Annotated in this window: 50 protein-coding genes (1 of these 50 cut by a window edge); 22 read left to right on the forward strand and 28 right to left on the reverse strand. The window is 40.9% G+C overall.

Annotated features, from left to right (window positions below):
• Window positions 1-249 carry the 5' end (the start) of a sterol desaturase family protein gene (locus MWU84_RS15280; RefSeq protein ID WP_246902983.1) on the reverse strand. 1020 nt of this gene lie to the left of the window's left edge, so only the first 249 of its 1269 coding nucleotides appear in the window; it begins with the start codon at window positions 247-249; its stop codon lies beyond the left edge, outside the window.
• 240 nt (window positions 250-489) lie between these two features.
• Between MWU84_RS15280 and MWU84_RS15285 the strand changes: the two genes are divergently transcribed.
• A complete protein-coding gene (locus MWU84_RS15285) occupies window positions 490-3132 on the forward strand; it encodes an ATP-binding protein (RefSeq protein WP_246902985.1) in 2643 nt (880 codons plus the stop codon).
• Here MWU84_RS15285 and MWU84_RS15290 read toward each other — a convergent pair.
• Window positions 3107-3838, reverse strand: coding sequence for a LytTR family DNA-binding domain-containing protein (locus MWU84_RS15290; RefSeq protein WP_246902993.1), 732 nt, complete (start codon window positions 3836-3838; stop codon window positions 3107-3109). The two genes, MWU84_RS15285 and MWU84_RS15290, sit on opposite strands and share 26 nt — an antisense overlap.
• A gap of 66 nt (window positions 3839-3904) precedes the next feature.
• On the opposite strand from MWU84_RS15290, the gene MWU84_RS15295 reads away from it, so the two are divergent.
• The 3 genes from MWU84_RS15295 (at window position 3905) to MWU84_RS15305 (ending at window position 7247) form a co-directional block, all read left to right on the forward strand.
• Window positions 3905-5416, forward strand: a complete 1512-nt coding sequence (locus MWU84_RS15295) for a vanadium-dependent haloperoxidase (RefSeq protein WP_246902995.1) — start codon at window positions 3905-3907, stop codon at window positions 5414-5416.
• A 97-nt stretch (window positions 5417-5513) separates the two neighbouring features.
• Window positions 5514-5930 (forward strand): doxx family protein, encoded by a 417-nt coding sequence (locus tag MWU84_RS15300; protein WP_246902998.1) that lies wholly within the window; start codon window positions 5514-5516, stop codon window positions 5928-5930.
• A gap of 168 nt (window positions 5931-6098) precedes the next feature.
• Entirely contained in the window at window positions 6099-7247 is a 1149-nt protein-coding gene (locus MWU84_RS15305) for a hypothetical protein (protein WP_246903000.1), read from the forward strand.
• 9 nt (window positions 7248-7256) lie between these two features.
• Here MWU84_RS15305 and MWU84_RS15310 read toward each other — a convergent pair whose 3' ends face one another.
• Together MWU84_RS15310 and MWU84_RS15315 are read right to left on the reverse strand one after the other, a co-directional pair.
• Entirely contained in the window at window positions 7257-8828 is a 1572-nt protein-coding gene (locus MWU84_RS15310; protein ID WP_246903002.1) for an SDR family oxidoreductase, read from the reverse strand.
• 207 nt (window positions 8829-9035) lie between these two features.
• Window positions 9036-9629 (reverse strand): hypothetical protein, encoded by a 594-nt coding sequence (locus tag MWU84_RS15315; RefSeq protein WP_246903004.1) that lies wholly within the window; start codon window positions 9627-9629, stop codon window positions 9036-9038.
• Between the two features lie 207 nt (window positions 9630-9836).
• Between MWU84_RS15315 and MWU84_RS15320 the strand changes: the two genes are divergently transcribed.
• Window positions 9837-10181, forward strand: coding sequence for a HopJ type III effector protein (locus MWU84_RS15320; protein ID WP_246903007.1), 345 nt, complete (start codon window positions 9837-9839; stop codon window positions 10179-10181).
• 62 nt (window positions 10182-10243) lie between these two features.
• Here the strand turns inward: MWU84_RS15320 and MWU84_RS15325 are convergent, their stop codons facing one another.
• From MWU84_RS15325 to MWU84_RS15375, 11 genes are all read right to left on the reverse strand, one after another.
• Window positions 10244-11005, reverse strand: a complete 762-nt coding sequence (locus MWU84_RS15325; RefSeq protein ID WP_246903009.1) for a glucosamine-6-phosphate deaminase — start codon at window positions 11003-11005, stop codon at window positions 10244-10246.
• 9 nt (window positions 11006-11014) lie between these two features.
• On the reverse strand, window positions 11015-12256 hold the full coding sequence (locus MWU84_RS15330) for an Nramp family divalent metal transporter (protein ID WP_246903019.1): 1242 nt from the start codon (window positions 12254-12256) through the stop codon (window positions 11015-11017).
• Window positions 12257-12326: 70 nt separating this feature from the next.
• On the reverse strand, window positions 12327-13496 hold the full coding sequence (gene nagA / locus MWU84_RS15335) for an N-acetylglucosamine-6-phosphate deacetylase (protein WP_246903027.1): 1170 nt from the start codon (window positions 13494-13496) through the stop codon (window positions 12327-12329).
• A 99-nt stretch (window positions 13497-13595) separates the two neighbouring features.
• Window positions 13596-14417, reverse strand: coding sequence for a DUF1080 domain-containing protein (locus MWU84_RS15340; protein ID WP_246903035.1), 822 nt, complete (start codon window positions 14415-14417; stop codon window positions 13596-13598).
• Window positions 14418-14419: 2 nt separating this feature from the next.
• Window positions 14420-15412, reverse strand: coding sequence for a Gfo/Idh/MocA family oxidoreductase (locus MWU84_RS15345; protein ID WP_246903037.1), 993 nt, complete (start codon window positions 15410-15412; stop codon window positions 14420-14422).
• 10 nt (window positions 15413-15422) lie between these two features.
• Complete coding sequence (locus MWU84_RS15350; RefSeq protein ID WP_246903039.1) at window positions 15423-16781, reverse strand: Gfo/Idh/MocA family oxidoreductase; 1359 nt, start codon at window positions 16779-16781, stop codon at window positions 15423-15425.
• Window positions 16782-16838: 57 nt separating this feature from the next.
• A complete protein-coding gene (locus tag MWU84_RS15355) occupies window positions 16839-17912 on the reverse strand; it encodes a PmoA family protein (protein WP_246903041.1) in 1074 nt (357 codons plus the stop codon).
• Between the two features lie 65 nt (window positions 17913-17977).
• Window positions 17978-19045, reverse strand: coding sequence for a LacI family DNA-binding transcriptional regulator (locus MWU84_RS15360; RefSeq protein WP_246903043.1), 1068 nt, complete (start codon window positions 19043-19045; stop codon window positions 17978-17980).
• Window positions 19046-19291: 246 nt separating this feature from the next.
• Window positions 19292-20053 carry a CDP-alcohol phosphatidyltransferase family protein gene (locus MWU84_RS15365; protein ID WP_246903045.1) on the reverse strand — a complete coding sequence of 254 codons (762 nt, stop codon included), beginning with the start codon at window positions 20051-20053 and terminating at the stop codon, window positions 19292-19294.
• A 209-nt stretch (window positions 20054-20262) separates the two neighbouring features.
• The gene (locus MWU84_RS15370) at window positions 20263-21279 is read right to left on the reverse strand and encodes a Gfo/Idh/MocA family oxidoreductase (protein WP_246903047.1); all 1017 of its coding nucleotides are present in this window, start codon (window positions 21277-21279) and stop codon (window positions 20263-20265) included.
• A gap of 74 nt (window positions 21280-21353) precedes the next feature.
• Window positions 21354-23984: a valine--tRNA ligase gene (locus MWU84_RS15375; RefSeq protein ID WP_246903054.1), complete on the reverse strand. Its 2631-nt coding sequence runs from the start codon at window positions 23982-23984 to the stop codon at window positions 21354-21356.
• Between the two features lie 198 nt (window positions 23985-24182).
• Between MWU84_RS15375 and MWU84_RS15380 the strand changes: the two genes are divergently transcribed.
• Complete coding sequence (locus tag MWU84_RS15380; RefSeq protein ID WP_246903062.1) at window positions 24183-24569, forward strand: DUF1573 domain-containing protein; 387 nt, start codon at window positions 24183-24185, stop codon at window positions 24567-24569.
• Window positions 24570-24631: 62 nt separating this feature from the next.
• Here MWU84_RS15380 and MWU84_RS15385 read toward each other — a convergent pair whose 3' ends face one another.
• Window positions 24632-25966 (reverse strand): PDZ domain-containing protein, encoded by a 1335-nt coding sequence (locus tag MWU84_RS15385; protein ID WP_246903065.1) that lies wholly within the window; start codon window positions 25964-25966, stop codon window positions 24632-24634.
• A 152-nt stretch (window positions 25967-26118) separates the two neighbouring features.
• On the opposite strand from MWU84_RS15385, the gene MWU84_RS15390 reads away from it, so the two are divergent.
• The 9 genes from MWU84_RS15390 (at window position 26119) to MWU84_RS15430 (ending at window position 35250) form a co-directional block, all read left to right on the forward strand.
• Window positions 26119-27309, forward strand: coding sequence for a pyridoxal phosphate-dependent aminotransferase (locus tag MWU84_RS15390; protein ID WP_246903067.1), 1191 nt, complete (start codon window positions 26119-26121; stop codon window positions 27307-27309).
• A complete protein-coding gene (gene murB / locus MWU84_RS15395; protein WP_246903068.1) occupies window positions 27309-28325 on the forward strand; it encodes a UDP-N-acetylmuramate dehydrogenase in 1017 nt (338 codons plus the stop codon). Before MWU84_RS15390 ends, murB begins: the two co-directional genes overlap by 1 nt.
• A gap of 198 nt (window positions 28326-28523) precedes the next feature.
• Window positions 28524-29093: an RNA polymerase sigma factor gene (locus MWU84_RS15400; RefSeq protein WP_246903069.1), complete on the forward strand. Its 570-nt coding sequence runs from the start codon at window positions 28524-28526 to the stop codon at window positions 29091-29093.
• An 85-nt stretch (window positions 29094-29178) separates the two neighbouring features.
• A complete protein-coding gene (locus MWU84_RS15405) occupies window positions 29179-29937 on the forward strand; it encodes an anti-sigma factor (protein ID WP_246903070.1) in 759 nt (252 codons plus the stop codon).
• A 78-nt stretch (window positions 29938-30015) separates the two neighbouring features.
• Window positions 30016-30219 carry a membrane or secreted protein gene (locus tag MWU84_RS15410; protein WP_246903071.1) on the forward strand — a complete coding sequence of 68 codons (204 nt, stop codon included), beginning with the start codon at window positions 30016-30018 and terminating at the stop codon, window positions 30217-30219.
• Between the two features lie 36 nt (window positions 30220-30255).
• Window positions 30256-30822: a sigma-70 family RNA polymerase sigma factor gene (locus MWU84_RS15415; RefSeq protein ID WP_246903073.1), complete on the forward strand. Its 567-nt coding sequence runs from the start codon at window positions 30256-30258 to the stop codon at window positions 30820-30822.
• 250 nt (window positions 30823-31072) lie between these two features.
• Complete coding sequence (gene lipA, locus MWU84_RS15420; protein ID WP_246903075.1) at window positions 31073-31948, forward strand: lipoyl synthase; 876 nt, start codon at window positions 31073-31075, stop codon at window positions 31946-31948.
• 69 nt (window positions 31949-32017) lie between these two features.
• A complete protein-coding gene (gene gap / locus MWU84_RS15425; RefSeq protein WP_246903077.1) occupies window positions 32018-33028 on the forward strand; it encodes a type I glyceraldehyde-3-phosphate dehydrogenase in 1011 nt (336 codons plus the stop codon).
• Window positions 33029-33051: 23 nt separating this feature from the next.
• The gene (locus MWU84_RS15430; protein ID WP_246903079.1) at window positions 33052-35250 is read left to right on the forward strand and encodes a response regulator; all 2199 of its coding nucleotides are present in this window, start codon (window positions 33052-33054) and stop codon (window positions 35248-35250) included.
• Here MWU84_RS15430 and lpxK read toward each other — a convergent pair.
• Window positions 35247-36251, reverse strand: a complete 1005-nt coding sequence (lpxK, locus tag MWU84_RS15435; RefSeq protein ID WP_246903082.1) for a tetraacyldisaccharide 4'-kinase — start codon at window positions 36249-36251, stop codon at window positions 35247-35249. The genes MWU84_RS15430 and lpxK overlap by 4 nt on opposite strands.
• 49 nt (window positions 36252-36300) lie before the next feature.
• On the opposite strand from lpxK, the gene MWU84_RS15440 reads away from it, so the two are divergent.
• Together MWU84_RS15440 and MWU84_RS15445 are read left to right on the forward strand one after the other, a co-directional pair.
• Entirely contained in the window at window positions 36301-37395 is a 1095-nt protein-coding gene (locus MWU84_RS15440; RefSeq protein ID WP_246903092.1) for a Nif3-like dinuclear metal center hexameric protein, read from the forward strand.
• Between the two features lie 2 nt (window positions 37396-37397).
• The gene (locus MWU84_RS15445) at window positions 37398-38177 is read left to right on the forward strand and encodes a C4-type zinc ribbon domain-containing protein (protein ID WP_246903094.1); all 780 of its coding nucleotides are present in this window, start codon (window positions 37398-37400) and stop codon (window positions 38175-38177) included.
• 64 nt (window positions 38178-38241) lie between these two features.
• Here MWU84_RS15445 and MWU84_RS15450 read toward each other — a convergent pair whose 3' ends face one another.
• Together MWU84_RS15450 and MWU84_RS15455 are read right to left on the reverse strand one after the other, a co-directional pair.
• Entirely contained in the window at window positions 38242-39582 is a 1341-nt protein-coding gene (locus MWU84_RS15450; RefSeq protein WP_246903127.1) for an NAD(P)/FAD-dependent oxidoreductase, read from the reverse strand.
• A 320-nt stretch (window positions 39583-39902) separates the two neighbouring features.
• On the reverse strand, window positions 39903-40451 hold the full coding sequence (locus MWU84_RS15455) for an ATP-dependent Clp protease proteolytic subunit (RefSeq protein WP_110356606.1): 549 nt from the start codon (window positions 40449-40451) through the stop codon (window positions 39903-39905).
• 30 nt (window positions 40452-40481) lie between these two features.
• Here MWU84_RS15455 and MWU84_RS15460 point away from each other — a divergent pair, with 30 nt between their 5' ends.
• Both MWU84_RS15460 and MWU84_RS15465 read left to right on the forward strand, forming a co-directional pair.
• The gene (locus tag MWU84_RS15460; RefSeq protein ID WP_246903095.1) at window positions 40482-40673 is read left to right on the forward strand and encodes a hypothetical protein; all 192 of its coding nucleotides are present in this window, start codon (window positions 40482-40484) and stop codon (window positions 40671-40673) included.
• A gap of 44 nt (window positions 40674-40717) precedes the next feature.
• The gene (locus tag MWU84_RS15465) at window positions 40718-41404 is read left to right on the forward strand and encodes a hypothetical protein (RefSeq protein ID WP_246903097.1); all 687 of its coding nucleotides are present in this window, start codon (window positions 40718-40720) and stop codon (window positions 41402-41404) included.
• 12 nt (window positions 41405-41416) lie between these two features.
• On the opposite strand, the gene MWU84_RS15470 is transcribed toward MWU84_RS15465, so the two are convergent.
• The 3 genes from MWU84_RS15470 to MWU84_RS15480 form a co-directional block, all read right to left on the reverse strand.
• Window positions 41417-42565 carry an MFS transporter gene (locus tag MWU84_RS15470; protein ID WP_246903099.1) on the reverse strand — a complete coding sequence of 383 codons (1149 nt, stop codon included), beginning with the start codon at window positions 42563-42565 and terminating at the stop codon, window positions 41417-41419.
• A gap of 89 nt (window positions 42566-42654) precedes the next feature.
• A complete protein-coding gene (gene kynU / locus MWU84_RS15475) occupies window positions 42655-43926 on the reverse strand; it encodes a kynureninase (protein ID WP_246903101.1) in 1272 nt (423 codons plus the stop codon).
• A gap of 65 nt (window positions 43927-43991) precedes the next feature.
• On the reverse strand, window positions 43992-44456 hold the full coding sequence (locus MWU84_RS15480; protein WP_246903103.1) for a GNAT family N-acetyltransferase: 465 nt from the start codon (window positions 44454-44456) through the stop codon (window positions 43992-43994).
• A 41-nt stretch (window positions 44457-44497) separates the two neighbouring features.
• On the opposite strand from MWU84_RS15480, the gene MWU84_RS15485 reads away from it, so the two are divergent.
• On the forward strand, window positions 44498-45139 hold the full coding sequence (locus MWU84_RS15485; protein WP_246903105.1) for an O-methyltransferase: 642 nt from the start codon (window positions 44498-44500) through the stop codon (window positions 45137-45139).
• Window positions 45140-45433: 294 nt separating this feature from the next.
• Here MWU84_RS15485 and MWU84_RS15490 read toward each other — a convergent pair whose 3' ends face one another.
• The 6 genes from MWU84_RS15490 to MWU84_RS15515 all read right to left on the reverse strand — a co-directional run bounded on the left by MWU84_RS15490 (window position 45434) and on the right by MWU84_RS15515 (window position 52154).
• A complete protein-coding gene (locus MWU84_RS15490; protein WP_246903107.1) occupies window positions 45434-45988 on the reverse strand; it encodes a phosphatase PAP2 family protein in 555 nt (184 codons plus the stop codon).
• 1 nt (window position 45989) lies between these two features.
• Window positions 45990-46271 carry a twin-arginine translocase TatA/TatE family subunit gene (locus MWU84_RS15495; RefSeq protein ID WP_246903109.1) on the reverse strand — a complete coding sequence of 94 codons (282 nt, stop codon included), beginning with the start codon at window positions 46269-46271 and terminating at the stop codon, window positions 45990-45992.
• A 318-nt stretch (window positions 46272-46589) separates the two neighbouring features.
• On the reverse strand, window positions 46590-48899 hold the full coding sequence (locus MWU84_RS15500; protein WP_246903111.1) for a M1 family metallopeptidase: 2310 nt from the start codon (window positions 48897-48899) through the stop codon (window positions 46590-46592).
• A 57-nt stretch (window positions 48900-48956) separates the two neighbouring features.
• Window positions 48957-49466, reverse strand: coding sequence for a DUF6702 family protein (locus MWU84_RS15505; protein ID WP_246903113.1), 510 nt, complete (start codon window positions 49464-49466; stop codon window positions 48957-48959).
• Between the two features lie 640 nt (window positions 49467-50106).
• Window positions 50107-50850 (reverse strand): carboxypeptidase-like regulatory domain-containing protein, encoded by a 744-nt coding sequence (locus MWU84_RS15510; RefSeq protein WP_246903115.1) that lies wholly within the window; start codon window positions 50848-50850, stop codon window positions 50107-50109.
• 554 nt (window positions 50851-51404) lie between these two features.
• The gene (locus MWU84_RS15515) at window positions 51405-52154 is read right to left on the reverse strand and encodes a hypothetical protein (protein ID WP_246903117.1); all 750 of its coding nucleotides are present in this window, start codon (window positions 52152-52154) and stop codon (window positions 51405-51407) included.
• A gap of 186 nt (window positions 52155-52340) precedes the next feature.
• On the opposite strand from MWU84_RS15515, the gene pepE reads away from it, so the two are divergent.
• Window positions 52341-53036: a dipeptidase PepE gene (gene pepE, locus MWU84_RS15520; protein ID WP_246903119.1), complete on the forward strand. Its 696-nt coding sequence runs from the start codon at window positions 52341-52343 to the stop codon at window positions 53034-53036.
• Between the two features lie 218 nt (window positions 53037-53254).
• A partial coding sequence (locus MWU84_RS15525) for a hypothetical protein (RefSeq protein WP_246903121.1) occupies window positions 53255-56364 on the forward strand: 3110 nt, incomplete at its 3' end.

The following is a 56364-nucleotide window of genomic DNA, read 5'->3' on the forward strand; positions in this document are numbered from 1 at the left end:
CCAAACCAACCAAGTGGCCTTTATTTCGGTAATGGCCAAATGCTCCAACAAAAAAGGATAGGAAACTATAATTACTGCCAGCCCCAAAGTATCCTTGATGATATTGGTCAGCCCAGAACTAATACTGGAAACCGTATCCATAACCTTGTGCATTTGTTTTTTCACAAAATAGCCATAGGTTATTTCTATTGTCAAGAGGATCACAAAAAACGGGATGGCATATAAAAGTGCCGTTGCGTAGGTTTCCATAAAGCAGGATAAAATTGCTGTCTCTAACAAATATAGTCAAAATCGTTATTTTTTACCTTGCATTTTATATTGACTACATGAACAAATCCCTCATATGGAAGGTCATAGGCAAAAAAATCACCCTTGAACAAAACTACTGGACCTACTTAAAAAAAGTGTCAGTACTAGAACACCAAAAGCTTTTGTTTACAATTTAAATAAAGTATAAATTAGTTGCATATACCTTATATTCGCCTTTACATGAATTTAAGACATTCCATAGTTACCCGATTTGCCCTATTCTTCACTGGCCTTATCATTTTCTCCATTCTATTATCCGGGTATTTGGTCTTTAGAAAAGCCTCGCAAGTAATTATGGCACATTCGAAGGAACGTATTATGCACGGTTCAGAATTGGCCGAACAATCTTTTTATGCCTTATTGAACGAAGTAACCAATGACATTGCCGTCATTGCATTGAGTCCCACCATACAACAGCATATATTCTATCCTTCTGAAAAAACCAACAAAGAAATAGACCAACTGTTCCGTATAATTCTCGAAAACAAGGAAACCTATTTTCAAATCCGACTGCTCGATGCTGATAAGGACGGTAAAGAGATTATACGTTTCGACAAATTGGATGGCCAAGTACTTAAGTCGACCAACTTACAGCAAAAAGGAGACCGTGAATATTTTAAAGAGGCCATTCAAGTAAATAAGGGTGAACATTATTTTTCCAATATCAATTTAAATGAGGAATACGGAGTAATCAGTACTCCTCACACCCCTACTCTACGTGTCGCCAGCCCCATTTTTGACAATGAGAACAAAAAAGTTGGTATCTTAATCATTAATATAAACCTAAATCCGCTATATCTCAATCTTGATCAAATTGCTGGCAACGACAGTAAGTTTTATTTAATAGATTCACAGGGCCAGTATCTATATTCCCATGACAGGGCCCAACAGTTTGGCCAACAGACCCAAAAATTTCAGAACTTTTATTCCGAATTCAATATTGACAGGAGTTCCCAAGAACCTCTTAAAGATGGTTTCCATCAGCTTACGGGGCTCAATGAGGCTAGTTATTTAAGTTATTTTAAAGAGTTGCCCTATTTTGACGGAAAACGAAAAATCTATCTGATTTCGAATATGGAGCAAAATATTTTGCTTAAAAACGCCCTCACCGTACGCGCAGAGAGTATTCAAACATTGCTATGGGTGTGCCTATGTTCCATACTATTGTCATGGTTCTTTACCAATTTGTTTTCAAAAAAAATCACCAAAATCACCAAGGCCATTAGCAACTATGACCAAGGAATCCCCGATGAACATACACTACCCACCAATAGAAAGGACGAAATCGGGATCCTGGCCAACACCTTTTCCAAAATGAAGGTCAAAATAGATCAAAATGTGCTTCAATTGAACACCGCCCTGGAAAAGGAACAAATGGCCAGAAAACAAAGGGATGAATTTTTACAAAATATGAGCCATGAAATGCGGACCCCCCTCAACGCTATTTTAGGCCTCACAAAACTTTTGTACAAAAATGCTCCAGAGCCACAATTACCAATTATCAACGCACTCGAAAGAAGCTCCAATAGTTTGGCCGGCTTGGTATACGACGTTCTGGACCACCAAAAATTAGTCGAGGGCAAGCTGCAAATCCAATTGGAACCGACCAATATTGCAGAACTTCTGAAGGATATCCACTCTACCTATTTATACGAAGCAGTTCAAAAGGGTCTTACCTTCAACTTAAGTATAGATGAGAAGCTCGAATCTGGCCTGTTTCAGACAGATGCCTTACGACTGACACAGATAGTAACAAATCTCGTGGTAAACGCCATAAAGTACACCAAAAAGGGCATCATAAGCCTCTCCGCCACTATCGACGGCCCTGGGAATCAATTGTTACATATAAAGGTCAGTGATACCGGTGTAGGCGTACTCCCCAAAAACCTGAATAGGATAAACGACCGTTTTTTTATGGAAAAAAATGATCTGTCCGGAAGGTATGGCAGTTATGGGCTAGGCCTATCCATTGTTAAACAGTTGACAACACTATTTGGAGGTACTTTGAAGGCTTCTTCACAAAAAGGCAAAGGTTCGGAATTTTTGATCAGCATCCCCACCATTTCCATATCTTCCCAAAAATTGGCAAAACCTGTTCCAACTTCAAAGTTGCCTCTTCCACACCTGACCGGAAATTACAATATCCTGCACATTGAAGACGATGCATCGACCACCGAATTGGTAAAGCACATTTTAAATTCCGACAATATTACCTTGCGTCAGACCAAGTCTATGGACGAGGCTTTGAAAAGTATCATTGAAGATTCACCAGACTTGATCATAAGTGATTTAATGCTGGAAAATGAAAAAATCAACATGACATTGGACCAATGGATCAAAACCAAAAAAATTAACAGTCCACTTATTATTGTTTCCGCCCTTGATTCCACGGAAGCCAAAACCTCGTTCAACGAGTATTTTCAAAAACCCTTCCAATTAGAGCATTTTAAAGATACGGTATATAAAATTTTAGGCAGTAAAGAATTTAAAGCCCCTGATTTTTCAAATATCTATAACAATTATGACCACGACACCCTCAAAATAAATAAAGTCCTCAAATTATTGGAAAAAGAGTTTGAAAACTACCTAAAGGGAATAAACAAAATTAGCGGAAGTAACGATCAAACCCAATGGGAATCCATACTTCACAAGCTAATAGCCCACATCAACAATCTTAAATTAACCGATCTTAAAGAGGTACTACCGGACAAAATATCAACCATGAATATTGATTATCTAAACAAGATAAATAATGTATTTGCTTATTATCTATGCTGCATTAGAGCGGAAAGAAACTTTAATTTAAGAGTTGGATCTTCCTAAGCAATTCTGGGGAATAGCGCTGACTAACTGGCACATGGTCTTTGTTTATTTCCACAGCGCCCGTATGTATCACGTCTATCATATTAAGATTAATGATGTATGAGCGATGTACACGTTGAAAAAAATCGGGAAGTTTAGGTTCAAGATCTTTGAGGGCCATTAGCGTCAATATTTTCTTGTTCCTAAAAACGATGGCTATGTAATTCGCCTCCGACTTAAAATAGGCTACCTCCTTTAATTTTATTTTTACCAGTTTCCCTCCTTCCTTAATAAACAGCCTGGCATCTTTTTCAGTCACTTTTTTACTGGCGGAAATAAATTCCTTCGCCTTTAAAAAACCCTTATAGAATCGTGGAAAGTCGATAGGTTTTGCCAAAAAATCAACAATTTTGGGATAGTTGTAGGAATCCAAGGCAAAGTCCTTGTTGGAGGTTACCATAATAACAGCGGAATTGGGATTTAGATCCAAAATATCCCTACCTGTAATATCCGGTAAATTGTAGTCCAAAAAAATTAGGTCAAAGGATGAATTATTAATAAGGTTAACAGATTCAAAACCGGATACCGTCGTCGTTACACTGTCAATTTCACTGATCTTACTACAAAAATGCTCAAGTAAGTCACAAATCAACGGATCATCATCAACAATTAAACACTTCATGAGCTTATCCAATAAATTACCATTTTCGTCAAGCAATATAATCATTTCGTATAAAAAATAATTTTCCCGCAATCTAAAATTCTACTATTGTTGGTAACAAAACCAACAAACATGAACTCTAAAAGACTTTTATTACCCATACTTTCCATTTTATTTTTTGGATTGATGGGCTGTAAGGAGAAATCCAAACCTTCCGAAAATATGGCCGAAAATCTTATGGCCATGGCCGATGAACCGCGGGGGAAAGACAATGTGGCCTACCAATGGGCCTATATGGCCTTGGAAGGAACTGCTTTGGACACAGATCGTTTCAAACCGAGACCTACGATAACATCCAGATATCTTGGTCTAATATTTACTGCCATGTTTGATGCTTGGACACGCTTTGATGAAAAGGCACAACCCTTATTCCTGAAAAATGTAGAGCGTTTTCCCGAAAACAAACAAACCTTAAAGAACAAGGAAATAGCGGTGAGCTATGCGGCCTATAGGGCGTTAAAGGAGTATTATTATTCGGATAGCACCATGTACAAAGAAAAAATGATTGCCTTGGGCCTTGATCCGGATAACCAATCAACGGATGCCAATACTCCTGAAGGAGTTGGAAACCTTGCAGCTGCCATGGTGATAAATGCCCGCAAAAATGATGGTTCCAACCAGTACGGGGAAGTTGAAGGTTCCAATGGCCAACCCTATTTTGATTATACCAATTATGCACCTGTAAATGACATTGATAAAAATATTGACCTCAACAGATGGCAACCAAAGTATTTCATCGATGAAGACGGAAATAAATATAATCCAGGTTGCCTAACCCCATATTGGCAGAAGGTAAAACCTTTATTATTGGAGACTGCAGATCAATTTAGACCGGGACCCCCTCCTATGGTCGGTTCCGAACAATTGGCATTGGAAGTTAAGGAAGTAATTGACCTTCAGGCTAATTTAACTCCAGAAAATAAAGCCTTGGTAGAGTTTATGCGAGATGGACCCAAATCTGTACAACAGGCAGGACATTGGTTAAAATTTGCGCAAGACGTTTCTGCACGGGACAACAACAACTTGGACGAAGATGTTAAGATGTATTTCTTGGTAGAATCCGTGGCCATGGATGCCTTTATCTCCTGTTGGGATTCCAAAATGTATTATGATTATACCCGCCCATATGCCTTAGTGCACGATTACTATCAAGACCAGGTAATTAAGGCTTGGGGAGGTCCCGATAAAGGTATGGTTGAAATGAAAGGAAAAGATTGGAGGCCTTACTCCCCGGACGCTTTTCTTTGTCCACCTTTCCCAAGCTACGTTTCGGGCCATAGCACCATCAGCGGTGGATGTGCAGAGGCATTGCGATTATTTACTGGGGACGACAATTTTGGTGTAGAAGTTGAACTGGTTCCAGGAGCGCTTACAGAGCCCAATAATCTTGACGATCCGGTTATCATAAAATTTCCAACCTTTACCGAAACAGCCGAAATGGCAGGAATGTCCAGAGTAATGGGCGGATATCATATTCAGGCAGATAATGTTGCCGGATTGGAATTGGGTAGGCAGGTAGCACGCTACCATTACAAGAAATACCTAGAACTTATAGGTGAAAATGACAAAGAGGCTACTAAGTAAAATAGTAATATCTCCCTTTAAAATTTCCACTTCCACTTGGTAAGGAAATACAATATCTATCTTAAAAAATAAACCCAATACAAAAAAACTGCAATAAATGGTTCGTTTATCCCAAAATGGCAGGATACTAAGTATAAGTATCGGTATAGTTTACCTTTGGTTTGGATTGCTTAAATTTTTCCCCGGGCTTAGTCCGGCGGATATACTGGCCAAACAAACCATTTCTTTATTGACCTTTCATCTCATTCCGGAGAATGTAGGAATCTTAATGTTGGCCGTAATTGAAGTTGCCATTGGATTGTGCTTAATTTTTAATTTTCAGCTCAAAAAAGTTATTGTTGCAGCAGTGATCCATCTGGCCCTAACTTTTATTCCGGTTGTATTTTTTCCTGAAATTTCCTTTTCCGAAGCACCATTTTCCCTGACCCTGGTAGGGCAGTACATAATCAAAAATATTGTAATCATCAGTGCCTTACTTATGATTTATCAACGGCCATACAGCAAAGTCTCTTAAACCCGTATTCCAAAAATATTTGAGCTATTTGAAACTCCTGCAATTCCCGGACTTGTGTTATCATATTCCGGGATTAGGGAAATAAATAGATACCCCCTTATTTACTAGAGTCAATCCTAAACTAGACTTTAGGTTTATTTAAACATACCTGAAACTGAATTTCAAACTATGAAAACAAAACGTATTCACTTTATATTGGGCATATCCATGCTGGTACTTACTTGTAATCCTACAACCTTAAACGCCCAGGGATGTGTGGCCATTAGGCACTTTTCCTCTTGTGTGGGAAACAGCCTGGAAAACAATCTTCTGGGCAAGGGAGATCTACAAGTTGGAATGAATTATAGATATTTTAAATCATTTCGGCATTTTCGGGGAACGGAGGAAGAGCCCGATCGAGTAGCCAATAATTCAGAAGTAATTAACCATTCCCATGCGTGGGACTTTTTCCTTACCTATGGCATTTCGGACCGCTTCTACACCAGTATAACCATCCCTACGGTAATCAATGCCAGGTCCTCCCTATATGAACATGGTAGAGAAGAAAGAAACAGTACTTATTCCAGAGGCCTGGCAGATATAAGGGCCGGGATAGGCTATTGGTTGCTGGACCCAATTGAAAATCCAGAAGGAAACATTGCCCTTGGTTTGGGCATAAAACTACCTACTGGCAATTACAACGCCACCGATATATTTTATAACGTAGGTCCGGAGGGGAGTCCAGAAGTACGACCTGTGGACCAGTCCATTCAACCTGGGGACGGAGGGTTTGGACTTACCCTTGATTTTCAATTCTACCAAAAAGTGGCGACCGGTCTATTTGCCTATGGCGGTGGTTTTTACCTTTTGAACCCTAGGGAAACCAATGGTATTAGAACATTTAGGGAAACATTGAGCCCTATCCTGGAAAATGAAGCCATCATGGCCGTACCAGATCAATATTCGGTACGCACAGGACTAAGTTATAGTTTATCCAATGTAATATCCGCTTCCTTGGGTGCCCGTTTTGATGCAGTGCCCGTAAAAGACCTTATTGGAGGAAATGAAGGTTTTAGAAGACCCGGAAATGTTCTTTCTATTGAGCCAGGCCTGGCCTACTTTCATAACAATCTAACCTTAAATCTAAATGTGCCCATTGCAGTTCGTAGAGACAGGCCACAAAGTATAACGGATAGACAAACAGAAATAAGCACGGGAACTCCTAGAAATGGGGATGCAGCTTTTGCCGATTATCTAATAAATTTCGGCATCTCCTACCGCTTCCCTAAAAACAAAGCTTTGGAAATAGACCCTGCTATTAAGGACACCTTTAAATAGAACTATGGCCTACCAGTCGATAGGTCTGTAATCTTTCAGGAACTTACCGCACCAATGTTTACCGGAGTTAATGCCGTCGATCAACGGATCCAACACTCTTGCGGCACCATCAACGATATCCAATGGAGGTTGGAAATCGTGAACTTCTTCCTTTCTTTTGGAAAGTTCAATAGGGTCCTCATCTGTTACCCAACCAGTATCCACAGCATTCATAAACACCCCATCCTTGGCAAAATCCAGTGCAGAAGTATGCGTCATCATGTTCAGTGCAGCCTTGGCCATATTGGTATGTGGGTGACGGTCTTCCTTGTAAAACCTATGGAATTTTCCTTCCATGGCCGATACGTTGATTATATGTTTTTTACCCGTATTTTCCTGGCGCATAAGTTTTGACAAACGATTACAGAGCACAAAGGGAGCAATGGCATTCACCAATTGAACCTCTATCATTTCAGGGGTCTCTATTTCGCCCAATTTCAAACGCCAACTATTGGTTTTACGGAGATCTACCTGCTGTAGGTCGGCATCCAATTCGCCCTCCGGAAAAACCTCTTTTGCGGACAGCGAACTATCAAAACTGTAGGGAATCTGGGACAATTTGGCAGACGCCCTTATTCCAATACCAGGTTCAGGCGCATGCCAATTAACGGGCAACGCATTATTTTGGGTACTTGCCGTACCCTTGGTAAGACTATTTAATTCCTGCAAACAAAAATCATGATCGGACAATACTTCCTGGGCCCTTGGTGGCAAATCGCGAAAGGCTACCTCTTCATTTTTCATAAGATGCTGGTAAAAGCCCGCTGGCCTTCTTACCGTTTGAGCAGCATTATTGATAAGAATATCCAATCGCTCGTATTGTTGTTCTATAAAATTGCAGAAGATTTCAACGCTCGGGATATGTCTTAAATCCAGGCCATGTATTTTTAGTCTATGTCCCCATTCATGAAAATCCTCTTCTTTGGAGAAACGCAGTGCAGCATCTACCGGAAACCTAGTGGTGGCCACCACGGTGGCTCCTGCTCTTAACAATATTAGGGTAATATAATATCCTATTTTTAGCCTAGACCCTGTAACTATGGCTACCTGCCCACTAAGATCGGCCGTCTGAAATCGCTTTGCATAGTTAAAGTCGCCACAATCAGGGCACATGGTATCATAAAAATGATGCAACTTCGTATATACCGTTTTACAGACATAGCAATTCCGTGGAGACTCCAATTCCAGCTCTTCCAAAGTTTCCCTCAAGGGAGCGGCCAATAATTTGGGAGCTACAAATACGGCAGCTTCCCTGGCGCTTCTGATCCCGGTTTCCTTACGCGCGTGCTTATCGCGTTCTATCATCTTGCGTTTGGCAACCTTGGCCGCGTCTTTCTTGCGCTGTTTAAATTCATCCTTGGCCGGTCTTGACAATTGGCCTGCGGCCTTTAGCAATGCCACTCTTTTCTCCTCTGGAAGTTCAAAAACCTTATACCCGTTCCCTACCAATTTATTTAGAAGAAAAATACACTGATCGATCTCTTCCGGACTTATTGCCTCAACTACATTCTCCTGCTTGTCCACCAGATTATTATTGCCCATTTTCCAAATATTTTCTGAAAATTAAAACCGTGCAAATGTAAGCTTAAAATTAGATTGCACAAACAGAACTATTTAGCACAAAAATAAGGGCAGAACTCCTCTAAAGAAATGTGTAAAATTTAACGAACAACAAGTTTATCACAATTATACTCTTCAATTTCTACTATAATGAATATCATTATGGCATACAGAAAAATTTTGCCTGTATTAATTAAATGGCCCCACCATGATATGGGCCCTATGCGTACCCGGATCCATTAACCAAGGCATTCCCGGTGCATGGGGTTTGTCCGGCAATCCTGTAGATTCTGTAGTAGCAAAAGGAGTATAGATGACATATCTAAACTTTCCATTTTGCAATTCTCCGGTAGCACTATCATAGTCTTCCGATTTTCCATAATACACGTACATCATACTTGGTTCCTTGGGCATTTTTATTTTACCGGAAGCCACTTCCTCTGCACGGATTTTCTCCCGCTCTTCCCCGGAAAGGTCTTTGGCCGAGAGCTCCCTTCCACGGGACATAAAAGGTTCCAGCTTTTTGGAATAACATGCCACATTGATCCCCTCTTTGCTTGGATTGTCCCCTATGCAGACCAAGTTATTGGTTCCTTTGCGCAATACCACCAATTCTCCAGAGCTGTTATATCCATAAACCATGGCGCCGTCCTTTTTTTCATCGGGAGCAGGTAAAACAGCAGTTTTTATTTGAATTTCATTGGGAAGGACTTCCTTTTTAACTTCCTGCGCCATTATTGGTAAAACGGTAAACAGCAGCGTACTTAGTATTAATTGTTTCATCTGTGAAAAGTATTTTATTATTAATTCGATGCCTTACTTATATAGCTAATTGGAACAACGGATTTGAAATTTCAAATAATAAACCTAAAGGTAAAAAATATAGCCTTAACCCATTTGAGAAATATGGAATAATTAACTTGAAAAAACCAACTTAAATCTTGCCGGGATAATCTAAATTTACATGTTCAACTTAAATCCCACCGAACTATGACAGTTTACGAATTTCTCGACAAACTTAGAAGGACCCCGAAAGAAATAGCCTTTGGAGACACTATAGGTATTATCGACACCTATTATAACTTTTCTCCGGTAAAATTTACGAATGGGGAATTGATTAACGAGGCTGGCCAAAATTCAGGTTCCTGTAAAGTATTCTCTTTTGCACAACATCACAAGTTGGGCAAGGAGGAAACCTTGGCCTGTTTTGGTTCCTACTACCGAAAAGATGTCCTTGAAAATCCAAAGGGTAGCGACCACCAAAACATTCGCAATTTTATGATCAATGGTTGGGAGGGTATTTCCTTCGAGAATGAGGCCCTTGGCATAAAGTGAGGCCAAGCAATACCTTGCTCGGCTCCTTCATGCCCAGTTTCAGTGCAACGAAGAATGACCAATTACTTGATCATGGATGCCGATGCTTTATCCAAAAATAGCACGGTTTCCGGGTGTGTCCTGAGAATGGAAGCCGGACAGCTGGTACTTATATCCCCGTACAGGCTATTATAAACGGCCTGGGCCTTTCGTTCGTCGGGCACCACACAACTAATGGCCTCACAGTTCATTATGGCGGTAATGGTCAGGGTAACGGCTTCCTTGGGTACGTCGTCAAAGCTTGGAAACCAGCCCTCACCAAGTTGTTGATTTCTACAGGCCTCATCCAACTCCACCACTTTTACCAATTTCGGATCATCAAAATCGGCCACTGCGGGATCATTAAAGGCTATATGTCCATTTTCCCCAATACCAATACAGGCAATGTCTATGGGATGTGCTTTCAAAGCCTCTTCATAACTTTTGATTTCCAATTGCATATCTGCTGCATCGCCATTTAAAAAATATACCTTTTTAGGTGCTACCCTATTCAAAATACGTTCTTTGAGATACTTTCTAAAACTCGCGGGATGGGATTCGGATATGCCTTTATATTCATCCAAATGAAAAACAGTTACTTTTTTCCAATCGATTTCCTTGGTTTGCAAGGCCTCCAAAAATGAAAACTGTGATGCGCCCGTAGCCAAGATTAGATTTGCCCCGCCCTTTTTAACAATCGCATCATTCAATTTCCTTGTAACATAATCAGCTGCCGCTGCTCCCATTTCCTTGGACTGTCCATAAATCTCTATTGACAAATTTTCAATTTGAAACGACTTTTCCATTGTTTAATTTTATATAAATTCTGTTATAGCGAACCATGTGGTCAGCAGTGAAAATAGGATTACCGCGACTAGACCAAGATTAAGCTTGGCGCTGGCCTTGTTAGTCCCCATCAATTGTTGTTTGTTGATCAATATAAACATTGGTATCGCCACTGCCGGAAGGATACAGGCCTGAAAAGCCTGGGAGAAAACCATAAGTGCAGGAGGTCTTTCCTCCAAAAAGACTGTTCCAAAGGCAAATACCATAGCGCCCAGTATTAGCACTCTTGAAGACTTGGAGTGAATATTTCTTGGAGTTCCCCTATAATCGGCCAGTAACCAAGGAGCTATAAGCACGATAGGAAAAATAGTGGAGAGCCCGGCCCCTGTAATCCCAATTATCAAAACAAAGGCGGCCAATTTACCCCCCAAGGGCTCAAATAAGGAAATCATTTCTACGGTATCGTCCAGCTTCATACCCGAGATATGAAGGGTTCCCGCGGCCACGGCCATAATAATACCGCTCAGGAAGAGCATCATAAAAGCCGATACAAAAGCATCTGTCTTCTCCTTTTTTAAATCATTGATGCCCCATCCTTTTTCCGCCACCACAGTACTTCTCATCACAAAAACAGCTGCAGAACAGGTGGTTCCAGTAATGGCCGCAATTAAGCCCAACGCACCGGGGGTATCGGGAATACTGGGAACCATACCAGAAAGGATATCCGTCATATCCGGTCGGACCATAATAAAAACGACCATAAAGGAAAGTCCCATCAGGATAACCAGAACGGTCAAGGCTTTTTCAAAAGCCTTATAACGTCCGAACCATAAAAAAAATGCCAGTATTGTTACAAAAAATAGGATGATCCAGGCTCTATGGACAAACACACCATTATAGGCCAAACGCAAGCCTTCCTGCGCCAAATCGGCCACAATACCCATTACACCCATCAGTGCCAATAATTCCCCTATAATAAGTACCAAAATGATATATAGCGAAAGTATCCAACCCCATTTAAACTCCTGTTTAAAATTAAAGAGTGCAGTCTTACCGGTCACCAAAGTTACTTTGCCATAGGCCACCATTAAAACATAAGTAAAAATACAGGAAAGTACTACGGCCCAAAAAAGACTCATGCCAAATTCCGCACCCGTCTTGGCCATTGTGGTTACACTGCCCGTTCCAATATTGTAACCAATAAGAAATAGCCCTGGACCTACGGCGCTAAGTCCCAATAGTATTTTTTTGATTAATGATTTATTGCCCATATCCTGCTTTTATAGATTTAATTTTCAACCAAGTACCTTAACATTCAACACCATAGGAGTTAACAGGGAACTAATCTTTGGTATATACCAACTGCCCTGATACAAATGTCTTCTGAATTACCACCTGATTGTTCTCCAACTTAAAAAGAATCAAATCGGCACGTTTCCCTTGTCCAATTTCCCCGAGTTCATTTAGAGAAAACATCTTGGCTGGGTTGGTACTTGCCATTTGTATGGCATCATTAAGAGTGCATTGGGCATAGTCCATTATTACCCCTACACAGGCGCTTATAGGTGAAGCTGCCCCGGCCAGAACATTTTCCTTTGGTAATTTTACCACATTGGGGGTCAGCAATAAAGTACGCTCTCCACGGGTATACTCTCCCGGTGGTAGACCAGCTAGGTCCAAGGCATCGGAGACCAAAATAGTTTTACTTGGACCTTTTACCTTATAGAAACTCCGTACCTCTTCCTTGGTCAAATGAAATCCATCTGCTATAATGCTGGGCGTAATCCTATCATCGGCCAATTGTGGCCAGATAGGATTATGGTGCCTGTTGATCTCGTTGGCACAGCCATTGCCCAGGTGGGTGGCCATTTTTGCTCCGGCATCTATGGCCCGTTTAATATCCTCTGCACTACCATTGTGATGTCCTAGCGCCACTACAATACCATTGGCAACGCATTTACGGATAAAGGATATTGCCCCTTCCAGTTCCGGAGCTACGGTAATTAGTTTTATGTCATTATTGGCTGCCTTCTGCAATTCCCGAAATTCCTCCCAGTCCGGATTTTTGATGTATTTCTCCAAATGCGCGCCTCGAAATCCGGCTAGCGGTGAAATATAAGGACCTTCCAAATGAAATCCGGGAATGGATTTTCCTATTTCCGGATCCTTTTTTGCCTGGGCCAGAATAGCAAAATTCTTTTTCATCCTATTGAAATCGCTGGTAATAATGGTCGGGAAATAAGTGGTTACCCCGGCCTTCCACAAAGCTTTTGTAGCTTTCCTTATGCCTTCCACCGTAAGATCGGGACCTGAAAAATCTACCCCCATATAGCCATTGATCTGGACATCTATTAAACCAGGGGCTACATATATTTGTGAATCCTTGTCGCCTTTAGACAATCTATTTATTCCCGAAATTTTACCCTTTGTGGTGGATATGGAAACCCATCCCTCATCGGAATACAAAATGCCCTCCAAACCGCTTTTATCCATAGACTGTGATATTCCCATATTATAAAAAAAGAATAGTGCTAAAACTGATGTATATTTAAATGTCATAACAATTTGTTGATTTTAAAATTATCAGACCCTTATCAATGTTATCGGAAACTAACCTCCCGATTCAATTTTACGAATCTTAATATTCTTGAACCAGGCATCGTCCTTATGGTTTTGAAGAACGATATGCCCCTTTCTTTTTTCCAAAAACCCCGGATAGTCCACGAATTTGCTTTTTTGAAAAAGGGAATCCAAATGCGGGGAACCAAAATCATAGGCAACTACCTTTTTCCCATTAAGCCAGTGCTCAACGTGTTTATCATTTACCACAATACGGCTGGAATTGAAAACTCCTGCCGGCCTTACCTTGGCGTTTTCAGGCGCAATCATATCATAAAGACTCCCAGTGTATTGGGATGGTTTTAGTTTTTCCGCATAAAGGCTATCTGAATCATCAAGCAATTGGTATTCAAATCCCAGAGCCGAATATTGCGAACCGAACTTTTGGGACATTTCTTCGGACACGTTGTACTTGAGGCCCGTGTTGCCCGCTTTTAATATTTTCCATTCCAAATACAATTCATAATTATCAAAGGTATCCTCTGTCATTAGATCGCCCCCTTCCATGGGCTGTCCGTCCGGCATGGAAGGCACCTCTCCGCTATTCAGTTTTCGTATGGTACCATCCTCAATTTTCCATAGTTCGGTCTGAACATCCTTTCTACCCAAACCGCGCCAACCCTTAAACGATTCGCCATCAAAAAGCAATTCCCAGCCCTGCTCCATCTCTAAAGCCGTAAGGGTATTGTTTAATTGTCCTACATTATTAACTTCCTCTGGCTTCTTTTCCTCTTTACCCTTGCAGCCAGAAACCATAAGGAGCAATATTAAAACCGCCGCGAACGGCGTAAAGGATTTCTTAATATAGATCATAATTATGATATAACAGATTCCCAATTACCGGAAATTATAGATTTCTGAACTGCTTCCAATACGGCAATACCGTGGATGATACTCTCGTGGCTACGTGGTTCCTTTCCAGTACTGAACATGGTTACCATATCCACGTAGTTCTTATCTGGATCCACAGTGTCTACTTTGGACTTCAATTCAACCACTCCTTCGTCCGTTTCCACAAAGGTCTGCCAGCCATACTTTTTGGTGGTAATGACCAGGGTGGCCATCCTTCCATTTTCAAATACCAAACTGGCACTACTGTTCAAATTCTCCATTTCGTTTTTGTTGAACCTCGCGGAAACTATTTTTTCATCAAATAGATAAATAAGAGGTTCTACCATGTGCACTCCATAAAAGAAAAAGCCTCCATATATGGAATTGATATCGGCCTTACCGTAACAAGTTACTTGATTTATGTCCTTTAGTTCAGCCAATTGCTTCCTCATATCGTCCGTGGCATAACTGTGGGCTATGGAACTGTAGGAAGTTACCGGAGTACCTGCCGCCCTTGCCATTTCAAGGAATATTTTTGCAGCCTGACTGCTATAGCAAAATGGTTTGTCTATAAAAGTGGGTATTCCGGCCTTTACAAACGGGAGCGCCGCATCCAAGTGAAGATCGCCATGCCGATGATCAACGATCAACGCATCTATCTTGTCCATCATTTGCAAGGGGTCTTTTACAATATTGGGAATGCCTCCTTCGGTCTTGGCCTGTTGGGCAAATTCCTCCTTTTCACCCCATACATATTTAACCTCCCAGCCCGAAAATTTTTTATCCAAATTGAACATTTTACCAAAACCTCTGGTATGTGAATTCTCGGCACCAATGATACCGATAATCTTATTTTTCGCCACTGGCGGTTTTCCTAATTTTAGTTGGGAAAACAAGGGTGACGGTAAGGACAGGGCCAAGGTGGAAAAAGCTGCCCCTTTTCCAATTCTTTCTAAAAACGATCTTCTGTTCGCCATATAATTTATTTTATAATTTCATTTCCCAACCGTTTTCATAAGAACGGCTCCATAATTTCTGGGCATCGCTATCCTTCAAAATGTGACCATTAGTGGAATCTATATCCAAAGACCTGCCTGTGCGCTGCGCAATATTCCCCAATTGAACCAACAAGGTGCTTTTATGACCCGAGTCTATATCAGCATTTAGGCTTGCACCGTCGTGGATAGCACTGAACATATTCTGTATGTGTAAGGCATCCAAGAGTTCTGCCGGGTTGGAATTGTTTCTGGGATCTATTTCTTGGGTATTCTTAACTTCTTTGATCAATTCACCCTCCAAATCAAAAATGCTATAGCTATTACCTCCAGGGATTAGCATACTGCCATTTTCCCCGTAGAACATAACGCCAACCGAACTTCCTTCTATAGGCTTACCATTACAGCTCCTACCTTCCCAGGACATGGACAATCCTTCTGCAAAATCCAAATTGATTACCTGTGTATCCGGAGTCTCCCAATCGTCCTGATACCTATACCTGCCCCCGTTTGAGCTTACCTTAACAGGATAGTCCACCTGCATGCCCCAGCGCAATAAGTCGATCATATGGGTGCCATTATTTAAGGCCTCGCCTGTACCCCAATGCCATAACCAATGCCAATTGTAATGTACAATATTGTCCTTATACTTCATTCTGGGCGCCGGACCTTGCCAAAGGTCCCAGTCCAGCCAATTGGGCACCTCAACTTCCTTCCCTATCCCTATGGATTTACGGTTGTTGGTATACCATCCTTTACCAAAATACACCTTTCCAATGGCACCTGATTGCAAAGCTTTAATCCCCTCAACCACATTGGGCCAAGAGCGACGCTGGTTCCCCATCTGTATTACCTTTCCATATTTTTGTGCGGCCTGCACCAAAATTTCCCCTTCATGGGGGTTGTGACTACATGGTTTTTCTACATATACATGTTTTCCCGCTTCCATGGCCAAGAGCGATGCAGGTGCATGCCAGTGATCTGGAGCTGCAATCACCATGGCGTCCACATCCTTGCTTTCCAAGGATTTTCTGAAATCCGTAAAGGTCTTTGGCTTCCTGTCCTGTCTACCCTTTACAGAATCCAAACATTTTAGGATGGCCCTACTGTCCACATCACAAACATGGATTACCTCAGCGTTCTTTTGACTAGCAAAATTTTGTGCCAAGGCATTCCCTCTACTATTGACCCCCATCATAGATACATTGATCCGATCATTGGCACCTAGAATACGGGCATAACTTTTGGCACTAAATTGTGGCAGGATTCCAGCGGTAGCTATAAAGGCCGAACTGGCCGCTGTTTTTTTAATAAAACTTCTTCTTGAACTTGAATTTGAATTTGATTTCATACTATCCAGGTTTGATCGTTATTAACTTTGTTTATCTTGTATGTCTATAAAATTGGGCTAGTAAAGGCCGGAAAACTCCTGCCCCAGGGCATTGATCTCTTCATCGGAAATTTCTCCCGAGCACACCACTGTCCGGAATGCAAAACGAACTGACTCCCCTTTTTTCAAACGCAAGTCCATAGTTTCCTTTCCTTCCGAAAACACATTCTGACCCAATGGGTTTACGGCAAAAAGTCCATAGCCCCTTGCGTGCCAATAGGCCGGATATCCCGGATTCTTTTCATGGTCCAGAATCACCACGGCAACATTCTCCTCCTTATACTTGCCAAAGAGCTTCATCCACTTGGCCCGGGTCCCCCAAACATCTTCACCTTTTATACCTTCACTGCTCCAGTAATCTCCAGAAACCACGTCATTATTTATTACCTTAATAGTCTCAGGGTTTCCATGTGCATCGGTTAATGTTAAAGGGTCATCGGATGGCAGTTCCAGTTCGCGACTTACTCTAATGGCAAACATTCCCTCTTTGGTATCCTTGAACAAAATATCCTCTTGGGCCGTTAAGGTGCTTATCCAATCTATAATCCTCACCTTCCCCTTGTCCATAAAATGAAACTCAATGTCTTCCTTTATCTGTGTACGTCCCTGAGCTTCCCAATTGGTTTGTACCCGTAGTGTTCCTTGGGAATCATTGGCATCGGCCTCCACCACCTCTTGATGCCTGATAACGCCACTAAATGGCTTGCGATCTTCAGGGGTAGCCTCGGAATGCCCCCAATAATCAATACCGTTAACATCGCCATAATTCATCCACATTCCGATATGGTGCGGGTGATCAGCACGCTCTCCGGCTACTTTCTTCAATGGATATTTACGGGTAATCTCCGTACCTTCGGAAGTCACAATAGGCCATAGACATGGCTTCATAATATTATCCGGGTAGATGTAGGACGTGAATAATTCATCCCCGAAGTAGACATCCACTTTTTGTTCCGATACTTTATTTTCTACCCTAATGCCAGGCTTTACTGTATCCTGTGAAGGACTTGCATCGTTCTTTTTGGACTTGCCATTGCCACAAGAACCAAAAAAGACCAATAACAATAAGCAACCAAGTACTCTTACTCCCATAATATTTATTTCTAGTTTAAAGCAAGCCCTCGCGTTTACCAAGTTATGGCTATTGCATAAGACCCTTATTGAAATTTAATATAATAATCTACGTTCTCCTTGATAATGATATCCAAAGGCACGTACTGTATACCGGAGGGCGATTTTTGATAAACAAAAAATTCGAACAAATTCCTCACTGCGGTTACTCCCTGGAATACCGGTCTTTGGGAAATGATGTAATCGATATTGCCATTCTTCAGCTCGGCCACATTTCCAGGAACAATATCAAATCCGACTACCTTTATATCGAGCTCGTGCATAGCATGATACCTAGAGATTAAATGCGCCCTGGAATTGGTAACGAATACTCCCTTTGTTCCCGGGTTTTTAATATAATAGGTTGTAAGTTCCCTGTTTACTTCAGTCTCCGCCGTTGTGGGTATTGTAATAGAATTTATACTTCTTTTCTCCCAAGATCCACGCTCCTTAAAATAATCCCGAAAGCCATTTTCCACAAGGGCTGTGTGGGCACTATTCTCGAATCCCTTAACCATGTTTACAATAAGAATGTCATCTGAAGGGCCTAGGAGAGAATTCAATAATTTCCCGGCAATATAACCACTTCCCCTTAAGTCAGGTCCAATATAACTGAGACTATTCTTGTTTTTGATATTGGCATCTATAAAGACATATGGAATATGCCTTTCTTCCAACTTCGATATGAATTCTAGACTTTCCTTTTCAAATAAGGGCGCCAAGATTACGCCGCTTGGATTCTTCCCAAGGATGGCATCCGCACTTTTAACAAAACTGGATTCGTCGAACAAACTGTACTCATACGCATGAAGTTCCATACCAAAATCCTTATAAACCTCCACTCCCTGGTCCACCCCTATTTTCGGTAGCGCCCAATAACTCTGGGAACTGGTTGCTTCAGGAAACAGGCTACAAACCGTAAACCGACTTCCCAAAGCCAATGTTCTTGCCAGAAGATTGGGGTTAAAATCCAATTTCTCTATAGCCTCTTCCACTTTTTGCCTTTTAGCAGGTGACACCTTTCCCCTATTGTGCAAAACTCTGTCAATGGTCCCTATGGAAACATTGGCATAGTTTGCCAAATCCTGAATGGTGGTCTTTTTATTTTTTGCCATTGAAAATCAACCTTTATAATTATATGACTTTTAATGATTTAAAAAAGTGTGTAGGCACACAAATATAAAAATTATTGGGATATAGAAGTCATTTTTTTGAAATATTACACCACATTTTATGTGTGAATCAATAAAAATGTGTAAGCACACACTTTTTCAATCAAACCATCAATCCAATGTCAGGATTCCCGATTCAACTACTTTATCCTGATGGATAATAAGTAAAAATGCGCACTATAGCCTACCCTACAATGACTTTCTAATGGCGATAAACAAAAAAATGAACAATGAGTAGATCATAAAAAAAGGAATTATGTAGTCTGCCCATCCCAAAACCAGCATCACACTTATTATCAATAGCTGAAACCCAAGCCCAAAGGTAGATACGGCCGTCATAAGCCAATTGGGCAGATGCCTGCCGTTGGCAGCCTCACCATCCAACTTATAAATAATTTGATCAAAACTGCCATAAAGAATCCTGTACCACCAAAAAAGCACATTCACATTACGCTGTTGCTCCCCAACCATTGCCACTGGCGTGCCGGATTCAAAAATTCGACTTGTAACATCGCCATGAAACTTATTTCTCAAGATTACGTAATAATAATTGTATAGGGTACCCTGAAGCTGCAGGCCCAGAAATGCCAACACGGCAAATCCAAAGTCCACATTGGTGATATGCCAGAGTACTACAAATATTAGGATATTCAGAACAAAATCCGACAGGGAATCAAAATACCTCCCAGTATAGGAGGGCGTATCTTTGATCCTTGCCAACTCCCCATCGGCAGCATCCAAGATAGATTTTAGAATAAAAAAGAAGGCTGCATACCAATAGTAGCCATAATACATGCAAACCACCGCTATAACACCTGAACAAAGAAATCCAAACGTAACTTGCACAGGCGTAACAGTCGTTTCTTTTAGTCCGTTCGCAATAACCCTGGCTATTGATCTACCATAGTCGGATAGGTCCAAAAATTTATGGTCTTCCGGTAATTTAGACATTCCCAGCTTTTTTTATGGAGCATTTTTAATGACTTAGCTACCTAAATTTTAAAACAGCACACTTATTTATCCTTACTAAATATACGACTAAATAAGGCGAGAATTATTTAGGCCTCCAAAAAACAACGGTATAGCATTAAAGATTTTGACAGAACATTGGAAGTTTCATATAAAAAAAATGGCAGCAACAAAAAGGATGCTAGCGCTATCTACCCTTCCAAAATCTCAATTTGCCTTATAATATCCTTTTCTGTTATTGGATATGGGATTCCTTCAACAATGGACTTAAAAACATCATCGAACAAATTGATATAAGAGGATTTTACCGATTCTATTTCCTCGGTATGCTTTTCACCGTTCTCGGCAATGGTAGTGAGCACACCATATTTATTGGCATCCTCTATTCCAAACAAAGCATTTCCGGGACTCATTCCCGCCAACAGTTGCTGCTCTTGAATATCCGTTCGCTGTTTCACAAAGGTCCCCTTGGTTCCATTAAGAACAAAAGCGGCTTGCGGCTGCACCACCAACATGCTCATAGTCAAAAACACCTGTACCCCCTTGGGATACAGCAAATGAATATGTACATAATCATCCACCTGGGTTTTGGGCCTAAACTGCCCGGTATACTTGCTCCATTGCAAGGGGTATCCAAAAAGGGCTATGGCCACATCCAATAAATGTGGGGCCAGATCATACATAAGGCCACTCCCCGGTACTGGGGTTTCCTTGGCTATTTTGGGACCTATGTGATACCGATATCTATCATAACGCATATGGGCCTCTACCATGGCCCCCAACTCACCGGAATCCAACACCTTCTTTACCGCCAGAAAGTCACTATCATACCTTCTATTTTGATAAGGTAGGATACAACGATCCTGCCTTTTTGCCTCGGCAAAAAGTTCATTGGCCTCTGCACTGTTAACACAAAAAGGCTTCTCCACCAAAACATGCTTTTTGGCTCGGAGCGCCTTAAGCGAAAATTCGAAATGCGTGAAATTGGGCGTATTTACCACTACCAGATCAATGTCCTTATCGGCTATAAGCTGATCAACTGTGTCGTAACTTTTTATCTTGGGATAAGTCTTACGGGCTATTTTTTTAGTCCTCTCAACCACTGCGGCCAACAGGAATCCGGGATGCTCATTCAAAAACGGGGCATGAAACAAGGTGCCCGACATTCCGAATGAAAGAATACCCGTCTTCAATATCTTTTTGGACATAATTTAAGCTACTTTCATTAAAAATTGGGGTCATTTCCCTTTATCCAGAAACACTATGTTCACATTGGTTACCGTTATTTTAAACTGGCCAGACTCTTCTCCAAGGTATCAATTTTAGCAATGGCATCTGCCTCCTTCTGCCGTTCCAAATCAATTACCTGTGCCGGGGCGTTACTTACAAAACGCTCATTGGAGAGTTTCTTTCGAACCGATACCAAAAAGCCCTTGATATATTCCAATTCCTCTTCCAACTTTTTAATTTCCGCTCCAATATCAATGGCTCCCACCATAGGAACAAAATATTCGTTGGACTTCACCCTAAATGTCAGAGCACCATCCACTGCATTGTCAATATAATCAATAGTCGACAAATTAGTCAGTTTAGCGATAACAACATCCCAATCCTTGGAAATACCCCCATCATTTAAAACTGCCAGTTCAAGGTAATCTTTCATAGGAATATTCTTTTCCTTACGGATGGTACGTATTCCGGCAATAACGTCCGAAGCAAAATTAAAACCTTCAATAAGTTCTTCATTAATTGGCTGCACGTTTGGCCATTTTGCAATTACCAATGCCTGCTCCGGAGTACGTTCGGCAATGTGCTGCCAAACCTCCTCGGTAAGAAAGGGCATAAAAGGGTGCAACAGTTTTAAATTTTCCTCAAAAATATGGATTACAGCATCAAATGTAGTCCTGTCTATAGGCTGCTGATAAGCTGGTTTAATGATTTCCAATAACCAAGAACTATAATCGTCCCAAACCAATTTATAGATGGCCATTAAGGCATCCGAAATACGATACTTGCTAAAATGATCCTCTATTTCTACAAGGGTTTTATTGAATTTTGAAGTATACCATTCAATACCCAACTTGGAAGCCTCTGGTTGTGGCAGGTCTGCCACTTCCCATCCTTTGACCAAGCGGAAACCGTTCCAAATCTTATTGGCAAAGTTTTTCCCTTGTTGGCAGAGGGCTTCATCGAACATTAAGTCATTGCCGGCAGCAGAACTCAGCAAAAGTCCGACACGCACACCATCGGCTCCATAATCCTCAATTAATTTTAGGGCATCAGGAGAATTTCCGAGCGACTTGGACATTTTGCGTCTTTGCTTGTCCCGTACCAAGCCGGTAAGGTATACGTTTTCAAAAGGTCTTTCATTTCGGTATTCATACCCGGACATAATCATTCTGGCCACCCAAAAGAAAAGAATATCCGGCCCGGTCACCAAATCATTGGTAGGATAATAGTATTCTATTTCCTTATTATCGGGTTCCAAAATCCCATTAAAAACACTTATCGGCCATAGCCAAGAAGAAAACCAAGTGTCCAGGGCATCTGCGTCCTGTTTTAAGCCATCCAATGTTAAACCGGAATTCCCAGATTTTCTCCTGGCCATATCCAACGCCTCTTCTTTGGTTTCTGCCACCACAAAATCGTCCTGTCCGTCTCCAAAATAATAGGCCGGAATTTGTTGTCCCCACCAAAGTTGTCGCGAAATATTCCAATCACGGATATTTTCCATCCAATGGCGATAGGTATTTTCGAACTTTTTGGGAAACAACTTAATATCTTCGTCCTCCAAAACCGCCTTTATAGCGGGTTTGGCCAATTTTTCCATACTCAAGAACCACTGATCGGAAAGTCTTGGCTCAATAACAGCTTTGGTTCTTTCAGAAGTTCCAATTTTATTAATGTGCTGTTCGGTCTTAACCAAATACCCCTTTTCCTCCAATTCTTTTGAAATAGCCTTTCGGACCATGAAACGGTCCTTACCTTCGTAATGCAGTCCAAAACTATTTAAACTGGCATCCTCATTAAAGATATCAATGGTCTCCAGATTGTGTTTTTCCCCTAGGGCCTTGTCATTAATATCGTGTGCGGGGGTCACTTTTAGGCAACCAGTCCCAAATTCAACATCAACATATTCATCCTCAATAATAGGGATTACCCTATTACAAATGGGCACTATGGCCTTTTTACCTCTTAAATGGGCATAGCGTTCATCATTGGGATTAATACAGATGGCTGTATCCCCTAAAATAGTCTCTGGTCTAGTAGTAGCTATGACAACAGTTTCATTGGAACCCTCTATTTTATAGGCCAAATAGTATAACAACCCTTGTCTTTCCTCGTAGATCACTTCCTCATCGGACAAGGTCGTTTTTGCCTCGGGATCCCAATTTACCATACGGTAACCCCTATATATCAGCCCTTTATTGAACAGATCCACAAAGACTTTAATAACCGAGGCGGACATATTGTCATCCATGGTAAATTTGGTACGCTCCCAATCACAGGAACAGCCCAGTTTTTTTAACTGTTCCAGGATTACCCCGCCATATTCATGGGTCCAATCCCAAGCATGCTTCAAAAATTCTTCACGGGTGATATCCTTTTTATCTATCCCCTGTTCCTTTAGTTTAGCAACCACTTTAGCCTCCGTAGCTATGGAGGCGTGATCGGTACCAGGTACCCAACAGGCATTTTTCCCCATTAAACGGGCCCTACGGATCAAAACATCCTGTATGGTATTGTTCAACATATGCCCCATGTGCAATACTCCGGTAACATTTGGCGGAGGTATGACTATGGTATATGGCTCCCTATCATCTGGTGTGGAATGAAAATAATTATGTTTGGTCCAATAGTCGTACCATTGGCCCTCTACCCTTTGAGGCTCATATTTTGAAGGAATTTCCATTATTTGGAACAGTTTTTGCTTACCCAGTACGGGCGATTACTAAATGAGTGCAATATTAAGGTTAAACTTGTAGTAATTCTAAGGTTTTTGTCCATTTAGAAATACGAAACAAAAATAAGTAACGTTATTACATAACAAAAGAATTTTGGAGGTTCATTAAAAACATTTACTTTTGAAATTCACCAAAAACTAAAAATAATGAAAAAAATAGTACTAGTTCTATTTATTGGTCTCTTAGGATTTGGCCTAACCGCTCAGGAAAATGCAGCGAAAATTAAATTCAAAACGGAAACCGTTGATTATGGTGAAGTAGCGAAAGGTAGTGATGGTGTAAGAGTGTTTGAATTCACAAACACAGGGAATGCACCCCTTGTTATCAGCAAAGTAAGCTCTAGCTGTGGCTGTACAATCCCTAAAAAACCGGATGCACCTATATTACCAGGTAAAACTGGCGAAATTCAAGTAAAATATGACACCAACAGAGTTGGACCCATTGCAAAGGCGATTACTGTAATTTCCAATGCCGACACCCCAACCAAAGTCTTAAAAATTAAAGGGAAGGTATTGCCTGCAGAAGGCAAATAAATTATATACTTATAAATACAAAAGCTCGTTAAGTACTGAATTAGGTATTTAGCAAGCTTTTTTTATTGAAACATGTCTTTAAGGACATAGGTAATCAACATATCCTTTTGGTAGCGTTCTATTAAAACCTTCACTCTTTTGCCCTCCTTGTCATTGAGCATGTGCAGGATTTGTTGAAGTTTATAGTGATGTACCTTTTTCCCGTTTACTGCCAGAATAACATCCCCTTCCTGCAAACCCGCTTCATGGCCAGGGCTTCCCGCACGTATGCCGGACACTATAATTTCCGGGACCATACTTAGCCTGGTCATATTCTCGAAGAGTATTTGCACATCCCCGAACGATTTGCCACTATCCACCAACACCACCCCGTTTGCATCGGCAATACTTTCGGAAATATAACGCATTCCATTATGCTGTATATCTATTCCGCTCAAATTAAAATCGAACGGTTTATTAAAAAGGGAATTTTTGCGCAAACTCAGGCTACGATTACCATAATTGAATACCAGGGTAAATCTTTTTAGAACCTCTCCGCCCAAACTTCCATTTCTATCTCCGAAAGAGGTCATGGAATTAAAATAGTGTAAATCAGGAAATGCAGTTTTGGCATCCTTCAATAAAAAACCTGCCAATTTGATTCCATCTATTTTGGTCCTTTTTCCATAAATGCTTCCACTTAGTCCCTGGCCCAAAAAATCTACATAATTGTCCCGAGGAACCCCCAATCCCCTATCCAAATCCTCAAAAAGCCATAAAGCATCGGAACTACCCGAATCTATTAATAATTTAACAGGGATACTTTGCTTATTTTTCATAAATACATCACCCTGAACATAGGCTTTGTTTTGAATAATTTGCAAAGGCAGTGTACGGGTCTTGGAGCTTTTTTTGGATCTGTACAGATCAGGGGCATGAAGCTTTAAATATTTGGCAGAATAATTTATCTCAACTATAAAATCCCTAAAGAGATCATAACCAATGATTCCATGTACCGGTATACCCAGCCTAGGGGAAAGATTCAGCTCCTTGTCCATAACCACATAAAGCTGTTGTTCAGTATTGACCACTTCTCCAATTCTAAATATATTGGAGCTAGATATCAAAGCATTAATTGGCTCACCCTCACCAAGGCCTTTTATTACAATTTCCGAAACATTGTTTATTTGTAGGGAATCCTTGTTGGACAAATTAAAAAGGATGGGCTTGTTTACCCCGGAATCCAAAATAAATGAAAGTTCAGCCCCATTTACTTCAATTGGAAGAACAATAAGGTTGTTCACCAATTCAAACTTCACCTTTTGGTACTTTTCTCCAGTCGGTAATTCGAAATTTTGTGATAACAACAAAACGGGACAGCACCAAATAAGGAAAACGATATGTCTTAAGGAAGCCATCTTATTTCCATTTTTAAGTAACCTATTCCCCTAATTTACGCACAAAACCCTTGACATCAGAATCTTTTAACATATTCCTATGGAATCAAATAAGGCGCTTTTGTTGTTTTCTCCGTGTTGATTTCTCATTTTTGCTTAAAATTAAAACCCATATGCCGTCAATTTCACGGAGAGGCAAAACAATGCCGCAATCTCCAATAAGAAAATTAGTACCTTTTGCTGAAGCTGCCTTGAAAAGGGGAATCAAGATCATTCACCTTAATATTGGCCAGCCAGATATAAAAACACCTAAAGTTGCCTTGGATGCCGTTAGGAACAATACCTTGGAAGTCCTGGCCTATAGCAGAACCGAAGGTTCCGAGACCTACAGGGAAAAAATTGCCCGCTATTACGCAAAGAATGACATTCACGTACATGCGGATAATATTATAGTTACCACTGGTGGCTCGGAAGCATTGTCCTTTGCTTTGGGCAGCATAGCGGATAACGATGACGAAATTATTATCCCTGAGCCCTTTTATGCCAATTATAACGGATTTGCCAACGCAACCGGAATAAAGGTAGTACCTGTTGTTTCGAACATCGAAAACAATTTTGCACTGCCTCCCATTGAGGAATTTGAAAAACTAATAACACCTAAAACCAAGGCAATTCTAATTTGTAATCCCGGCAATCCAACTGGCTATTTGTACACCAAGGAGGAAATTAAGAAGCTTGCCGCGATAGTTAAAAAACACAACCTCTTCTTGGTTGCCGATGAGGTATACCGTGAATTTACCTATGACAACAGGGAGCATCATTCCATTCTACAGGAAGAAGGATTGGAAGAACATGCCATTGTAATTGACTCGGTTTCCAAAAGGTATAGCATGTGCGGGGCTCGAATTGGGTATTTGGTCTCTAAAAATAAGGAAGTGATGCAGACCGCCCTAAAATTTGCACAAGCACGACTTTCACCTCCTACCTATGCCCAGATTGCGTGTGAAGCCGCCTTGGACACCCCACAATCCTATTTCGATGATGTAAAAAAGGAATACGAGGCTCGCAGAAACCTCCTTATTACCGAATTAAGTGAACTAGACGGAGTAGTAGTGGCCCAACCACAGGGGGCATTTTACTGTATTGTCCAATTGCCAATCGACGATGCGGATTCTTTTGCCCGGTGGTTACTGGAAGATTATAATTTGGATGGAGAAACTGTAATGGTAGCCCCTGCAGCAGGGTTCTATGCTACGGATGGACTAGGAACAAACCAGATACGGATTGCCTATGTTTTGGAAAAGGATGATTTAAAAAGAGCCGTTCATATTTTAAAAGAGGCCTTAAAGGCATATGTGCTCTAATGGAGATACAGCAAGACATATCCCTAAAGAAGTACAACACGTTCGGTATTGACGCCAAGGCTAAATTCTTTTGCGAAATAAATTCCATCGATGCCCTAAAAAAGGCACTTGCTCTTAAGGGTTACCCCAATTTATTTGTACTTGGGGGCGGCAGTAATATGCTCATTACAAAAGATTTGGAAAATCTGGTGCTCCATATAAACCTAAAGGGAATTGAGGTAGTATCGGAAAATAACGATGAGGTCGTCATAAAGGTCAACGCAGGCGAAAATTGGCATAATATGGTATTGTGGACCTTAGATCACAATTATGGAGGATTAGAGAATTTATCCCTCATTCCTGGAAACACAGGTACCGCGCCAATACAGAACATTGGGGCCTATGGCGTTGAACTCAAGGACACTTTCGTAAGTTGTGAAGCTATGGAAATAGGCACCCAAAAACTTAAAACCTTCACCAAGGAAGAGTGCCAATTTGGCTATCGCGATTCCTATTTTAAAAATGAAGGGCTTGGAAAATACATTATCACCTCGGTCAGTTTTAAACTGACCAAAAGAAAGCATACGCTACATGTTGGCTACGGGGCCATTGTTTCCGAACTGCAAAATAGCGGTATCACCGAGCCTAGTATTGGGGATGTCTCCAATGCAGTTATTTCCATTAGAAAAAGTAAGTTACCAGACCCCAAAGAATTGGGCAATAGTGGAAGTTTCTTCAAAAACCCTGTAGTAAACAGGCAGCAATTCGAAAATTTCACCAAGTTGTACCCGAATGCGCCCTATTATAAAATTTCAGAAAATGAATTCAAGATTCCCGCAGGTTGGCTAATAGAGCAATGTGGATTTAAAGGAAAGCGATTTGGAGATGCCGGAGTACATAAAAACCAAGCCTTGGTGCTGGTCAATTACGGTAATGCCACAGGTGCTGAAATAATTGAACTGGCAGAAAAAATCATGGAGAGTGTGGCGCAAAGGTTTGGAATTAGCATTGTCCCAGAGGTCAATATAATTAAATAACCCCTGACACATAATGCCAGGGGCTATACCAAACCAAACTAACCAAAAATTAAATGCACAGTTACCAGCTGTCCATTTATCCAATTAATACGCTAACTATAACAATCAATTTTATAATTTAGCGTTTGTGTATATACGAGGAGAATTAGGGTATTGGATGATTACCAAGAAACTTTTTTTTGAGAACACACCTATTATATGAGCATATTACTGGAAAATCATATTGTTGAGCTTCTTCAAGAGCGAAATGACAAGGCCATTTCACTCCTATATGAGCACTATGGCGATACCTTGTACGGGGTTGCCTACAAAGTTGTACGCGATGAGGAGTTGGCCCAAGATGTTGTACAGGAAAGCTTTATAAAGATCTGGAAAAAATCGGATTCATACGATGCCACAAAGGCCAAATTATTCACTTGGCTTTTTAGGATTACTCGAAATACGGCCATAGACAAATTAAGAAGTGTCAACAACAAATCCGACAAGGAAATCCAAATGGACGTTTCGGACGTATATAAACTAGGAACTGAAGGTATAATTCCTGACTTGATGGACGTTCAGGATAATTTGGATAAAATAGATTCAAAATATCAAATTGTATTGGACGCCTTATTTTTTCAAGGAATGACCCAGCAGGAGGCAAGCGAAGAATTGGACATACCTCTAGGTACTATCAAATCTAGATTAAAGATTGGACTTAGGGAATTAAAGAAGATATATGGTTCAACAATGGTCTTTGCCTATCTAATAAGTTTATTTATGAATTAAAGCACGAGCTTGACAAGATTAAGACGCAACTATTAAGCTGACGTTTAGGCTTTGCCGACCAAATTGTGCAAAAAACAATAAAGCCATGAAAGAAAAAATTAGAATATTTTTAGAAACAGACCTTCTGGAGAAATATCTCTTGGGCACTACTTCCCAAGAGGAAGCATTACAGGTAGAAAGATATATTGCCATGTATCCCGAAGTTAGGGACACCTACTCCGAACTTCAGGAAAACCTTGAAGTATTTGCCAAACTACATGCCATTAAAACTCCGGATGGCCTTAAAGAAAGAATTCAAAATAAGATCAAAAATGAGAATTCCGGCAGATCAAAATTCTTTAGGTACGCTATTGCGGCCAGTTTTGCCGCACTTCTTTTTGCAGGAGCATCCTATTTCTTTTGGAACCAAAACCAAAACTTACAAGAGGAAAATGTTATTGTCAACAATAAGATCCAAAACTTGGAAGAGAATATGCGCATACAATTGGAAGATGTCAGAAATCAATTTATTGTCCTTAACAATCCCAAAACCAAGCGACTTACAGTTAAAGGCAACAATAAGGCCAAAGAACTTAAGGCGGTTGCTTATGTTAATCCCGTAAAAAAGCTTTCCTATATCAATGTGAGCAAATTGCCAAACCTACCGGAAAACCAATGCTACCAAATGTGGGCGGAGGTCAACGGACAAATGCTCAACCTGGGAGTAATTCAGGAGGCTAGCAATAGTGAAAAACTAATGGCCCTACCCTATGGCGAGAATGCCGTTGGATATATCACCATTGAACCAACAGGAGGTAATTCCAAGCCTACCATCGAAAATATAGTAGCAAATATCTCCTATTAAATTAAGGACTTAAAGTAATCCTAATCATTATTGGGAAGCTTAATAATTTCATATCTTTGCATAAAATAATGCAAGGATATGAAATTATTACTTTTAACAATAGGTCTACTTGCACTTGCTTTTGCAGGTATTGCCATAAAAATTTGGTCCAAAAAGGATGGCAAATTCGCTGGAACATGTGCCAGTCAGAGTCCGTTTTTAAATCAGGACGGTGAAGCATGTGGTTTCTGTGGCAAACTCCCTACCGAGCAGGACTGCAGAAAGGATTCAGTAACGCAATAAAAATCCTCCAAATATCACCCTATACAAATTCTCATCTTGGACAAAACCGAAGAACCGCTTCCCAAACTTATTGAAAAAGCCAAATTGGGCAATCAGATAGCCTTCAGTGCCTTACTAAATAGCTTTTGGAACGATGTCTACGGTTTTCAATTGATCCGAACCAAAAATGAGAACGACGCCGAGGACATTACTATCCAGACCTTTTCCAAAGCTTTTGACAATATACATACCTTTAATGAGGCCTATGAATTTAAGACCTGGCTGATTGCCATTTCCAAAAATTTGCACATAGACCTAATCCGTAAAAGCAAAAGAAATGTCCTACAAGGCAACCAAGATGGTAGCAGCGAAGCCATTAAGAAAGTTTTGGATGATGCCCCCTCCCCAGAGGACAGTCTAATAACCGAACAAAATCTAGCAGCTTTATTGGAGTACATCAAAAGGCTGAAACCACATTACCAGGAAGTAATAAACCTACGATATTTTCAGGAGCTTCCCTATTCCGAAATTGCTGAAAAATTAGGGGAACCCATCAATAACGTAAAAGTTAAACTACTACGGGCCAAAAGGCTGCTTGCAGAAATTATTAAAAATAATAATTAGATGCTAGGCACTGGCCATAGAGTATAAGCCAAGAAATACAACGCCCTGCCCCTCCGAAAGGCTACCAGCTTTTTTTTCACTGTCATCCTCCTATCTCCCTGCTTACCGCAAGCAGCTTAGTACCCCATTCCATTCTAGTCCACCCGCTTAAATTTACAGTGCAACCAGATTGATGGTGGCTTTGCCATACTTTGCTTCCATTTGGCAATTTAACTATTTCCCATTTCGTATATTTGTACAAAATCTTAGCATGAGTATCGAAACTATAGACAGTGTTATCCCTCCAAAAGGCAAACCCAAATGGTTAAGGGTAAAACTTCCAACGGGTAAGAAATACACCCAGTTGAGAGGATTGGTGGATAAGTACAATCTTCATACTATCTGCACCTCCGGTAGTTGTCCAAATATGGGCGAATGTTGGGGCGAAGGTACCGCCACTTTTATGATCCTAGGAAACGTTTGCACCCGTTCCTGTGGATTTTGTGGAGTAAAAACAGGTAGGCCAGAAGATGTAGATTGGGCAGAGCCGGAAAAAGTGGCCAGGTCCATTAAAATAATGGATATTAAGCATGCTGTAATTACCTCGGTCGATCGTGATGATCTGAAGGATATGGGATCTATAATATGGGCCGAAACCGTGAAGGCCATACGAAGAATGAATCCCAACACCACGCTGGAGACCTTGATTCCTGATTTTCAAGGCATCACCACCCATTTAGATCGAATACTTGCTGTTGGGCCCGAAGTGATATCCCACAATATGGAAACGGTAAAAAGGCTAACAAGGGAAGTTCGTATACAAGCAAAATACGAAAGAAGTCTTGGAGTCCTTTCCTATTTAAAAGAAAACGGCGCCAACCGCACCAAGTCTGGAATAATGCTGGGGCTTGGCGAAAGGGAGGAAGAGGTCATCCAAACCATGGAGGATCTGAGAGCGGCCAATGTAGATGTCGTTACTATTGGACAATATTTGCAACCATCCAAAAAACATTTACCGGTAAAAGAGTTTATTTTGCCAGACCAGTTCAAGAAATATGAAGAAATAGGACTTCAACTTGGTTTTAGACACGTAGAAAGCGGCGCTTTGGTTCGCTCTTCTTACAAGGCGCACAAACATATCAAGTAAGCAAAACTTACACCCCATATCTATATTATCATCCCGTATTTTATACGGACAAAATGGCTTACCACTTTTATGAAGCAGATTAATATTGGCATAAACGGCTTTGGCCGAATTGGTCGTACCCTGTTTAGACTCCTTAGTGAACAACATCATTTAAGAGTGGTGGCAATAAACGATTTGGCCGATGCACCTACTTTGTCCCATCTCTTAAAATATGATAGTATACACGGTGTATTTCCAAAAGAAGTATCACACAGTGAAAGTCATATAATCGTTGAAAATAACAAAGTCGCCCTATTAAATCACAAATCTCCCAAAGATATACCTTGGTCCGATCACAAGGTTGATATCGTTGTCGAGGCCACTGGGAAGTTCAAGGACAGGGACATCTTGGAGGAACATTTAAAAAATGGGGCAAAAAAGGTTATTCTTAGTGTACCTCCAACCGAGGATGACATAAAGATGGTGGTATATGGTATAAACCATGAAACCATGGATAAGACGGATGATATTATTTCCAATGCTTCCTGTACCACCAACAATGCGGCACCCATGATCAAGGTAATACAAGATCTTTGTGGTATAGAACAGGCCTATATAACCACCATCCATTCCTATACCACGGACCAAAGTCTGCACGATCAACCACATAAGGATCTAAGAAGGGCCAGAGCGGCCTCACAATCCATTGTCCCTACCACTACCGGTGCAGCTAAGGCATTGACGAGAATTTTTCCCGAATTATCCGATGTTATAGGCGGCTGTGGCATTAGGGTTCCAGTGCCCAATGGCTCTTTGACCGATATCACTTTTAATGTAAAAAGACAAACTTCCATAGAGGAAATTAATGATGCTTTTTATAAAATATCGCAAAAAGAACTTAAAAACATTCTATATTACACAAAAGACCCTATAGTTTCCATTGATATAAACAATACTTACTACTCTTGTACGTTTGATTCTCTGATGACTTCCGTCATCGGAAAAATGGTAAAGATTATTGGATGGTACGATAACGAATCCGGATACAGCAGTAGAATTGTAGATTTGATTAACTTTATAATAAGTAAAAAATACGTTTGAGACTTATATTCTTACATATAAATTTGAACAGAAAATTTTGGATCCTTACGGTTCTATTGTTTTTTTGCCTTGGCCATTCCTATACCCAAGAAAACAAAACTGCGGGGACCGACATAGAATATTATTTTGAAAAAGCCAGGGAATGGGGCAATAAAAATAAGATGGAACTTGCCTTGGAGGACTTAAATACCGCCATGGAAATTGCTTTTAAGAACAATGACCAAAAGGCCTTGATAGATACCTATCACAAATTTGCCATTTTATATTTACGACTTCAAAAAGATGATAGCGCCGAATATTATGCGGACAGATCAAAATCCCTTTTAAAAGATATTTCCTATCCTTATGGTGAAGCAACACATAAATATATAGATGCCATTATTTCTTATCGGGAGGGTAAAAATTTCTTGGCCATCTCAATGCTGAACGAAGCCAAACAGATAAACAACGATAGGAATTTATTGAACAATATTCTTTTTGTAGAGGGAATTATTTTCCTAAACCTGGAAAAATATGAAAGCGCTACAAAAAATTTCAACGCCCTTGCCGTAAATACGGATATATATGAGAAAGACTATCTGGCTGCGAAGGCACATGTTAAATTAGCAGAAATCCACAACAAAACAGAGGATTACGAGGAAAGCATCAAAAATGCACAGAGCGCCCTAAAATTAGCCAAAGCGAATGACTTTTATTTGGAAGCATTGGAAGCCAATAAACTGCTTGCCCAATCCAATGAAAAACTGGGACTTTTTGAATCTGCCTTGTTTTTTAATAGAAACATATTGAATATCAAGGATTCTATCTTTACCATTGAAAAGAGTCTTGGGGAAGCCAAAACAGCGGATAAGATCCAAACAAATTTTATGAAGGATGAAATTGGCCGACAGGAAGCCAAGATCGAAGAACTTAGTCAATCCAAAAACAGAACTGAAATAACTGCCATTTTAACTTCGGCCTTTTTGATAGTCATTTCCATATTGGCAGTTTCACTCTACCGTAACAACCAGATCAAATTAAAGACCAACGATCTATTGCATACCAAGAACAACGAATTGCAGGCTGCAAGGGATGCCGCGGTAATGGCCATGGAAGCCAAAACCAATTTCTTGTCCACAGTTAGCCATGAATTGCGAACACCTCTGTATGCCGTTACCGGCCTAACACACTTATTGCTGGAGGAGAACCCAAGTGAAAATCAAAAAGAACATTTAAAATCGCTGAAGTTTTCCGGGGACTACTTATTGAATTTCATAAATGACATCCTACAAATCAACAAAATAGATGCAGACAAGCTAGAGGCACTGCAAATAGATTTTAATCTAAAAAAGATACTTTCTGAAGTAATCAATTCCTTGCATCAGAGTGCCAAGGCCAACAAAACCAAAATTGTACTGGAATTTGATGAGGATATTCCATCGCACCTTTTGGGAGACCCCCTTAAACTTTCCCAAGTTTTCATAAATCTAATTGGAAATGGAATAAAATTTACCAAGGAAGGTCAAGTAACAGTTATAGCCAAGCTCGCCAAGAAAGTGGAGGAGAATTTGACCATTTATTTTGAGGTAAAGGATAATGGAATTGGAATAGACCCGGAAAGGCAACTTACCATTTTTGACAGCTTTGAACAAGGCTCTATCCAGATCAACAGGGAATATGGTGGTACCGGCCTGGGATTGACCATAGTAAAAAGCTTACTGGGATTATTTGGCAGTAAAATTGGACTAAAGAGCGAATTGGGCAAAGGAAGTTCCTTTTTCTTTGAGTTGGATTTAAAAAGCAAGGATGACCTTATTGATGATATCCCATTCGAAATTACCGAGGTGGAATACGATTTTGCAGGACTTCATATATTGATTGTGGAGGACAACAAAATTAACCAGGTGATTACCAAGAAAATGCTCAATAAAAAGGATATTACCTGTGACATTGCCAGCAACGGATTAGAGGCCGTGGCCATGGTTAGAAAAACGGATTATGACTGTATCCTAATGGATATCCATATGCCTGGAATTAGTGGTGAAGAAGCTACAATAGAAATCAGAAAGTTCAATAGATTAGTGCCTATTATTGCCCTTACTGCGATTTCCTTAGATGACAGTTTGGAAAGTTTTTATGCTGCCGGATGTAATGATGTAGTTACGAAACCCTTCAAACCTGAGATATTCTATCAAAAAATAGGCGAGAATATATTTAATTCCAAAAAAAAAATTGAAGCCTAAGGAGTAGTTGGATCATCGCTCAACAAATTCAATAACACCTCTTTTCCCCCGTTCATAAATTTGTGCCTTACCCCTATATAATAAAGGTTTTCCACCTTGCCCTCCAGCCTTACATAATCCTTTTCGGTCGTAAGCACAAGGTCCCTACTATTGAACAAGGCAATTTCCTTCTCCGAAAAAAAATGATGGTCGGGATAGGCCAAATGTTCAAAGGGAATTCCTTGACCGCTTAAGAAGCTTACCAACGGTTTTGGATTTGCTATTCCAGTTACCAAAGTCACTTTTCTATTTCTGAGTTCGGCCAAGTCCATCTCCCCCAAGTTGCCTTTTAATGATTTTTCATAATCCAAAAAGCTAAAAATTACTTTTTGACTTGTAGCAGGGTTCAATTTTTTTAGGATTCCTTGTTGCTCGGACCCGCTCAAATTAGGGGGACATTTAGTAACCACAATGATATTGGCACGTTTGGCTTCGCGTTTGCTATCCCTTAAATTCCCACTAGGCAAATACCAATCATCAACATATAAATTGGAGTAGGAAGTCAATAAAACATATTGACCACATCTCACTTTTCTATGTTGAAACGCATCATCCAATAAAATAATATTGGGGCCAATGGTTTTCTCCAAAATGGAAATGCCGTTCCGCCTGTCCGCATCGACCGCAACAAAGGCATTGGGGAATTTTTTATGGATCTGATAGGGCTCGTCGCCTAGTTCCCCTACGCCTATACCAGGTTTGGCCAACACATACCCTTTCGATTTTCGACCATACCCCCTGCTCAACACCGCTATTTTAGATTGCGCTTTAACATTGGCAATAAAAAATTCTATCATTGGCGTTTTACCCGTACCCCCTACGCTTAGATTCCCAACACAAATTGTTTTGGTTCTAAAGGATTCGGAAGAAAAAATACCTACATCATAAAGATAATTCCGCAGGTATACCACCAGGGCGTATATCAGTGAAATGGGAAAGCCTAATTTTCTTAGTAGCTGCATTAGAACGAAAATATAATATTTTATCTTTGGAAGACCATAAATTCTAAAAATGATCATAAAACAAGTCATAGAGACCCTGGAAGAGTTGGCGCCACTGAATTATGCTGAAGATTTTGACAATGTGGGGCTCTTGGTAGGGAATGCCAATAATGAGGTAAGCGGTATCTTGGTAACCTTGGACACCTTGGAAAGTGTAGTAGATGAGGCCATAGCAAAAAAATGCAATCTTATAGTTAGTTTCCACCCGATTATTTTTGGTGGGTTAAAGAAAATTACTGGCTCCAATTACGTGCAAAGGGTAGTAATTAAGGCCATTAAACACGATATTGCCATATACAGTATGCATACCGCATTGGACAATTGCCCCCAAGGGGTCAATGCCAAAATCTGTGAAGTACTAGGACTGCACAATACAAGTATTCTTATCCCACAGACGGGCACAATTGGAAAATTGACCACTTATGTCCCCAAGGAGAATGCCGAAGCCCTTAAAACCGCTCTATTCCATGCCGGAGCCGGAAATATTGGCAATTACAGCAATTGTAGTTTTACAGTCGAGGGCACGGGGAGTTACCAAGCCAATGCGGGAGCCAACCCCTATTTGGGGGAAATTGGGGAAACACATTATGAGAACGAATCCCAAATAAGCCTTACCTATGGGAAAGCAAATGAACAAAACATTTTGAAAGCCCTTTTTAGCAACCATCCCTATGAGGAGGTTGCCTATGAGCTACAAACTTTGGAAAACAAAAATCAAAATATTGGCATGGGCATGGTAGGAAATTTGGAAAAATCGATGGACGAAGTCGATTTTTTTGATTTTTTAAAGAAAAAAATGAATGTTTCCTGCATAAGACACTCAGATTTTATAGGAAAAAAAATACATAAAGTTGCTCTTTTGGGAGGAAGCGGCTCTTTTGCCATTTCTTCCGCAATAGCCGCAAATGCTGATATTTTCATAACATCCGATTTAAAATACCATCAATTTTATGAGGCGGAAGGTAAAATACTCTTGGCAGATATTGGGCACTATGAAACAGAGCAGTTTACAAAAAATCTCTTAGTTGATTATCTTACGAAAAAAATTCCTAATTTTGCAGTCTCTTTATCGGAGAGCAAAACAAATCCCATCAAGTATTTTTAAATATGGCAACAAAGACAGAAACAACGGTAGAAGAAAAGTTAAGAGCACTATATGATTTGCAATTAATTGATTCTAGAGTTGATGAGATAAGAAATGTTAGAGGAGAACTTCCTCTAGAAGTAGAAGATTTGGAAGACGAGGTACTTGGCCTTAAAACAAGAATGGATAAGCTTAAGACCGATGTTGAAACCGTTAACTACGAAATAGGCGCCAAAAAAAATCTAATCGATGAGGCCAAAGTCCTGATCAAAAAATACGCGGAACAACAAAAGAATGTCCGTAACAGTAGGGAATTCAATTCCTTGACCAAGGAAGTGGAATTCCAAGAACTTGAGATTCAATTGGCGGAAAAGAACATCAAGGAGTTCAAAGCGCAGATAGAGCAGAAAAAAGAAGTTATAACCGCAACCAAAGAGCGTTTAGCCGAAAGGGAATCTCACTTAAAGCACAAGAAGGGCGAGTTGAACGCTATTTTGGCAGAAACAGAGAAGGAAGAAAAAGCACTTCTAAAAAAATCGGAAGAATATCAATCCCAAATCGAGGAGCGATTGGTAAAGGCTTACAATAGAATCCGAAATAATGTAAAAAATGGTTTGGCAGTAGTGCCTATTGAAAGAGGTGCCTCAGGTGGATCTTTCTTTACCATTCCACCACAAGTTCAGGTAGAGATTGCGTCGCGCAAGAAAATAATTAGTGATGAACACAGTGGTAGAATTTTGGTAGATCCAGTTTTAGCCGAGGAAGAGCAGGAAAAAATGCAAAAGTTGTTTTCTAAATTATAGAATTTAACAGCTAATAAAAAACAAAGGCCATCTTTTCAGATGGCCTTTGTTTTTATCATTAAGTCTACAAAAGACTCAATATTTTTTTATCCACTTCCTCGCTATCCCAAATGTCGGCTATATTGGGAATTTGCATTATTTGCTTCATTATTTCTTCCTGTGCATCCCCATTGGCCAAAGCCTCCACATAGGGCCTATTTGAAAATGTAACCCGGGAATAGGCAGGAATCCATTTGTCCGGGTATTTTGAAGCAAAGCGTTTTTCAATCTTTTTCTGCAATATAAAATTGGGGTCGGCCGTCATAGTGCTCATTTCCATAAAATTTCGGTAACTAAGTTCTGCTATGGCATCCGCGTTGGGCTTCCGCTCTGTCTGATAGGTGCTAAATATTTGCCCCCAATCATCCCCATATTTACCAATAATCTTGTTCAGGGCATATATATCCTCAAAGCCAGCATTCATCCCCTGTCCATAAAACGGCACTAGGGCATGTGCAGAATCACCTACCAATGCCACCTTGTCCCAATAAGTCCATGGATAGCACTTAATGGTTACCAAAGCACTCGTTGGGTTACTAAAAAAATCTAAAGTCAAGTCTTCTATGACCGGGGTAACATCGGGAAAATGGGTATTAAAGAAAAGTTTTGCCTCTTCCTTGGTATTAATTTTCTCAAAAGAAATCTCTCCTTCAAAAGGTAGGAACAGCGTGCAAGTAAAACTCCCGTCCATATTCGGCATGGCAATGAACATAAACTTCCCCCTGGGCCAGATATGAAATGAATTTTTATCCAATTTATGGGTTCCATCTTCATTGGCAGGTATGGTAAGCTCCTTATAACCGACATCTATAAATTCCTGATGGTAATTAAACCTACTTCTACGTTGCATTTTGTGCCGGACTCGAGAAAAAGCGCCGTCGCAACCAAAAACAATATCATACAGATATTCTTTCCACACCCCTTTCTCCGTTGCTCCGGTATATATTTTTCCTTCCGGAAGGTTTACGTCCCACACCTTCTCCTCAAATCGAAATTCGACACCTGCCTCTTCCGCAAGATCTATCATTCTCCTATTTAATACACCCCGTGAGATAGACCAGATGGCCTCTCCTTCCTTTCCATATTTCTGATAATACTCCGGTTGCCCAACTAGGTGAATGGCCCGCTTGTCCAAGGGAATGGCGATTTTCTTTACTTCATCCTCAATACCCACCTCCCTTAAGGCCGTCCACCCCCTATTGCTCATTGCCAGGTTGATGGATCTTCCGGAAAACTCAACATTTCGGATATCGGGCCTACGATCGTAAACCGTTATTTGGTGGCCTAATTTCCGAAGATAAATTGCCAATAATGAACCTACCAATCCTGAACCTATTATGGCAATTTTTTTAGGGGTTTGCTTCATACTGATGAAATAGGGAAAAGTAATAGTTAAAGTAATAAATGTAGTAAAATAAAGTAACTTGAATAAAATAGGTATAATATCATCACAAAAACCCCGTGCAAGGCCTGCATTTTCCTTCTCCAAAGCTTCAGCGATAGAACAAGGTGACATTTTTTAAGAAAAAACTTCTTTCGCGAGATCCAAACAGTGTATTTATCTCGTATATAATTCACATACCGCTTAGGCGTCCATATATAAAAAAGTCCTTCACATTAAGATTGCGAAGGACTTTTCCTTTTATGTATAACAACTTATATAAGTTGTGGCAAACTGCGAAAAGGCTATTCCAGAATTCCGTCTACAATACCATAGGCTATGGACTCTTCTGCATTCATCCAATAATCCCTATCGAAATCCTTCATCACCTTTTCAAAATCCTGACCACAATTTTCAGCCAATATCTTTGCACTTAGTTCGCGGGTCTTTATAATTTCCTTGGCCTGTATCTCTATATTGGAAGCCTGACCTCTGGCTCCACCACTGGGCTGATGTATCATCACCTGGGCATGTGGCTGAATAAAACGTCTTCCCTTCTCCCCTACGGATAATAAAATAGATCCCATGGATGCAGCCAAGCCGGAACATATGGTAGATACCGGACTCTTTAATGACTTAATGGTATCGTACATAGCAAAACCAGAAGTAACATAACCTCCCGGACTATTTATGTACAATTGGATTTCCTTGTTATTTTGCATATCCAAATACAACAAACGATCGATAACATGTTTGGCTGTGTCATCATCTACCATTCCCCAAAGAAATACTTTTCTTTCACCCAGCAGTTTTTCGTCTATTGCCTCTTGTATCTTTCCTTTTTTTGAACTCATTTTTTGATTTCTAATTAAGTTTCAAAAATAATGAATTTATTGGGAATAATGGCAGCTAAATTATTTGGCAGTTCTTTCAATTATATCGGCACAAAAACAGAAACCCTTTTTTTCCTAATAATTAATCTTAAGGATAGAATGGCCTTTAAGAAGGAACAATGGACAGAACAACACCCTAATGCCTTCTTTTTAAACCGTACCCATAATGTATTTAGGCAATAATACGAATTTTGCCAAAAACCTATTATCTTTGATAAAAACCAAACATGAAAAATTCAGTACTAGCCGTTTTTTGCTTCAGCCTTTGCCTATTTGGTTGCAAAACAGATAAAAAAACAGAAGTGGGCGCCGAAAAAATGGAACTCTCCATTTTGGACAAAGTGGCCAATGCCCACGGTTTCAATCAATTCCGAAATGTAAAGGAAATTGCCTTTACCTTTAATGTTGATCGCCCTGACAGTCATTCTGAGCGCAGCTGGGTGTGGAATACCATGACCAATGACATTGTTTCCATCAACAAGGGAGACACCATTTCTTACAACCGTAATTCTATGGACAGTACGGCAACAAAAGTAAACGGTGGATTTATAAACGATAAATATTGGTTAATGGCTCCTTTTAATTTGGCTTGGGACAAAAACAATATCACCTACGACCACAAAAGCGACGTACCCGCCCCTATTAGCAAGAACCCTATGCAAAAATTGACTATTGTTTACGGGAACGAAGGGGGCTATACTCCTGGAGATGCCTATGATTTTTATTTTGGAAACGATTTTATGATAAAGGAATGGGTATTTAGGAGAGCAAATCAACCAGAGCCTTCACTAATCACTACCTGGGAAAATTATGCTGATATCAACGGCTTAAAAATTGCAGAAATGCACCAAAATGAGGACGGTAGTTTTAAGTTGTACTTTACCAACATAAAAGTAACTTCTAAAAACCCCTAAGGTTTTTGGCCATCACTTCCTTCTCCTGTGCAGCTGAAAAGTGGCACCAAGTACTATAATAGTGCAGGCCAACAGAATAACGAAGGTATACTTTAGGGAATAACTCTCTGCAACAAATCCCAACACTACCGGACCCAGCAAAAATCCAGCATAGCCGGTACCTGCTATAAAGGATACCCCTTGGGAAGAATCCACGCCCCTGACTGTACCTCCTATCCTAAAAAGCTCCGGAATAATTACCGAAAAACCAAGTCCTATAAATGCAAATCCAATTATGGCCATATAGGTATAGGTAGTCAGGACAAAAACAAAACCTACAATGGCGATAGACGCCCCTAAGGCCACTATTTTAATGGATCCTATAGCAGCGCTGATACTGTCGCCCAGGAACCTTCCCAAGGTCATCATTATGGAAAATGCCAGAAACCCCGCACCTATCAATGTTTCCGGTGCCATGCTTATTTCCTTTAGAAACAGTCCGCTCCAATCTACAATAGCTCCTTCGCCACCCATTACTACAAAAGAAATTATTCCGAGAACTAAGAGCGGTTTAAAGAGTTTAAGACTAAAAGGCTCCTTTTCCACCGGAGCAGCTACTATGTGTCTATAGTGTTTATGGAATATAAAATTTACTATAAATACCAAAATAACGGCATATAGCATATGCAGGGCCGGGTTATTGATCGTAAATATCAGAAAACTGCCCAGGCCTGCAATTACACCCCCCAAGCTAAAAAAGCCATGTGAAGCCGACATGAAATTTTGCCGATCTTCCTTTTCAATTTCTGTGACCAAGGTATTCATGGCAATATCGGTTAATCCATTACTCGCGCCCAACAGAAAAAGGGCCCCCATTAAAGAATAGTAATTGGGTGCCATTAAAGGCAATAAAGCCGCAAAGCAACTGAACAAAATACCATACCAAGTAACCTTCCCCACCCCAACCCTATTAATAATCTTGGCTGCCACGGGGAATATTACGAATACGCCTAGGGACAGAAAAAAAAGAGCGATTCCCAAATCGGCCTTGTCGATCCCCAATTTCTCCTTGACCGAAGGAATGTAAATAGCCCAAGTACCAAACAAAATATTAATACTGGCAAATACCCAAGAAGGAGCAAAATATCTTGGATTGGAAAGAATAAGACGCAGTGACTTCATAAATGGTTTGGCAGTTATAGCGTATTTAGGTTTGAGGCCGGAAAATTAGCAATTATTAGGGATTAATATGAAGGATAGTGGGCGGTAAATTACTTCTTGGCCTGGATTCCGGATTTTAGAATTTGTCCAAAGTTGTACATATCGGCAAAGGAACAATAAAAAGGCGCCGGAGCCAAACGAATTACATTGGGTTCCCTCCAATCCGTGACCACCCCATTTTCCATTAAATAGTTGAACAGTTCCTTACCCTGCCCGTGTAAAAACACGGAGAGTTGACAGCCCCTGTCCTCTGGGGTTATAATTTCAAAGGAGCCATCGGTCTCCTTATCTATCTCTTGAAGAATGAATTCCAAATAGGCCACAATGAGCTTTCTTTTGGTAATGAGGGTCTCCATTCCTACCTCATCGAACATTTCCAAAGAGGCCAGGTATGGTGCTAGGGACAGCACGGGAGGATTGCTCACCTGCCATGCATCGGCATTTTCCATAGGTTCAAACTCTGGCTTCATTAGAAACCTAGTCTCCTTCTTTGTTCCCCACCAACCTTCAAACCTAGGAATATCTTTACTGTTAAGATATTTCTCGTTTACAAAAATCCCTGAAGCATTGCCTGGACCACTGTTCATATATTTATAACTGCACCAAGCAGCAAAATCAACATCCCATTCGTGGAGCTTTAGGGCAACATTGCCGACTCCATGCGCCAAATCCCATCCTACAAATGCACCCTGTGCCTTGGCCGCCTTGGTTATGGCTTCCATGTTAAACACCTGCCCATTATAATAATTTACGCCCCCAATGAGCACAAGCGCCAATTCATCACCAACCTCATTAATTTTATCAATAACATCTTGGGTATGCCAGAAATTTCCACTCGATCTTTTCTTAACCTCTACAATGGCGGTTTTGGGATCCAATCCATGGAATTCAACTTGACTATTCAACATATATTGATCGGAAGGAAATGCCTTTTCCTCACAGATAATCTTAAATCGCTTTTGTGTAGGTCTGTAAAAAGAGACCATCAGCATGTGAAGGTTTACCGTCAAGGTATTCATTACGGAAACTTCTTGGGTCTTGGCCCCTACCACTTTTGCCAAGGGCGCTGCCAACCTTTCGTGATAATCCCACCATGGTTTTTCGGCGTGGAAATGACCTTCTACGGCCAGATCCTTCCAGTCCTTCATTATGTCATCTACAAACTTTTGGCTGCGTTTAGGCTGTAATCCAAGGGAATTTCCAGTAAAATAAATAACGTCCTTACCCTTTACCTGAGGAAAATGGAATTCATCTCGGTATTCCCTAAGGGGGTCCACTACATCCAATTTTTGGGCAAACTCTAACGAATTTTTAAATTCCATATCCTAGATTTTATGCAAAAATACAACTTACAGATAGAAGGGAATATGGTAAATCCATAATTTGATCAATCCGCACGCACCCGCATTTCCAAAATATGCTTTTTAAATCCCACCTTCTCATAGGCTCTAATGGCCGGGGCATTATCATTGTAAACCGTAAGTCTAATTTCATCTATGCCTTTAGCTTTGGACCATACTACCAGTGCATCCACAATGGCCTTATTAACGCCCTGACCACGTTGTTCCCTATCGGTATACATAAACCCGAGATAGGTGTATTTTTTATGGTCCAAATAGGGTTTTGCATCCCGTATTAACCCATAACCGGAACCTACTATCTGCGAATCCAGCTCCGCTACCATTACCGCGGCCTCTTCTGACAATATTAGTTGCCTAAGGTCATAATAGCTAATAGGATCTTTGTCCAAAGTTTCGTCAAAAGGTCTTTCTGCGCTAATAATTTCCTGTTCAAAGGACAATAGCGTTTTTAAGTCGGCCAATGTGGCCATTCTTACGGTAAATTGTTGCATGATCATTATATTTGAAGGCTTAAATATACAAAGTAAAGCTTATGCATTTTTTATCTTCCGTACTGGAGCAATATATTGCCGACCATTCGCAATCGGAACCCGAATTACTTCAAAGACTTACCCGGGAGACCCATTTAAAGGTAATTCAGCCCAGGATGATCACCGGTCATTTTCAAGGTCGGGTGTTGAGCCTTTTATCCAAAATAATCCAACCTAAAAATATTTTGGAAATAGGTACCTATACCGGCTACTCCGCCCTATGTTTGGCCGAGGGCCTACAAAAGGAGGGAACATTGCACACTATTGATATCAATGAAGAGCTCTATACCATGCAAAGACGTTATTTTGACCAAAGTGGGTATGGGAATCAAATTGTACAACACACTGGCGATGCCCTGGAGGTAATACCTGAGCTGGACGTAGTTTTTGACTTGGTATTTATTGATGCCGAAAAAGTGAGTTACGACCATTATTACGAGGCCGCCTTAAAAAAATGTCGTTCCGGAAGTGTTATTCTATCCGACAATGTGCTGTGGTCCGGCAAGGTAGTGGAGCCCTTGGATCCAAAGGACAAGGCAACCAAAACTTTAGTGGACTACAATAAAAAATTAAAGGATGACCCTAGGGTAGAGACGGCATTATTGCCTATTAGGGACGGACTCACCTTAAGTAGGGTGTTGTAGTCTGGATGTTTGCAGACTTTACCGAGGAATGATTTCGATAGAGTCCATTTCGGGACGACGAGAAGTCGCACAAAATCGGTTTTGGACAGCCACTAATCAGTATGTGTTGTTAGCTCAATAGTTGATTGCCCAATTCAAGTTCAGTATGAGTTAGTTGTGTAATTTCTCTTCCTTGAAGTCGTTCGAAATGACTGGTTACAATGACCGGGAAAAAGAAGTAATTTTTATACACCATCCCCTTCCGTATCCTAATGTACACGCCCTAAATGATTGTCGTAAATTATATAGAAAAAACTAACTTGCCGGCTCCCATTTATGGTAGAACCTATAGAAAAAAATGGCGAAGAGAACCCCCACTAAGGCACCTACGATAAGGTCCAAAGGGTAATGTACGCCTACATAAATACGGCTCATAGCAAATAGAAGTGGCCAAATATAGAAGACCCATGACCATTTCCATTTATGTCTAAGAAATAGAAAAATACTGGTCGTTATACTAAAGGAACTGGAAGAATGCCCCGAAAAAAAGCTATATCCGTCCGGACTTTTAAGAATACGGATAATGGTGTTGATCTCCTCCGTATGGTTGGGCCTTAAGCGGCCAACCCATTCTTTGACAAGTCCTGTAAACACAGCTACTACGGCAACGGTAAGCAGTACAGTTCCAAGAACCCAAAAGGCCTCATTTTTAGGGTATGACCTAAAAATAAGTACTAAAAACAAAATGAATAATGGAATCCAAGTAGCGAAATTGGTTACGTAAGACCAAAAGACATCTAGGTTTTCGATGCCCAAACTATTCAAATAAATAAAGGTATCCCGGTCCCACTGTAACAGTTGGTCCAGCATATTACTTTCTTTTGACAACGCCGGTTACCTCATCAACGTTCTTCTTTACCTTATTGATTTCGTTCTTTATGTCGTCGGTAAAACTAGTGTCTATACCCTGCTTCTCGGCACTTTTCTGAATTTCTTTCTTTATGTCCTCAGTGGCATCCTTTAGTTGTCGCATGCCCTTACCCAATCCCTTGGCTATACCAGGAATTTTGTCAGCGCCGAAAACCATTACCACGATAAACATGATAAAAAAGATTTCAGCCCCGCTAATAAATAGAATTATCGTACTTAACATAACACAAATATAATGAGAAGTTTGACAGCTGCATAAAAAATAAGGTTAACTTTTTTTTGACCCCATAAACCCCGTAAAATAAGGGAATTCAATAAACTACTGCCAATATAAGCGCGTACAAAACACCTCTTTTGGCAGTAATTCAAGGATAAACATCCCCGCTCCAAGGACAACACCATGAAAGAAGGTGAAGAATATCAAAACCCCAATGAGGGCAGCCAAAAGGGCCAAACCAACATTGGGGTTTTAAAATATTAAAACGATCATTTTCTAAATGATACAACTACTTAATGTCAACCGTCATAATAGTAGGAATTCCTATTTCCCTCTTATATTCTCCTTAAAGATATCAAAGTCCGATTTTACCTCTTTGGTAGGCCATGAATTATTGGTAGTGTCTATATCGGCAGTTTCGGCCTTTGGATCAATAACAATCCCCACCAACTCCTTACCGGAAGCGACGACCCTTTTTACTTCCTTATCATTTTTTCTCCAAATCTCAGCGGGATAGGTAATATTTTCCTTTGAACCATCAGCATAGGTATATTCAACGATCAAGGGCATAGGAATACCTCCTGGCTTGTTAAAAGTAACCTCATAGAAATATTTGGGCTCCTTAATGGCATTTCTTTCTGCAACCGACATATTATCCATCATAAACTCCTTTAAGGTTTTTGAATTTTCTGTCGGCGCTTTTCCCTTTAGGTTTGGGTCGGCATCTTCACTGTCTCCTTCCGCCAAATATACCAAAGGTGGTAAATCTTCTTCCTTGATATTCCTTGCGGCCATGATCTCCCTCATCTGTTTCGAGGGCCTATCGGATACATAATATTTTTTCACTCCCTTTATACCAATATCCACATAGTCCGTAGTGTAAAACCAACTTCTCCAATACCAATCCAAATCAACGGCCGAGGCGTCCTCCATGGTCCTAAAGAAATCTTCTGGGGACGGATGTTTAAACATCCAACGTTTTGCATAGGTCTTAAAGGCATGATCAAACAGCTCTCTTCCCATTACGGTCTCCCTAAGAATGTTTAGTGCAGTAGCAGGTTTGGCATAGGCATTATTTCCCAACTGATACACATTCTCTGGATTGGACATTATTGGCGCTATGGTACTTTGGTCACCGGACATATAGGGTATTATCTTGGAAGCTTCCCCTCTCCCTGACGGGTATTTGCTATTTGGAACGATTGCTTCCGGGAAGGCTTCTCCAAATTCCTGCTCTGCCATGTACTGCATAAAGGTATCCAACCCTTCATCCATCCAACCCCACTGGCGCTCATCGGAGTTAACGATCATCGGGAAAAAGTTGTGTCCCACCTCATGTATAATTACGGAAATCATCCCGTATTTTACCCTATCCGAGTAAGTGCCGTCTTCATTGGGCCTTCCATAGTTCCAGCAAATCATAGGATATTCCATTCCTTGATTTTTGGCGTGCACTGATATTGCCTTGGGATAAGGATAATCAAAAGTATGGGCAGAATAAGACTTTAAGGTATGAACCACGGCCTTGGTAGAATATTCCTCCCATAACGGGTTCCCTTCTTTTGGATACATGGAAATGGCCATGACATCCCTATTCCCTATTTTAACGGCCTGCATGTCGTAAATAAATTTACGTGAGCTGGCAAAACCGAAATCCCTAACATTTTCTGCCTTAAGTTTCCATGTTTTTTTCTTGTCCGAAAACCCCTTTTCGGCCTCTTCGGCTTCGGCCTGACTTACTATGATTACAGGTTTGTCATAGGATTTTTTTGCTTTCTCATAGCGACTTATCATTTCTTTGGAATATACTTCCTTCATATTCTGAAGCTCTCCGGTCCCATCCAAAATATGATCGGCCGGAACAGTAATATTAACCTCGTAATTCCCAAATGGGAGGGCAAATTCCCCGCTGCCCCAGAACTGATGGTTCTGCCATCCTTCTATATCGCTATAAACTGCCATTCTAGGGAAGAATTGTGCTATGACATACGCCCTGTTACCGTCCTCTGGAAAGTACTCATATCCTGAACGCGCCCTATTTACGGTGTGGTCCGGAATGTTGTACCACCATTTAATGGAAAATGACACCTGTCCCTTACTTTTTAGAACTTCGGGAAGATCTATCCGCATCATGGTCTGGTTTATAGTGTAGGGCAAGGCCTTACCATCGGAGTCCCTAACATATTCTATGTTGAATCCACCATCGAAAGGCTCTGTCATATATTTGTTGGCAAAACTGGCTACCGGTTCGGCCACAGGCACACCTTCACTGTCACGCATAGGCGATTTGGAAGTTTTGGAACGAACGTTCTGATCTAACTGTACCCATAAAAATGAAAGGTCATCGGGTGAGTTATTGGTATAGGTAATGGTTTCTGAACCATAGATCTTGGCATTTTTATCATCAAGCTCAATGTCCATTTTATAATCTGCCTGCTGCTGATAATAATCCGGACCTGGCGCGCCCGAGGCCGATCTGTAGGTATTTGGGGTAGCAAACTCTTCATAAAGCTGCTTAAATTTATTCTGATTAAGATGCCCGGGTTCCCGTTCATTCTTTACTTCTTCCTGTGCAAAAGTCACTGCTGCACATAGGATTAACAGCGAAGCAAAAACATGTTTCATTCTACTCATATTTGAAATTGATTTTTTAGCGCGGGAATTTAACAATTATATAACGGATTGTATTAATTACTTCAAGTTTAACATTCCTTTATTATTCTCCCTGATAAGCACAAAACTCTTTTTTTGATTTTGGAGTTTAAAGTGGACCACATTTTTTTGTTCCTCATAGATATCCATTAGCACTTCGTTTTGCACGGAAATATTGGTCACGGTACTTATATCGACTTTAGGCACCTCCAAATAGCAGATCATAATATCGTTATCATATATTTTTCCCAAAAAGTTGTATGCAACATCCTTATCGTTTATAGCTAGGGCAAACTTGGTTCTGAGGTATTTCTCAATGTATTCATTGGCCTGGGAAGACTCGTCCTTGGAGGCCAAATTGCCCGTAAAGCCGTACCTCTCCTGCAACACCTTATCAAAATCGTCGATAAAAATCCTGGTCGTAATCTGCAGCGCCTTGTCCTTATCGGAGTAACCAATACTGGTTACACTTATGTAAAACTTATGTGCTACCGTGAATGCAAACAATGGCAATAACAGTACTACAAGGGTCTTCTTTATTAATTGCATACTATTTTATATCCGACAAAAATAAGCAATGACCGTGCCATTTGTTAGACTATTGAAGGGAAATTTTTATTGTTTAGATGTAAGAATTGAGATGCTAGATGCTAGACTTTAGATTTGGACCCTTAACCTTTGACTTTGAATTTTGAACCTTGCACAGCTATGTCCTTAACCGGAAGCCATTAGCTACTATTGTCCGGTCGAGGGCAGTCGAGACCTCATTCGGTGTGCCAGTAGTGAGTAGTGAGAATTGAGAATCTAGATTCTAGATTCTAGAGTCAGTTAACTAGACAAAAGTTTTCAGTTCAATGTTATAAAGTTCAAAGCCGTCACTTCGAGTGATCCGACAAAGGAGGATTGTATCGAGAACTGACGATAGTACTTTCCTTTCCGACCTCAACTGCCCACTGATTACTGCCAACTGTTCACTGTTCACTGTTTACTGTTCACTGCCAACTGTTCACTGAAAACTGCCCACTCTCCATCAAGTGTTCTCGATACAAAATGCCTACTGGCATTTCACTCGAACTGACGATAGTACTTTCCTTTCCGATTTCAACTGCCCACTGATTACTGCCAACTGTTCACTGAAAACTGCCCACTGTTCACTGTTTACTGTTCACTGTTAATTGATCATTGTTCCTCACTCCATCTCATTATTTTTCCTATAAATGACACTTTTCTGTTTTATAAATTCCCAAATAGCAAATAGGTCCTGACTATCCACAACCGCATTAAAATTGGTATCGACCTCACAGTAATAGAGGAAATCGTCTATTTTTTCCAAGGGAATTTTGAGTTGTAAAACAAACAGACTATCGGCGAATTCGGTTCTCAGTTGTTGGGATTTGTTGTATTTAATATCCCGAGCTACGCGTTTCTTCAACATTTTGGTGCGCCCACTTATGGCATTGATCAACGGATTAAAAGGAATACTGGTCATCATCCCAATAGTCATAGGCCCCATAGAGGCTTCCCTAAGCAATCGTTCGCTCTGCATCAAGGGCTTTACATGGGCATTCGGTAGCCCTAAGCTAGTGGCAGAAATTACAGGTCCCACATCCATATTGTTCATATCCCTATCCAGCTCCCCAGTTAGGTTATAAGGCATAACGATAACCTCATCCAAAGCAATATTGGATTCCTCAAGAGGAACGGATAAAAATTTGCTTTCCAAGATACTGGCATTTACTACAATTTCCTTGCGCTTATATTGCACGGCAGAAAAAATAAGGGTATCGTTTAGGCGTACAGCTATGGAAAAAAATCCATCTATATCGGTTATGGCAGCTTTTTTTGTAGTGGTATTGAGCACATGGGTGGCAGCAACATCGCCATCTTCACTATACACTTTACCCTCCAAAGTCTTGGAAAAATCCTGTGCCATTAGCGCTTGTGCAAATACACAATAAAAAATAAAAACCAAATATATTGGAACAATACGCACTACGTTCTTGTTATTGTGGATTACTTTTTCCAGTCCTGTCAGAATTGAGATACTGGATGTTGGATTTTAGACATTAAACATTCAACTTTTAACTTTGAACTATCACTGCCCAACTGATTACTGTTCACTCTCAATCAAGTGTTCTCGATACAAAATGCCTACTGGCATTTCACTCGAACTGACGATAATACTTTCCTCTCCGACATCAACACAACTGATTACTGTTTACTGACCACTGCCCACTGTTCAATGAAAACTGTTCACTCTCGATCAAGTGTTCTCGATACAAAATGCCTACTGGCATTTCACTCGAACTGACGATAGTACTTTCCTTTCCGACTTCAACTGCCCACTGATTACTGCCCACTGTTCAATGAAAACTGTTCACTCTCAATCAAGTGTTCTCGATACAAAATGCCTACTGGCATTTCACTCGAACTGACGATAGTACTTTCCTCTCCGACATCAACTGTTCACTGTTCACTGACCACTGACTACTCCATTTGCTCCAGATAGGTCTTGCTATGGGTAACCAGGAAATCTATGAGCTGAAATTCATTACGCTTTTGCAACAAAGACCTTTCTGGCAATTGGGTATCGCAATACAGCAAAAAATCGTCTATTTTATCTTGGGGCAGTTTTAGGTCCAGCACAAAAAACTCATCATCATATACCTGCCTTAGAACCTCGCTTACCTTCAAAGGCTGCCGATCAACATCCGTATCGTTCCCTTTGGCCGCCAACATTAGCGCTTTAAAAATATTAACAAAATTAAGTCCGTCCTTCATTCCTTTGTCCGCATCGGACAGGGCTATATTCTCCACCGCCGTTAAACGGTCCGTTTCATAATTGTATTCCTTGTCCAGGAATTCTTTGTTCTGGGCCTGAAGAAATTTTTCCTGATTTTCGGGTGTTACCACCACCTCGTCCAACTCGGTCACCTTTTCGGTCACCTCTACCACCAACCTGTTATTTTCCAGAATATCAGAGGTAATATCTACCACCTTCAACTGGTAGTTTATGGCCGTAAACACCAATTGGTCGCCTACTTTCACCATAATCCCAAATTCCCCTTTGTCATTGGTAATCGTAGCTCTTTCGGTGGTCACATTAATAACATTCTCGTTGGGAACGTTCACATTTCTATAAAGTACCTGTCCCCTTAAATATTGGCGGTCATCATCCTGTGAATAGGACATTGCAACACATAAGAAGAAAAGCAGTAAGAGTATTCTATTTCGCATTTTTTTATTTAAAATTAGATAAATTAAGCTTCAAATATCCTATTTTTCTCAAAGAAATAAACTCAAATGCTGCTTTTCTACCAATATCGGATAAAGAAAAAGCAAGTTGGGTTCATAAAAAAGCAACACACCTTTAAACTTTTGTTAATTTGTATCTTGCCTATCCGTTTTCAAAGAATCGAACACATGAAAAAAAAAATATTATTGGCCAGTACCTCTACCCTCTTTGGACAGGAGTATCTGGAATATCTCATGGAAGAATTAGAGTCCTTTTTTGAAGGCTGTACCACCATCACCTTTATTCCTTACGCCAGGCCCGGCGGTATTTCCCATGAGGATTATACTGCCCTGGCAACTACCGCCTTTTCCAAAATAAATAAACAGGTGGTAGGGCTCCATACTTTTACCGATCCGCTAGAAGGCCTCGCGCAAGCGGAAGGCATTTTTACAGGTGGGGGAAATACCTTTCTCCTAGTGCAGCAATTGCACCAATTACAGCTTATAAACCCTTTGAAGGCAAAAATAGAGTTGGGCACCCCATACCTTGGAACCAGCGCGGGCAGTAACATTGCCGGCCCAAGCATGAGGACCACCAATGATATGCCCATAGTATACCCCTCCAGTTTTGATACTTTGGGTGCGGTAAACTTTAATCTTAATCCCCATTATTTGGATCCGGACCCCAATAGCCAACATAAAGGCGAAACTAGGGAAACTAGGATCCGTGAATTTCATATCTTTAATACTACCCCCGTAATTGGCCTCCGTGAGGGCAACTATATTTTGGTGAACGGAGACCACAAAATGCTTAAGGGCGAGGGTACGGCGCGCATCTTTGAAGCTGGAAAAAAACCTTATGAAAGTAAGAATATTCCCTTTTAACGGAGATACATTTCAGTTCACCTAGTAGTAACGTATTTTACCCGATAAAACTGTGTATATCTTACGATAATTTTACTTTTGATAGCCCAAGTTTTAAAAGTATAAGTGCCCGATTTATAAGGCAGTATGGATTTAAGTACAAATCCATGGGCTGTTGGCACAAAAACTTAAAACCTTGAACACTTTAAGCAATAGGAGAACACTAAAAAAAATTGAAAATGAAATATATCCACTTCTTTTTTTGCCTGCTATTGGGAATGGCCGTGCAGGCCCAGATAAAGATCGGGGACAACCCGCAAAATATAGACCCTAGTTCTGTACTGGAACTGGAAAGTAGTTCCAGGGTATTGGTCATTACCCGTGTAAACACCGCACAAATGGACGCCATTATACCCTCGGCAGGGGCATTGGTATATAATACGGATATAGAATGTATCCATTATTATACGGGTGTGGAATGGAAAGACATCTGCGATGCGGTGGCCGGTTCCATTACCTTTACTTCGGACGATGGTACGGTTGTAATTACTTCCACCGGAGGCAATAACTACGACCTAAAGGTGGGGGAGATTACGGGAATGAACATTGTAAACGAAACCGTTTTTGGCGCCGATATTGCAACGGCCACAATTGGGGAGCGACAATTGGCACCCAATTCTGTTGGTTCTTCCGAACTACAGGACAATACCGTAGGAAAAGATGAAATACAGGAAGCTGCAGTAGGTACCTTGGAGATAATAGACGGTACTATTAAACCGGAAGACATGGAACCCGGGGCCTTTGATCAGTTGTTGACGACCGATGCCGCCGGCAATGTGGTATGGCTAAATAAGAACGAGCTAGGCGCTACCCAGGCAGACCAGTCTACCATTACAGGGGCGGGCACATTGGCAGACCCTATAAAAGTTGGGAACACTGTATTGGGAGACATTTTGGCCAATGCCACTGCAATTACAACCAAGGAAGATGTGGCCAACAAATCGGACGATACGGCCCTAGGAAACTCTACCACCCTCTACCCCACCCAAAATGCGGTAAAGACCTATGTGGACCAATTGGCAGGAGCGGCCAGCACTTTAGCAGATGGAAATATTTTTGTGGGCAGTGCCGGCAATGTGGCCACAGGAGTCCCCATGGGTGGGGACGCTACTATTGACAATACCGGCTTGGTGACTATTGCCGATCTTGCGATAACTTCCCCAAAAATAGCTGATAATGCCGTAGGCCAACCCCATCTAGCCGACAATTCTGTTATCTCCAATAAAATATTGAATGGCAATGTTACTCCCATTAAAATTCAACCAGGAGCCGCTAATCAGATCATGACCACAAATACGCTTGGGGTGGTGACTTGGCAACCGATTTCAGCAGTGGGCGGCAATCAGGATTTAGCTAGTGTACTAGGTTTTGGAACCAATGCTGGAAACAACCAAATAAACAATTTAGCCAACCCTACCGATCCTCAGGATGCTGCCACCAGAGCTTATGTGGATGCCCAGGTGGGTGGCGTTGGCGGAACCGGGGACATAACGTCCACTGATCTGACCATAACCGGAGGCACTAATGCAGCCTTTAATGACGTGAATCTTGAAATTACTGCCGGGGCTGTGGGTACTGCCGAACTAGCAGACAACTCAGTAAATTCTACAAAAATTATAGACGGTGCGGTGCAAACTGTTGATATTGCCAATAATTCTGTTTCACCACTTAAGATTGAATCTCCAGGTGCCGCAAACCAAATGTTGACTACGGATGGTACCAATGCGGTGACATGGGTACCGATTGCTGCTGGATCTACAGAGTTAGCAGATCAGGTTACCATTGTTGGAGACGGAACAACCGGCAATGAGTTTGAAGTAGCTGATAATTCTATTGCTCCTATCAAAATACAATCGCCAGGCGCTGCAAATCAGATGTTGACAACCGATGGGGCGAATACAGTAACGTGGGTACCTATTGCTGCTGGCTCTACAGAATTGGCAGATCAGGTTACCATTGTAGGAGACGGAACAAGCGGGAATGAATTTGAAGTGGCCGACAATTCTATTAGCCCGGCAAAAATAGAAACTCCTGGCACTCCAAACCAGATGTTGACTACCGATGGTAGCAATACCGTAACTTGGGTTCCCATTGCAGCTGGCTCTACCGAATTGGCAGATCAGGTTACTATTGTGGGAGATGGATCAACCGGAAACGAATTTGAAGTGGCAGATGGAGCTATTAATTCGAACAAAATAACGGATGGCACTATTCAGGCTATTGATATAAGTCCAAATGCAGTTACAACAGCAGCAATCCTTGATGCCAATGTAACCCCAATAAAAATTTCACCTGGAACAAATGGCCAGTTTTTAAGTACCACTGGCGGAGCCGTAGTTTGGGATAATTTACCAGGGGGCGTAGGTGGAACCGTTGAAGCTGATGGTGTCACTATTGAGGGTAATGGAGTTAGTCCAAACCCTTTACAGGTAATGGACGGCGGTATTACCTCTACACAAATTTTAGATTTGACCATTGCAACTGTTGACATTGCAGATAACAACGTAACTCCAGCAAAAATTGAACAAGGTGCTGCTGGACAGGTTCTTACCACCGATGGTACAGGTGATGTAGTTTGGGCAGCTCCTGCTGCTGGATCAGTTTCCGTTGACGGTACTACCATAACCGGGGACGGTAACCTGACAAACCTTTCGGTCCCAACGGGCGGCATTACTACTACGCAAATTTTTGACGGAACTATAGCAACAGCAGATATTGCGGACAATAACGTAACTCCTACTAAAATAGAGCAAGGTGCCACAGGACAAGTATTGACCACCGATGGTGCAGGGGACGTAGTATGGGCCGTTCCTGCTGCTGGTTCAGTTTCTGCCGATGGCACTACAATAACCGGCGATGGAAACATCACAGACCTTTCAGTTCCGACAGGTGGAATCACTACAGTACAGATTTTGGATGGCACTATAGCAACAGCGGATATTGCCGATGCAAACGTAACTCCAGCTAAAATAGAGCAAGGTGCTACCGGACAGGTATTGACCACCGATGGTGCAGGGGACGTAGTCTGGGCCGTTCCTGCTGCTGGTTCAGTTTCTGCCGATGGCACTACAATAATTGGCGATGGAAACATCACAGACCTTTCAGTCCCGACAGGTGGAATCACTACAACACAGATTTTGGATGGCACTATAGCAACAGCTGATATTGCCGACAATAACGTAACTCCTGCTAAAATAGAGCAAGGTACCACTGGACAAGTATTGACTACTGATGGCGCAGGGGACGTAGTATGGGCCGTTCCTGCTGCTGGTTCAGTTTCTGCCGATGG

This window comes from Arenibacter sp. F20364 (genome assembly GCF_023015905.1).
Lineage (GTDB): Bacteria > Bacteroidota > Bacteroidia > Flavobacteriales > Flavobacteriaceae > Arenibacter.

Bases quoted from the DNA above. Each gene is read 5' to 3' on its own strand.
- MWU84_RS15285 (WP_246902985.1), top strand. From the start codon at position 490: ATGAATTTAAGACATTCCATAGTTACCCGATTTGCCCTATTCTTCACT.
- MWU84_RS15290 (WP_246902993.1), bottom strand. From the start codon at position 3,838: ATGATTATATTGCTTGACGAAAATGGTAATTTATTGGATAAGCTCATG.
- MWU84_RS15295 (WP_246902995.1), top strand. From the start codon at position 3,905: ATGAACTCTAAAAGACTTTTATTACCCATACTTTCCATTTTATTTTTT.
- MWU84_RS15300 (WP_246902998.1), top strand. From the start codon at position 5,514: ATGGTTCGTTTATCCCAAAATGGCAGGATACTAAGTATAAGTATCGGT.
- MWU84_RS15305 (WP_246903000.1), top strand. From the start codon at position 6,099: ATGAAAACAAAACGTATTCACTTTATATTGGGCATATCCATGCTGGTA.
- MWU84_RS15310 (WP_246903002.1), bottom strand. From the start codon at position 8,828: ATGGGCAATAATAATCTGGTGGACAAGCAGGAGAATGTAGTTGAGGCA.
- MWU84_RS15315 (WP_246903004.1), bottom strand. From the start codon at position 9,629: ATGAAACAATTAATACTAAGTACGCTGCTGTTTACCGTTTTACCAATA.
- MWU84_RS15320 (WP_246903007.1), top strand. From the start codon at position 9,837: ATGACAGTTTACGAATTTCTCGACAAACTTAGAAGGACCCCGAAAGAA.
- MWU84_RS15325 (WP_246903009.1), bottom strand. From the start codon at position 11,005: ATGGAAAAGTCGTTTCAAATTGAAAATTTGTCAATAGAGATTTATGGA.
- MWU84_RS15330 (WP_246903019.1), bottom strand. From the start codon at position 12,256: ATGGGCAATAAATCATTAATCAAAAAAATACTATTGGGACTTAGCGCC.
- nagA (WP_246903027.1), bottom strand. From the start codon at position 13,496: ATGGGAATATCACAGTCTATGGATAAAAGCGGTTTGGAGGGCATTTTG.
- MWU84_RS15340 (WP_246903035.1), bottom strand. From the start codon at position 14,417: ATGATCTATATTAAGAAATCCTTTACGCCGTTCGCGGCGGTTTTAATA.
- MWU84_RS15345 (WP_246903037.1), bottom strand. From the start codon at position 15,412: ATGGCGAACAGAAGATCGTTTTTAGAAAGAATTGGAAAAGGGGCAGCT.
- MWU84_RS15350 (WP_246903039.1), bottom strand. From the start codon at position 16,781: ATGAAATCAAATTCAAATTCAAGTTCAAGAAGAAGTTTTATTAAAAAA.
- MWU84_RS15355 (WP_246903041.1), bottom strand. From the start codon at position 17,912: ATGGGAGTAAGAGTACTTGGTTGCTTATTGTTATTGGTCTTTTTTGGT.
- MWU84_RS15360 (WP_246903043.1), bottom strand. From the start codon at position 19,045: ATGGCAAAAAATAAAAAGACCACCATTCAGGATTTGGCAAACTATGCC.
- MWU84_RS15365 (WP_246903045.1), bottom strand. From the start codon at position 20,053: ATGTCTAAATTACCGGAAGACCATAAATTTTTGGACCTATCCGACTAT.
- MWU84_RS15370 (WP_246903047.1), bottom strand. From the start codon at position 21,279: ATGTCCAAAAAGATATTGAAGACGGGTATTCTTTCATTCGGAATGTCG.
- MWU84_RS15375 (WP_246903054.1), bottom strand. From the start codon at position 23,984: ATGGAAATTCCTTCAAAATATGAGCCTCAAAGGGTAGAGGGCCAATGG.
- MWU84_RS15380 (WP_246903062.1), top strand. From the start codon at position 24,183: ATGAAAAAAATAGTACTAGTTCTATTTATTGGTCTCTTAGGATTTGGC.
- MWU84_RS15385 (WP_246903065.1), bottom strand. From the start codon at position 25,966: ATGGCTTCCTTAAGACATATCGTTTTCCTTATTTGGTGCTGTCCCGTT.
- MWU84_RS15390 (WP_246903067.1), top strand. From the start codon at position 26,119: ATGCCGTCAATTTCACGGAGAGGCAAAACAATGCCGCAATCTCCAATA.
- murB (WP_246903068.1), top strand. From the start codon at position 27,309: ATGGAGATACAGCAAGACATATCCCTAAAGAAGTACAACACGTTCGGT.
- MWU84_RS15400 (WP_246903069.1), top strand. From the start codon at position 28,524: ATGAGCATATTACTGGAAAATCATATTGTTGAGCTTCTTCAAGAGCGA.
- MWU84_RS15405 (WP_246903070.1), top strand. From the start codon at position 29,179: ATGAAAGAAAAAATTAGAATATTTTTAGAAACAGACCTTCTGGAGAAA.
- MWU84_RS15410 (WP_246903071.1), top strand. From the start codon at position 30,016: ATGAAATTATTACTTTTAACAATAGGTCTACTTGCACTTGCTTTTGCA.
- lipA (WP_246903075.1), top strand. From the start codon at position 31,073: ATGAGTATCGAAACTATAGACAGTGTTATCCCTCCAAAAGGCAAACCC.
- gap (WP_246903077.1), top strand. From the start codon at position 32,018: ATGAAGCAGATTAATATTGGCATAAACGGCTTTGGCCGAATTGGTCGT.
- lpxK (WP_246903082.1), bottom strand. From the start codon at position 36,251: ATGCAGCTACTAAGAAAATTAGGCTTTCCCATTTCACTGATATACGCC.
- MWU84_RS15440 (WP_246903092.1), top strand. From the start codon at position 36,301: ATGATCATAAAACAAGTCATAGAGACCCTGGAAGAGTTGGCGCCACTG.
- MWU84_RS15445 (WP_246903094.1), top strand. From the start codon at position 37,398: ATGGCAACAAAGACAGAAACAACGGTAGAAGAAAAGTTAAGAGCACTA.
- MWU84_RS15450 (WP_246903127.1), bottom strand. From the start codon at position 39,582: ATGAAGCAAACCCCTAAAAAAATTGCCATAATAGGTTCAGGATTGGTA.
- MWU84_RS15455 (WP_110356606.1), bottom strand. From the start codon at position 40,451: ATGAGTTCAAAAAAAGGAAAGATACAAGAGGCAATAGACGAAAAACTG.
- MWU84_RS15460 (WP_246903095.1), top strand. From the start codon at position 40,482: ATGAATTTATTGGGAATAATGGCAGCTAAATTATTTGGCAGTTCTTTC.
- MWU84_RS15465 (WP_246903097.1), top strand. From the start codon at position 40,718: ATGAAAAATTCAGTACTAGCCGTTTTTTGCTTCAGCCTTTGCCTATTT.
- MWU84_RS15470 (WP_246903099.1), bottom strand. From the start codon at position 42,565: ATGAAGTCACTGCGTCTTATTCTTTCCAATCCAAGATATTTTGCTCCT.
- kynU (WP_246903101.1), bottom strand. From the start codon at position 43,926: ATGGAATTTAAAAATTCGTTAGAGTTTGCCCAAAAATTGGATGTAGTG.
- MWU84_RS15480 (WP_246903103.1), bottom strand. From the start codon at position 44,456: ATGCAACAATTTACCGTAAGAATGGCCACATTGGCCGACTTAAAAACG.
- MWU84_RS15485 (WP_246903105.1), top strand. From the start codon at position 44,498: ATGCATTTTTTATCTTCCGTACTGGAGCAATATATTGCCGACCATTCG.
- MWU84_RS15490 (WP_246903107.1), bottom strand. From the start codon at position 45,988: ATGCTGGACCAACTGTTACAGTGGGACCGGGATACCTTTATTTATTTG.
- MWU84_RS15495 (WP_246903109.1), bottom strand. From the start codon at position 46,271: ATGTTAAGTACGATAATTCTATTTATTAGCGGGGCTGAAATCTTTTTT.
- MWU84_RS15500 (WP_246903111.1), bottom strand. From the start codon at position 48,899: ATGAGTAGAATGAAACATGTTTTTGCTTCGCTGTTAATCCTATGTGCA.
- MWU84_RS15505 (WP_246903113.1), bottom strand. From the start codon at position 49,466: ATGCAATTAATAAAGAAGACCCTTGTAGTACTGTTATTGCCATTGTTT.
- MWU84_RS15510 (WP_246903115.1), bottom strand. From the start codon at position 50,850: ATGGCACAGGATTTTTCCAAGACTTTGGAGGGTAAAGTGTATAGTGAA.
- MWU84_RS15515 (WP_246903117.1), bottom strand. From the start codon at position 52,154: ATGCGAAATAGAATACTCTTACTGCTTTTCTTCTTATGTGTTGCAATG.
- pepE (WP_246903119.1), top strand. From the start codon at position 52,341: ATGAAAAAAAAAATATTATTGGCCAGTACCTCTACCCTCTTTGGACAG.